This window comes from Candidatus Planktophila sp., assembly GCF_044232745.1.
In the GTDB taxonomy this organism is placed as follows: Bacteria; Actinomycetota; Actinomycetes; order Nanopelagicales; family Nanopelagicaceae; genus Planktophila.
Genome location: NZ_JBIILI010000002.1, coordinates 115,222 through 172,892 on the forward strand (window position 1 = coordinate 115,222; position 57,671 = coordinate 172,892).

The 57,671-nt window shown below is 46.3% G+C and carries 58 protein-coding genes (2 of these 58 only partly in view); 35 read left to right on the plus strand and 23 right to left on the minus strand.

Translation table 11 applies throughout. The annotated features are described in order from the left end of the window. The 4 genes in view from abc-f to AC9UGD_RS02230 are tightly spaced (at most 25 nt apart) and all read right to left on the minus strand, a layout consistent with a single transcriptional unit that may run on beyond the window. Window positions 1-258, minus strand: the beginning of a protein-coding gene (gene abc-f / locus AC9UGD_RS02215; RefSeq protein ID WP_509568910.1) for a ribosomal protection-like ABC-F family protein. It extends 1,341 nt beyond the left edge of the window; only the first 258 of its 1,599 coding nucleotides appear in the window; its start codon is at window positions 256-258; the stop codon falls past the left edge of the window. Between the two features lie 21 nt (window positions 259-279). Then, window positions 280-1,812, minus strand: a complete 1,533-nt coding sequence (locus tag AC9UGD_RS02220) for a DNA gyrase/topoisomerase IV subunit A (protein ID WP_509568913.1) — start codon at window positions 1,810-1,812, stop codon at window positions 280-282. 25 nt (window positions 1,813-1,837) lie between these two features. Next, window positions 1,838-2,719, minus strand: coding sequence for a carbohydrate kinase family protein (locus AC9UGD_RS02225; RefSeq protein WP_509568915.1), 882 nt, complete (start codon window positions 2,717-2,719; stop codon window positions 1,838-1,840). Continuing rightward, a complete protein-coding gene (locus tag AC9UGD_RS02230; protein ID WP_509568918.1) occupies window positions 2,716-3,618 on the minus strand; it encodes a pseudouridine-5'-phosphate glycosidase in 903 nt (300 codons plus the stop codon). Before AC9UGD_RS02230 ends, AC9UGD_RS02225 begins: the two co-directional genes overlap by 4 nt. A gap of 38 nt (window positions 3,619-3,656) precedes the next feature. On the opposite strand from AC9UGD_RS02230, the gene AC9UGD_RS02235 reads away from it, so the two are divergent. Next, entirely contained in the window at window positions 3,657-4,757 is a 1,101-nt protein-coding gene (locus AC9UGD_RS02235; RefSeq protein ID WP_509568920.1) for an alkaline phosphatase family protein, read from the plus strand. A gap of 17 nt (window positions 4,758-4,774) precedes the next feature. Here the strand turns inward: AC9UGD_RS02235 and sepH are convergent, their stop codons facing one another. Both sepH and AC9UGD_RS02245 read right to left on the minus strand, forming a co-directional pair. Continuing rightward, window positions 4,775-5,617, minus strand: a complete 843-nt coding sequence (gene sepH, locus AC9UGD_RS02240) for a septation protein SepH (RefSeq protein ID WP_509568923.1) — start codon at window positions 5,615-5,617, stop codon at window positions 4,775-4,777. Further along, window positions 5,610-6,809 carry an MFS transporter gene (locus AC9UGD_RS02245; protein WP_509568926.1) on the minus strand — a complete coding sequence of 400 codons (1,200 nt, stop codon included), beginning with the start codon at window positions 6,807-6,809 and terminating at the stop codon, window positions 5,610-5,612. Before AC9UGD_RS02245 ends, sepH begins: the two co-directional genes overlap by 8 nt. 76 nt (window positions 6,810-6,885) lie before the next feature. Between AC9UGD_RS02245 and AC9UGD_RS02250 the strand changes: the two genes are divergently transcribed. From AC9UGD_RS02250 to era, 8 genes are all read left to right on the plus strand, one after another. Next, entirely contained in the window at window positions 6,886-7,650 is a 765-nt protein-coding gene (locus AC9UGD_RS02250) for an inositol monophosphatase family protein (RefSeq protein WP_509568928.1), read from the plus strand. A 96-nt stretch (window positions 7,651-7,746) separates the two neighbouring features. Then, complete coding sequence (gene rplS / locus AC9UGD_RS02255; protein WP_509568931.1) at window positions 7,747-8,328, plus strand: 50S ribosomal protein L19; 582 nt, start codon at window positions 7,747-7,749, stop codon at window positions 8,326-8,328. Between the two features lie 8 nt (window positions 8,329-8,336). Beyond that, window positions 8,337-8,993: a signal peptidase I gene (gene lepB, locus AC9UGD_RS02260; protein ID WP_509568934.1), complete on the plus strand. Its 657-nt coding sequence runs from the start codon at window positions 8,337-8,339 to the stop codon at window positions 8,991-8,993. Window positions 8,994-8,997: 4 nt separating this feature from the next. Then, entirely contained in the window at window positions 8,998-9,606 is a 609-nt protein-coding gene (gene rnhB, locus AC9UGD_RS02265) for a ribonuclease HII (protein ID WP_509568937.1), read from the plus strand. 48 nt (window positions 9,607-9,654) lie between these two features. Beyond that, window positions 9,655-10,020: a YraN family protein gene (locus tag AC9UGD_RS02270; RefSeq protein WP_509568940.1), complete on the plus strand. Its 366-nt coding sequence runs from the start codon at window positions 9,655-9,657 to the stop codon at window positions 10,018-10,020. Further along, window positions 10,017-11,537, plus strand: coding sequence for a YifB family Mg chelatase-like AAA ATPase (locus AC9UGD_RS02275; RefSeq protein WP_509568943.1), 1,521 nt, complete (start codon window positions 10,017-10,019; stop codon window positions 11,535-11,537). The genes AC9UGD_RS02270 and AC9UGD_RS02275 overlap by 4 nt, the downstream gene beginning before the upstream one ends. Further along, the gene (dprA, locus tag AC9UGD_RS02280; protein ID WP_509568946.1) at window positions 11,534-12,394 is read left to right on the plus strand and encodes a DNA-processing protein DprA; all 861 of its coding nucleotides are present in this window, start codon (window positions 11,534-11,536) and stop codon (window positions 12,392-12,394) included. The genes AC9UGD_RS02275 and dprA overlap by 4 nt, the downstream gene beginning before the upstream one ends. Window positions 12,395-12,406: 12 nt before the next feature. After that, on the plus strand, window positions 12,407-13,327 hold the full coding sequence (era, locus tag AC9UGD_RS02285) for a GTPase Era (RefSeq protein ID WP_509568949.1): 921 nt from the start codon (window positions 12,407-12,409) through the stop codon (window positions 13,325-13,327). Here the strand turns inward: era and AC9UGD_RS02290 are convergent. Then, window positions 13,324-14,181: a DMT family transporter gene (locus tag AC9UGD_RS02290; protein ID WP_509568952.1), complete on the minus strand. Its 858-nt coding sequence runs from the start codon at window positions 14,179-14,181 to the stop codon at window positions 13,324-13,326. The genes era and AC9UGD_RS02290 overlap by 4 nt on opposite strands. Further along, a complete protein-coding gene (gene glgA / locus AC9UGD_RS02295) occupies window positions 14,182-15,342 on the minus strand; it encodes a glycogen synthase (protein ID WP_509568955.1) in 1,161 nt (386 codons plus the stop codon). 50 nt (window positions 15,343-15,392) lie between these two features. Here glgA and glgC point away from each other — a divergent pair, with 50 nt between their 5' ends. The 4 genes from glgC (at window position 15,393) to AC9UGD_RS02315 (ending at window position 19,669) form a co-directional block, all read left to right on the plus strand. Continuing rightward, complete coding sequence (gene glgC / locus AC9UGD_RS02300; RefSeq protein ID WP_509568958.1) at window positions 15,393-16,616, plus strand: glucose-1-phosphate adenylyltransferase; 1,224 nt, start codon at window positions 15,393-15,395, stop codon at window positions 16,614-16,616. A 156-nt stretch (window positions 16,617-16,772) separates the two neighbouring features. Next, window positions 16,773-17,798, plus strand: a complete 1,026-nt coding sequence (locus tag AC9UGD_RS02305; RefSeq protein WP_509568961.1) for a 6-phosphofructokinase — start codon at window positions 16,773-16,775, stop codon at window positions 17,796-17,798. Window positions 17,799-17,839: 41 nt separating this feature from the next. Beyond that, window positions 17,840-19,186, plus strand: a complete 1,347-nt coding sequence (locus tag AC9UGD_RS02310) for a class II 3-deoxy-7-phosphoheptulonate synthase (RefSeq protein ID WP_509568964.1) — start codon at window positions 17,840-17,842, stop codon at window positions 19,184-19,186. A 9-nt stretch (window positions 19,187-19,195) separates the two neighbouring features. Continuing rightward, complete coding sequence (locus AC9UGD_RS02315) at window positions 19,196-19,669, plus strand: methylated-DNA--[protein]-cysteine S-methyltransferase (protein WP_509568967.1); 474 nt, start codon at window positions 19,196-19,198, stop codon at window positions 19,667-19,669. Here the strand turns inward: AC9UGD_RS02315 and AC9UGD_RS02320 are convergent. From AC9UGD_RS02320 to AC9UGD_RS02360, 9 genes are all read right to left on the minus strand, one after another. Next, window positions 19,646-20,680, minus strand: coding sequence for a threonine aldolase family protein (locus tag AC9UGD_RS02320; protein ID WP_509568970.1), 1,035 nt, complete (start codon window positions 20,678-20,680; stop codon window positions 19,646-19,648). The genes AC9UGD_RS02315 and AC9UGD_RS02320 overlap by 24 nt on opposite strands. A gap of 9 nt (window positions 20,681-20,689) precedes the next feature. Further along, window positions 20,690-21,553 carry a DMT family transporter gene (locus tag AC9UGD_RS02325; protein WP_509568973.1) on the minus strand — a complete coding sequence of 288 codons (864 nt, stop codon included), beginning with the start codon at window positions 21,551-21,553 and terminating at the stop codon, window positions 20,690-20,692. Further along, the gene (locus tag AC9UGD_RS02330) at window positions 21,553-22,416 is read right to left on the minus strand and encodes a deoxyribonuclease IV (RefSeq protein WP_509568976.1); all 864 of its coding nucleotides are present in this window, start codon (window positions 22,414-22,416) and stop codon (window positions 21,553-21,555) included. Before AC9UGD_RS02330 ends, AC9UGD_RS02325 begins: the two co-directional genes overlap by 1 nt. 4 nt (window positions 22,417-22,420) lie before the next feature. Then, entirely contained in the window at window positions 22,421-24,319 is a 1,899-nt protein-coding gene (pknB, locus tag AC9UGD_RS02335; RefSeq protein ID WP_509568979.1) for a Stk1 family PASTA domain-containing Ser/Thr kinase, read from the minus strand. Window positions 24,320-24,374: 55 nt separating this feature from the next. Further along, window positions 24,375-24,866: a nucleoside/nucleotide kinase family protein gene (locus AC9UGD_RS02340; protein WP_509568981.1), complete on the minus strand. Its 492-nt coding sequence runs from the start codon at window positions 24,864-24,866 to the stop codon at window positions 24,375-24,377. Then, window positions 24,847-25,422 (minus strand): nicotinamide riboside transporter PnuC, encoded by a 576-nt coding sequence (gene pnuC, locus AC9UGD_RS02345; RefSeq protein ID WP_509568984.1) that lies wholly within the window; start codon window positions 25,420-25,422, stop codon window positions 24,847-24,849. The genes AC9UGD_RS02340 and pnuC overlap by 20 nt, the downstream gene beginning before the upstream one ends. Window positions 25,423-25,516: 94 nt before the next feature. Continuing rightward, window positions 25,517-26,419 carry a phytoene/squalene synthase family protein gene (locus AC9UGD_RS02350; RefSeq protein ID WP_509568986.1) on the minus strand — a complete coding sequence of 301 codons (903 nt, stop codon included), beginning with the start codon at window positions 26,417-26,419 and terminating at the stop codon, window positions 25,517-25,519. After that, complete coding sequence (crtI, locus tag AC9UGD_RS02355) at window positions 26,420-27,904, minus strand: phytoene desaturase family protein (protein ID WP_509568988.1); 1,485 nt, start codon at window positions 27,902-27,904, stop codon at window positions 26,420-26,422. Next, the gene (locus AC9UGD_RS02360) at window positions 27,904-28,980 is read right to left on the minus strand and encodes a polyprenyl synthetase family protein (RefSeq protein ID WP_509568991.1); all 1,077 of its coding nucleotides are present in this window, start codon (window positions 28,978-28,980) and stop codon (window positions 27,904-27,906) included. The genes crtI and AC9UGD_RS02360 overlap by 1 nt, the downstream gene beginning before the upstream one ends. Window positions 28,981-29,002: 22 nt before the next feature. Between AC9UGD_RS02360 and metF the strand changes: the two genes are divergently transcribed. Together metF and AC9UGD_RS02370 are read left to right on the plus strand one after the other, a co-directional pair. Further along, entirely contained in the window at window positions 29,003-29,851 is an 849-nt protein-coding gene (metF, locus tag AC9UGD_RS02365; RefSeq protein ID WP_509568994.1) for a methylenetetrahydrofolate reductase [NAD(P)H], read from the plus strand. Continuing rightward, the gene (locus AC9UGD_RS02370) at window positions 29,844-30,467 is read left to right on the plus strand and encodes a CDP-alcohol phosphatidyltransferase family protein (RefSeq protein WP_509568997.1); all 624 of its coding nucleotides are present in this window, start codon (window positions 29,844-29,846) and stop codon (window positions 30,465-30,467) included. Before metF ends, AC9UGD_RS02370 begins: the two co-directional genes overlap by 8 nt. Here AC9UGD_RS02370 and AC9UGD_RS02375 read toward each other — a convergent pair. The 5 genes from AC9UGD_RS02375 to AC9UGD_RS02395 are packed head-to-tail and all read right to left on the minus strand — an operon-like array spanning window position 30,427 to window position 34,974. Beyond that, window positions 30,427-31,923 carry a phytoene desaturase family protein gene (locus tag AC9UGD_RS02375; RefSeq protein ID WP_509569000.1) on the minus strand — a complete coding sequence of 499 codons (1,497 nt, stop codon included), beginning with the start codon at window positions 31,921-31,923 and terminating at the stop codon, window positions 30,427-30,429. The two genes, AC9UGD_RS02370 and AC9UGD_RS02375, sit on opposite strands and share 41 nt — an antisense overlap. After that, window positions 31,920-32,984, minus strand: a complete 1,065-nt coding sequence (locus AC9UGD_RS02380) for a glycosyltransferase family 2 protein (RefSeq protein WP_509569003.1) — start codon at window positions 32,982-32,984, stop codon at window positions 31,920-31,922. The genes AC9UGD_RS02375 and AC9UGD_RS02380 overlap by 4 nt, the downstream gene beginning before the upstream one ends. A 7-nt stretch (window positions 32,985-32,991) precedes the next feature. Beyond that, window positions 32,992-33,795: a carotenoid biosynthesis protein gene (locus tag AC9UGD_RS02385; RefSeq protein ID WP_509569005.1), complete on the minus strand. Its 804-nt coding sequence runs from the start codon at window positions 33,793-33,795 to the stop codon at window positions 32,992-32,994. Window positions 33,796-33,832: 37 nt separating this feature from the next. After that, window positions 33,833-34,486, minus strand: coding sequence for a spheroidene monooxygenase (locus AC9UGD_RS02390; protein ID WP_509569008.1), 654 nt, complete (start codon window positions 34,484-34,486; stop codon window positions 33,833-33,835). After that, window positions 34,486-34,974: a YbaK/EbsC family protein gene (locus AC9UGD_RS02395; protein ID WP_509569011.1), complete on the minus strand. Its 489-nt coding sequence runs from the start codon at window positions 34,972-34,974 to the stop codon at window positions 34,486-34,488. The genes AC9UGD_RS02390 and AC9UGD_RS02395 overlap by 1 nt, the downstream gene beginning before the upstream one ends. A gap of 41 nt (window positions 34,975-35,015) precedes the next feature. Between AC9UGD_RS02395 and AC9UGD_RS02400 the strand changes: the two genes are divergently transcribed. Continuing rightward, window positions 35,016-36,230 carry an MFS transporter gene (locus tag AC9UGD_RS02400; RefSeq protein ID WP_509569014.1) on the plus strand — a complete coding sequence of 405 codons (1,215 nt, stop codon included), beginning with the start codon at window positions 35,016-35,018 and terminating at the stop codon, window positions 36,228-36,230. Here AC9UGD_RS02400 and AC9UGD_RS02405 read toward each other — a convergent pair. Continuing rightward, window positions 36,220-36,966, minus strand: coding sequence for a sulfite exporter TauE/SafE family protein (locus AC9UGD_RS02405; RefSeq protein ID WP_509569017.1), 747 nt, complete (start codon window positions 36,964-36,966; stop codon window positions 36,220-36,222). The two genes, AC9UGD_RS02400 and AC9UGD_RS02405, sit on opposite strands and share 11 nt — an antisense overlap. 147 nt (window positions 36,967-37,113) lie before the next feature. Here AC9UGD_RS02405 and AC9UGD_RS02410 point away from each other — a divergent pair, with 147 nt between their 5' ends. From AC9UGD_RS02410 to AC9UGD_RS02500, 19 genes are all read left to right on the plus strand, one after another. Further along, a complete protein-coding gene (locus AC9UGD_RS02410) occupies window positions 37,114-37,395 on the plus strand; it encodes a DUF6504 family protein (RefSeq protein WP_509569020.1) in 282 nt (93 codons plus the stop codon). After that, the gene (locus tag AC9UGD_RS02415; protein WP_509569023.1) at window positions 37,392-40,619 is read left to right on the plus strand and encodes a DNA polymerase III subunit alpha; all 3,228 of its coding nucleotides are present in this window, start codon (window positions 37,392-37,394) and stop codon (window positions 40,617-40,619) included. The genes AC9UGD_RS02410 and AC9UGD_RS02415 overlap by 4 nt, the downstream gene beginning before the upstream one ends. After that, window positions 40,616-41,809, plus strand: a complete 1,194-nt coding sequence (dinB, locus tag AC9UGD_RS02420; RefSeq protein ID WP_509569025.1) for a DNA polymerase IV — start codon at window positions 40,616-40,618, stop codon at window positions 41,807-41,809. The genes AC9UGD_RS02415 and dinB overlap by 4 nt, the downstream gene beginning before the upstream one ends. 32 nt (window positions 41,810-41,841) lie before the next feature. Continuing rightward, window positions 41,842-42,195 carry a DUF3040 domain-containing protein gene (locus AC9UGD_RS02425; RefSeq protein ID WP_509569028.1) on the plus strand — a complete coding sequence of 118 codons (354 nt, stop codon included), beginning with the start codon at window positions 41,842-41,844 and terminating at the stop codon, window positions 42,193-42,195. A 190-nt stretch (window positions 42,196-42,385) separates the two neighbouring features. Further along, window positions 42,386-42,817: a division/cell wall cluster transcriptional repressor MraZ gene (mraZ, locus tag AC9UGD_RS02430; RefSeq protein ID WP_509569031.1), complete on the plus strand. Its 432-nt coding sequence runs from the start codon at window positions 42,386-42,388 to the stop codon at window positions 42,815-42,817. Between the two features lie 143 nt (window positions 42,818-42,960). Continuing rightward, on the plus strand, window positions 42,961-43,914 hold the full coding sequence (rsmH, locus tag AC9UGD_RS02435) for a 16S rRNA (cytosine(1402)-N(4))-methyltransferase RsmH (RefSeq protein ID WP_509569034.1): 954 nt from the start codon (window positions 42,961-42,963) through the stop codon (window positions 43,912-43,914). Next, entirely contained in the window at window positions 43,914-44,318 is a 405-nt protein-coding gene (gene ftsL / locus AC9UGD_RS02440) for a cell division protein FtsL (RefSeq protein WP_509569037.1), read from the plus strand. Before rsmH ends, ftsL begins: the two co-directional genes overlap by 1 nt. Continuing rightward, window positions 44,311-46,110 (plus strand): peptidoglycan D,D-transpeptidase FtsI family protein, encoded by a 1,800-nt coding sequence (locus tag AC9UGD_RS02445; protein WP_509569040.1) that lies wholly within the window; start codon window positions 44,311-44,313, stop codon window positions 46,108-46,110. Before ftsL ends, AC9UGD_RS02445 begins: the two co-directional genes overlap by 8 nt. Further along, window positions 46,094-47,578, plus strand: coding sequence for a UDP-N-acetylmuramoyl-L-alanyl-D-glutamate--2,6-diaminopimelate ligase (locus tag AC9UGD_RS02450; protein ID WP_509569043.1), 1,485 nt, complete (start codon window positions 46,094-46,096; stop codon window positions 47,576-47,578). Before AC9UGD_RS02445 ends, AC9UGD_RS02450 begins: the two co-directional genes overlap by 17 nt. Further along, window positions 47,575-48,945 (plus strand): UDP-N-acetylmuramoyl-tripeptide--D-alanyl-D-alanine ligase, encoded by a 1,371-nt coding sequence (locus AC9UGD_RS02455; protein ID WP_509569045.1) that lies wholly within the window; start codon window positions 47,575-47,577, stop codon window positions 48,943-48,945. The genes AC9UGD_RS02450 and AC9UGD_RS02455 overlap by 4 nt, the downstream gene beginning before the upstream one ends. Next, entirely contained in the window at window positions 48,942-50,000 is a 1,059-nt protein-coding gene (gene mraY, locus AC9UGD_RS02460; protein ID WP_509569048.1) for a phospho-N-acetylmuramoyl-pentapeptide-transferase, read from the plus strand. Before AC9UGD_RS02455 ends, mraY begins: the two co-directional genes overlap by 4 nt. A 3-nt stretch (window positions 50,001-50,003) precedes the next feature. Then, a complete protein-coding gene (gene murD, locus AC9UGD_RS02465) occupies window positions 50,004-51,380 on the plus strand; it encodes a UDP-N-acetylmuramoyl-L-alanine--D-glutamate ligase (RefSeq protein WP_509569050.1) in 1,377 nt (458 codons plus the stop codon). After that, window positions 51,373-52,539, plus strand: a complete 1,167-nt coding sequence (gene ftsW / locus AC9UGD_RS02470) for a putative lipid II flippase FtsW (RefSeq protein WP_509569053.1) — start codon at window positions 51,373-51,375, stop codon at window positions 52,537-52,539. The genes murD and ftsW overlap by 8 nt, the downstream gene beginning before the upstream one ends. Further along, a complete protein-coding gene (locus tag AC9UGD_RS02475) occupies window positions 52,527-53,603 on the plus strand; it encodes a UDP-N-acetylglucosamine--N-acetylmuramyl-(pentapeptide) pyrophosphoryl-undecaprenol N-acetylglucosamine transferase (protein ID WP_509569056.1) in 1,077 nt (358 codons plus the stop codon). Before ftsW ends, AC9UGD_RS02475 begins: the two co-directional genes overlap by 13 nt. Then, the gene (gene murC / locus AC9UGD_RS02480; protein ID WP_509569058.1) at window positions 53,600-54,985 is read left to right on the plus strand and encodes a UDP-N-acetylmuramate--L-alanine ligase; all 1,386 of its coding nucleotides are present in this window, start codon (window positions 53,600-53,602) and stop codon (window positions 54,983-54,985) included. The genes AC9UGD_RS02475 and murC overlap by 4 nt, the downstream gene beginning before the upstream one ends. 2 nt (window positions 54,986-54,987) lie before the next feature. Continuing rightward, window positions 54,988-55,626, plus strand: a complete 639-nt coding sequence (locus AC9UGD_RS02485; protein WP_509569061.1) for a cell division protein FtsQ/DivIB — start codon at window positions 54,988-54,990, stop codon at window positions 55,624-55,626. 137 nt (window positions 55,627-55,763) lie between these two features. Then, complete coding sequence (gene ftsZ, locus AC9UGD_RS02490) at window positions 55,764-56,894, plus strand: cell division protein FtsZ (protein ID WP_509569063.1); 1,131 nt, start codon at window positions 55,764-55,766, stop codon at window positions 56,892-56,894. Between the two features lie 4 nt (window positions 56,895-56,898). Beyond that, window positions 56,899-57,549: a purine nucleoside phosphorylase YfiH/LACC1 family protein gene (locus tag AC9UGD_RS02495; RefSeq protein WP_509569066.1), complete on the plus strand. Its 651-nt coding sequence runs from the start codon at window positions 56,899-56,901 to the stop codon at window positions 57,547-57,549. Next, window positions 57,546-57,671, plus strand: partial view of a YggS family pyridoxal phosphate-dependent enzyme gene (locus AC9UGD_RS02500; protein ID WP_509569069.1) — the 5' portion only. 531 nt of this gene lie beyond the right edge of the window; the window shows 126 of its 657 coding nt (coding positions 1-126); it begins with the start codon at window positions 57,546-57,548; its stop codon lies off the right edge, out of view. Before AC9UGD_RS02495 ends, AC9UGD_RS02500 begins: the two co-directional genes overlap by 4 nt.

The following is a 57,671-nucleotide window of genomic DNA, read 5'->3' on the forward strand; positions in this document are numbered from 1 at the left end:
AGAAAGAATGCGATCGATTACTGTGCCAGGTTCATCACCGGTACGTGGATCTTGAGGCAGATAACCAATTTTTCCTGTGCGATTTACTGCACCCCCTGCTGGCATGTTTTCACCAGCTAAAACTTTGGCAAGAGTTGATTTACCAGCACCGTTTCGACCCACAAAGCCAATGCGGTCGCCGCTGTTAATACGAACAGTTACGCCTTTAACTAAAAGGCGCGCTCCTGCACGTAATTCGAGGGCTTGGGTTGAAATCACACCCGAGTCTATCGGCTGGGTTTAAGCAGCACCAATTCGAGTGCGTCGGGCTATAGCAAATGACTTACCAACAGCAGTTAATTCGTCAGAAACCTGCGCTTTGATTGCATCTTCACTCTTTAGCAACTTTGTCAGCTCTGCAATTACTGTCTTTAACTCCTTTTGTTCAGTCTCAAGTTCAATCTTGCTCATCTTTGTTAAGCGACGAAGCGGCATATCCAAGATGTATGTTGCTTGCTCATCATTTAATTTGAAGTCTTTAATCAACTTCTCTTTTGCTTGGGCAGCATCATCGCTACCGCGAATGATCTTGATGACCTTATCGATATCGATAATTGCCTTAAGCAATCCATCGACCAAACCAAGTCTGCCTTCTGCCTTTGCCTTGCGGAACTCGGAGCGGCGACGAACAACTTCGATGCGGTGATCGATAAAGACACGCAGAAGTTCTTTAAGACCTAGAGTTTGTGGCTTGCCCTTTACAAGCGCAACTGCGTTGATAGCAAATGCATCTTCCATGGGGGTTAGGGCATACAACTTCTCTAGTACTTCTTCAGGTTCGAAACCATTTTTGATCTCAATAACAACGTTGGTGCCTGTTTGACCATCAGATAGATCAATAATGTCGCTGATTCCCTGAATCTTTTTAGCTTTAACAAGGGCAGCAATACGTTCTACAACCTTTTCAGGCCCGATTGTGTATGGCAATTCCTTGATGACAATACCCATCTTGCGAGATGTCACCTTTTCAATTTCAACAGATGCGCGAACCTTGAAAGATCCTTTACCTGTTGCATATGCCTCGCGGACACCATCTAGGCCAACGATTTCGCCACCTGTTGGAAAATCTGGACCAGGAATAAACTTCATCAACTGCTTAACGGTTGCGGTTGGGTTTTCAATCAAAAACTTAGTTGCAGCAATAACTTCGCCCAAGTTGTGCGGAGCCATATTTGTTGCCATACCAACGGCAATACCTGAACCACCATTGACTAGCAGGTTTGGATATGCAGCGGGCAAAACAATGGGCTCAGAAAGCTGACCGTCATAGTTAGGACCAAAATCAACCGTGTCTTCATCTGCTTCGGCAACCATTGACATTGCAGCAGGAGCCAGACGAGCTTCGGTGTAGCGCATCGCAGCCGGACCAGCATCTAGCGAGCCAAAGTTTCCGTGCCCATCAATTAATGGCAATCCCATTGAAAAACTCTGCGCCATACGAACAAGTGCGTCATAAATTGCACCATCACCATGTGGGTGCAACTTACCCATTACTTCACCAACAACACGTGCACTCTTTACATGTCCACGCTCTGGGCGAAGACCCATATCTGCCATCTGATGCAAGATGCGACGATGAACTGGTTTCAAACCATCGCGTGCATCAGGTAGTGCGCGTGAATAAATTACAGAGTATGCATATTCAAGAAAGGAATCAGAAACTTCCTTGGAAACATCGATATCAACGATCTTTCCTGGATATTCACCGGGCTTTGGTCCAGCGGGTTTCTTACCTTTAGCCGCAGATTTCGCGGGAGTCTTCGCAGTTGCCATTGGGGCATTCTGCCAAGAGTCAGGCTTAATTTAGGGGAGGGCGCGCCCCAACTGATGAAACACACTTTGCAGCAAGGGCAGCACCTGCCGTTAGGGCTTGAGTTAAATCACTTGTTTCAAGCCACTTTGGAATAAAGCCAGCAGCAAATGAATCTCCGGCACCAGTTGTATCGACAACATTGGTTGTTACAGCAGGAACCTTGGCAGAATCATTTCCATTGACCGCCATCGCACCCTTTGAACCTAGTTTGATAACTACAAGTGGTGTGTACTTTTGAAGATTTCTTTCTGCTTCAACCAAATCTTTTGAGTTACCAAGATAAAGAGCCTCTTCACTATTGAGCAGAATTCCATCCATCATTGCAACCCAGGAGAGTGCTTCTTCTAGTGAAACAATTTTCATTGCACCTGTTGTCGTTGGATCAAAGAAGATTGGCTTTCCGGCAGCTTTGATAATTTTAATCATTGCTAAAACAGCTTCGCGGCTACGAAAATCTAAGAGCGCATAACCAGATAAGTAGACCCCATCTATGTCATCAAGTGCGGGCAAATCACTTACTTCGAGGTCAGCATTAGCGCCGTTGTCTGGAAACATCGTGCGCTCACCATTGGCATCAACCAAGATAACAACCACACCAGTTGGGCGTCCGCTATGCATCAAACTGAGGTGTTCCACCCCATATTTATCCAGATCTGAAATAAGTGCAAAACCAACAGGATCATTGCCTGTTCTGGCAACTAAATGAGAACGTGAATTTGTGCGGGTAATCCAGGTTGCAACATTTGCTGCTTGTCCGCCCGGGTGGCTGGAAATCTTGCTGGCGGTGTCATTGCCATAATTAATGGGCTCTTTTAACTGTGAAATAACATCTAGCGCCAAATCTCCGATACACAGAATCTTTTTCATCCCAGCGCCACCGCAATCTGGGCAGCCAATAAGCAATTAGATTTAATGATTTCAGTATTAATTGCAAGTGATTCACCCTGTGATGCGGTGTGGAAATGTTCGAGCAAGAAAGGTGTGACTAACTTTCCATCGATACCTTCGCTCTTTGCGCGCGCTAATCCACTTGCCAAGATTTCATCATGGCGGGCCTTAGGCATTTCCTTAACAACAGGATTTGCAACGACTAGCGCCTTGAAATGTGTTGAAACCGCGGCGCGGGCACGGATGATGGCTGCAATTTCATCCGCAGAATCAACGCGGTGCTCTAGGGTGTAACCAGAATCTGTCAGGTAGAAACCAGGAAATGAGTTGGTCTTATATCCAACGACGCCGATTGCAAGTGTTTCGAGGCGCTCTAATGTCGCGTGAACATCCAAAATTGATTTAACTCCGGCACAGACAATCGTCATATCAAGCTGTGACAGCGCCGTTAGGTCTGCAGATTCATCAAAAGACTCGTTGGCTCCACGATGTACTCCGCCAAGACCACCTGTAGCAAAAATGTTAATGCCCGAAATTGCGGCAATATGAGCAGTTGCTGCGACAGTTGTAGCAGCAGACTTTCCTTGAGCAACAATGATTGCTAGATCGCGAATAGATGCCTTTGAAATATCGTCACGGTTTGCAATCGCTTCTAGCTCTGGACGCTCTAGCCCAACCAAAATCTTTCCATCAAGTAAAGCAATGGTTGCCGGTACAGCGCCTGCTTCTCGAACAATTCGTTCGCACTCAAGGGCTACTTCAAGATTGGAAGGGCGTGGCAATCCATGGCTGATAATTGTTGATTCCAGTGCAACAACTGGTTTTCCCGCCTTAATTGCGGCCGCAACTTCAGCTGAGAACTTAATCGCCTTTTCCATAGCCAAACTGTAGTGCACAGTCGTGGGAAGATATCCCCGTGCATTTGTCCCAGGTAACGCCATCGATCTTTTCTTCCCTTGGCCTTGAAAGTGCAGTTGATCACTTAGCTGTTGGACAATCACCAATGGGCCGCGAACTTCTTTTTTTAATTGATGGTTTTGGCTTTGACACCCTTGCGACGTACGCAGATGCGATGCCAACAATGTCGCGTATGTTCAAACATGGACGCATCCAAACGGCATTTCCTTCAACAACTGCAACATCACTTGCAACATTAACAACTGGGGTAATGCCAGGTGCTCATGGAATGTTGGGATACACAGTTCAGGTTCCTCGAAGTGGTGGACGATTACTTAATGCACTTAAATGGGATGAGCGTGTTGATCCTGAAAATTGGCAACCAGTAGAGACATTATTTCAGCGAGCAACTGCTGCTGGAATTATTGTGACACATGTTGCTGCAAAGCGTTATGAGAATTCAGGATTTACTCGCGCAGTTTTTCGTGGAGCCAATTACAAAGGTGCAAATGTTGTTACAGATTTAGTTACTGAAACAAAAGCAGCGCTTCAAGCAACACCATCATTTGTATATTTGTATGTTAATGATTTAGACACGGCAGGACATTCTGATGGCGTTGGTAGCGATAAATGGCTTGCTGCGCTAACCATGATTGATCAAATGGTTTCTCAGTTAATGAAAGAGGTTCCGAAAGGAACTCGTATCTGGGTCACATCAGATCACGGAATGATCAATGTGGAAGAAAAAATTGTTATTGGGCAAGACAATCCATTGCTGCAAGGGGTTAGCGTTGTTGCTGGCGAACCTCGTGCCCGTCATCTGTATTTGCTATCAGATTCACCTATTGCTCGCGCAGAGACCGCCTCCTTGTGGCAAGAATATTTGCAGGACAAAGCAATGGTGCTAACCCGCGAACAAGCTATTTCTAATCACTTATTTGGCACAGATGTCAGCCCAGATGCTTTTGATCGTATGGGAGAAGTAATTGCAATTGCTCGTGGAGGTGTTGTTTTACTTGATGCCGAACGGGCCGACAAAGAAGGCGCAATGGTTGGACATCACGGAGCAGATAGCGATATTGAATCTCAGGTTGGACTTCTTACATCAACGCTGAGTTAAACAGGTTGAATTAAAAGTTACTTATCCTCAGGCTTAATGCCGAACATAATTTCATCCCAGCTCGGAACCTTTGCGCGAGCGGTAATTCCATCACGTGAGGCTTCATCATCTGGCTCTTCGCGAATAACTGCCAAGCGCGGAACTTCGCGGATTTCTTGCACGATATCTTCTAATTCTTCTTCTGTTGCTTCTGTAGTTTCCTTGCGGAACTCGCTGTACACATCAATCACGCGGCGCTCGGAGGGGTGAGATGTCTCTGTTGGAACTAACCCTGCTGTTGGAAGCAGACGCGGAGCAGGTTCATCACCCATCATCCAGCGTGCATTTTCATCCAAAGATGAAACAGTACGAAGCGTTGCATCAAAGTTCCACTGCGCAATACCAATACCTGTGTTGTTTGGATAATGAAGTTCGATCGTCCAGGTGCCATCTTCTAAGCGCCAGGTATCCCAAGAAAGTACGGATGAATCAATATTGCGTGGTGCAAGACGAGAAATAACTACACCCAAAAGCGACACGGCGTCACGACCGCCTTCTTTACGAATTGCAATCTGCTGGGCCTGATCAATGATGTAGATGCGTTCTGAAAGAATTGGTCCAGCAAAGCGTTCAACTTTTTCAACGGTGGTGTTGTTATCTCGTGCGATTTGTTCGGCAGTTTGACCTGCGCGCAGCAATCGCTGAATCTCTTTTATGGAAACAGTTGGTTCGTTATTTGTCGGAACCGCCATTAGTCGTTGCTGATTAACTGTTGCACGCAAAGTGTCGCTAACTCGGACAGTGAATTCATTTCCGTCATTGTCGTGCAATGAAAGGTGCAGACCGTCTTCGGTCTTTCCCTGTAGTCGTAGCTCAGTCACGAGCACGAGGGTAGCCGATTAGGGCCTTATAAGTGTTGAAGTAAGGCAGCGTGGCTACACATGCCGCGATCATGAATCCCAGTGGTACCCAAAATGCAATGTCGGCACCGAAGCGATCGATGATTACTCCAGATAGCGCACTCGAAATAGCGCCGCCCAAAGGCATTCCGGCAACTACCCAGGTCAAGGTTTCTGTAATTTGATCGGCAGGAACCGCGCCTTCGGCAACACCGTATGCGTTAATAACTAAAGGAGCGATTGCAAAACCGTTAAAGAACAATGCAACAGCCAGCCACCCTAATGAATGTGTAAACAACATAGGCACCGATAGCAGAGTCAAGGCAAACAAAAAGATTAAGAATCGCGAGGCGCTCGACAACTTCCATTTGATTGCGCCGTTGATTATTGCTGCGATACCGCTGCCAAAGGCCCAGACTGCCAAGAGCAGTCCTGCTTTACTTTCCTGGCCCCTTTGTTCGGAAAAAGCTACGGTCACTATTGCAATCGAACCAAAGAATCCACCCAGCAAGGTTGTAGCAAGAACAACTGCCTGCACTCGCTTGTTACGAATTACTGCAGGATGTGGATCAACAATGCGCTTAGGTGCAGCTGGTGGTTCAGTGGATTTTTGCATTACAAACAGCGGAACTCCGATTAGCACAAAGATGATTCCCGAGATAATGCCCGCAGCGGGTGCAATTGTTGTTGCGCACGCGGTGACAATGATTGGCCCAAGTATAAAAACAATCTCATCCATGATCGCTTCAAAAGAGTACGCAGTATTTACTAGGTGACGGTCTTGTTCATCCTCGGCCGTGCTGGTTTTATCTGGACTAAGGATGTGTAACCAACGACGGCGAACTAAACCACCAGTATTTACAGACATTGATTCAGCCAGAATGATTGTCACAAACCAGCTCCAGATTGGAGCTTCATTTAAAACTAAAACAGTAAAAAGCGATAATCCCAATACCTTTATCGGAATAACGCGGACCAGCATTGCGCTTTGGCCAATGCGGTCGGCTACTCGCGACCAGTGAGGTGTTGCAAAAGACATAACTACTGAAGCAGTTGCACTTAGTGCTCCTGCTAACGCATATGAATCACTAACTGCAACAACAATGAAAATAAGCGCAAGTGAATCCATCGAAATTGGCATACGCGCGATTAAGCCAGGTATCGAAAATTTCATGGCCCCAGGTGTACTAATTAAGGTTTTATAGCCCGAGAACATAGGCATGAGTCTATCTCGCAGTTAGACTGCGACTATGACTGATACGCAGCAACTGCTTGAACTTGCCCTAAAGATTGCACGACAGGCGGGTGAGTTATTGGTTGATCGACCTGCATCATGGGACTTAACTGTTAAGTCAACAGCAATTGATATTGCAACGCAGATGGATACCGCATCTGAAAAGTTGATTGTCGAAAGCATTTTGGCAGCTCGTCCTGATGATGGAATCATCGGCGAAGAAGGTTCATCGCGTGCCAGTAAAAGCGGAGTCACGTGGGTCATCGATCCGGTAGATGGCACGGTAAATTATTTTTATGGCTTACCTGGTTGGGCCGTCAGCATCGCGGCAAAGGATGAAAGCGGTACGTTGGTTGGTGTTGTGCATTCACCAACAGTTAATGCGACGTGGCATGCATCAAGGGGCGGGGGAGCATTCCTCAATGATGTGACAATTGCATGCAATGATCCAATCGAACTTAATCGTGCACTGCTTTCCACGGGATTTGCATACGATGTTAAAGATCGTTTTGAACAACTAAAGATTGTTAATGCTTTATTGCCACAGATTCGAGATCTTCGACGCATTGGATCTGCCGCCGCCGACATCTGCCATGTGGCAACCGGAATGGTCGATGGATACTTTGAAACGGGGCTGCATGAATGGGATCTTGCCGCCGCAGAGCTGATTGCCCGCGAAGCCGGGGCGACTGTGACCACCCGCCCATGGCATGGCCTAAACCTGACCGTGGCAGCTGGACCCCACCTTTTTGCTGCGCTCAACGCTCACATCCCGGACTGATTTAGCCGATTTACGCTCGGGGCATCCTCTGTGGCACAATACGCAGTCTGCACCGCCAAAGCGTGTGCTTAATAGAAATGACAAAAGGATCCGAATATGAACATTCTTGACGCCGTAGATGCAGTGTCCCTGCGCAAAGACATCCCACAGTTCCGCGCTGGTGATGAGCTCAAGGTCCATGTTCGTGTTATCGAAGGTAGCAAGAGCCGCCTTCAGGTTTTCCAAGGAATTGTTATCCGTCGTCAAGGCGATGGCGTTCGTGAAACTTTCACAATCCGTAAGGTTTCTTACGGCGTTGGTGTTGAGCGCACATTCCCAGTACACACTCCAGTTATTGAAAAGATCGAGTTAGTAAAGAAGGGCGAAGTACGTCGCGCCAAGCTGTACTACCTACGTGACCTACGCGGTAAGGCTGCAAAGATTCGCGAAAAGCGCGATGGCGTTGAAGGTTACGGCGATGGAATTCTTTCTACACCGGAACCAGTTGTTATCCCAGAGCCAATTGCGGCCGTTGAAGTTGTCGAAGCACCAGCAATAGTCGAGGCTGTTGTGGAAGCACCTGCAGCAGAAGCTGTTGTGTCCGCGCCAGAGACTATTGAAGCTGTGGCAGAGGTTCCAGTTGAAGTTACAACTACAGAAGTTGTGTCTGAAACTGAAGAAGCTCCAAAAGCTGAATAATTTCTTCAATGCGCAATAAGGGATCGCTCCTTAAGGAGCTCCCAGTCTTAGTAGTCGTTGCACTTGTTGTTTCGCTATTAATCAAAACTTTTCTAGTGCAGTTTTTCTATATCCCTTCAGGGTCGATGGAAAACACTTTGCAGGTTAAGGATCGGGTTGCAGTTAACAAGCTTCCATTTCTTTCCAAAGACATAAATCGCGGAGATGTTGTTGTATTCCGAGATCCTGATAATTGGTTACCGCAAATCACCGATTATGGAACAAACAAATATGTAGCAAAGGCTAAGGGAGCACTAGTTGCTGTCGGAGTCCTGCCAAACCCTGCAAAGCAGTACTTAGTTAAGCGCGTAGTTGGTGTCGCAGGGGATCACATTGTGTGTTGCACAAAAAGTGGCAACTTAACAATTAACGATGTCGAAGTTACCGAACCCTATATTTTCGATGGCAATAAGCCATCTGAAATGACATTTGATGTGACTGTGCCTAAGGGCAAGTTGTGGGTAATGGGAGACCACCGCAGCGCAAGCGCGGATTCACGCTATCACCAAGAAGATATCAACAAAGGTTTTGTACCATTATCGCGGGTGACAGGTCGAGTTGTTGCGATTATTTGGCCCTTTGAAAACATTACATATGTGCCAAAAGTGGATGTATTAAAAAAGTAACCTAATGAAGGTTATCGAGCAGTTATTGACTAGCGCTGGAATTTCACCGATTGCAGGTGTCGATGAAGCTGGTCGCGGAGCATGTGCTGGTCCCTTAGTGATTGCATCAGTTGTATTACATGATCCCTTTGCGCCTGAATTAGCGGTGGTGCGAGATTCAAAAGAGATTCCAGAAAGCAAACGAGATGCCGTCTTTGAGTTAATTCAAAGTGTTGCTGCATCTGTCAGTGTTGTAATTGTTCCGGCCGCAGAAGTTGATGCACGCGGTGTGCATGCGGCAAACCTTGATGGCATGCGTCGTGCAGTGCAAGGATTAAATGTTGTTCCAGCATATGTTTTAACTGATGGGTATGCGATCGAAGGTCTGGGTGTTCCTAATCTTGCAGTCTGGAAGGGCGATCAAGTTGTAGTTTCGATAAGTGCCGCATCTGTCATTGCAAAAGTAACGCGAGACCGCATCATGCGCGAACTGGATCTTGATTTTCCTCAGTATGGATTTGCCGGTCACAAGGGATATATCACCGCTGCCCACACGAAAGCTCTGAATGAACATGGGCCATGTGCCCAACACCGAACCTCTTTTGCCAATGTGGCAGCGCTCATCCACAAGTAAAGCAGCCATGTTCTAAAGCATCGGTGGGGGTATTTATCGTGCCTAACCATGCAGACAAAAAATAAACAGCAAATCGGCGCTTTTGGCGAGCAAGCAGTTACCAACTTTCTAATTCAGCGGAATATCGAAGTCATCGAACGCAATTGGCGAATCCGCGAAGGCGAAATAGACATCGTTGCTCTCAATGCTTCAGGTGTCTTTTCATTCATCGAAGTTAAAACCCGCAGCTCTGTGGCCTTTGGCCATCCCTTTGAGGCAATCAACCGGGACAAAGCACATCGAATGCAACGTTTAGCGTTGGCTTGGCTTGCAACTCATGGTTGTTTGGGATGCGATTATCAAATAGATGTAGCGGCGGTATTAATTGCAATCGATGGAACACCTTCCATTGAATATCGAACTAAATTGTTATGAGCCTGGCCCAAACGCAATCGGTGGCATTGCTGGGTTTAGATGGCCATGTTGTTGGAGTCGAAGTAGATATTGCTGATGGGTTGCCTGGATATTCATTGTTGGGATTGCCCGATGCGGCGTTATCTGAATCCCGAGATCGGGTGCGCAGCGCAATAGTTAATTGTGGCGAGGTATGGCCTAATCGCAAAGTCACAGTTTCTTTATCACCAGCATGGCTGCCAAAAAGTGGATCTAGTTTTGATTTAGCAATTTGTATTTCTTTGCTGTCGGCACATGAAACGGTACCTGCAGAAAAGATTGCTGACATTGTTTTTCTTGGCGAACTTTCCTTAGATGGTCGAATTCGATCAGTACGTGGAGTTTTGCCGGCGTTGATCGCAGCATTTAAGGCTGGTGTAACAACTGCCGTTGTACCAGCTGAAAATCTCAAAGAAGCGCAGTTGATGCAAGGCATGGACATTGTTCCGATGCATCATTTAAAGCAAGTGTTGCGTTGGCTACGCACGGGTGAGCGTCAGCAAGAACAAGAGTTTGATTTGCAATGGGAGCACAGTGATAGCCGTTTAGATTTTGCAGATGTTGCAGGACAACCCGCTGCGCGCTTAGCTGCAGAAATTGCAGCGGTAGGTGGCCATCACATCATGTTGATTGGACCGCCAGGTGCCGGCAAAACCATGATTGCCGAAAGAATTCCAACGATTATGCCGGCACTCTCGATAGCCCAAGCGCTCGAAGTAACGGCGGTGCATTCGATTGCCGGAACACTTATGCAGCGATCTCCACTGTCATTGCTTGCACCAATTGTTTCGCCGCATCACACGACTACTCGTGTTGCAATGGTTGGCGGGGGATCGCATGCAATAAAACCGGGTGCATGTTCGCTGGCACATTACGGTGTGCTGTTCATTGATGAAGCACCCGAATGTGGGCCAGGAGTTTTAGATTCATTGCGTCAACCTTTGGAGTCAGGAACAATCACAATTGCGCGCAGTATTGGCAATGTAACTTTTCCGGCACAGTTTTTATTGGTTTTGGCGGCAAACCCTTGTCCATGTGGAAAGTTCACCGGCCGAGGACGTAACTGCACATGTACATCACAACAGGTGCGCAGATACCTTGGAAAACTTTCTGGTCCCTTGATGGATCGAATTGATTTGCTGGTACAGGTAGAACCTGTTGGTCGAGTGGATATGGCAAAGACTCAGTTAGGAGAAAGTAGCGCGGTAATTCGCGATCGTGTGATCGCCGCGCGCGCGGTAGCGGCACATCGCTTTGCGGGGATGGGATGGTCACTAAATTCGCACATTCCTGCCCGCGCATTGCGCACTGAATTTCAACCAGAACGTGCTGCCATGAATTTTCTTCATGATGAACTCGATCGCGAACACATTACCGCGCGTGGGCTTCATAAGATTATTCGGACCGCCTGGAGCTTTGCCGACTTACATGGCAATGCATCGCCAACTATGGATGATGTCATGGCTGCTCATACCTTGCGCGGAAAAATCGAAGCATGAACGAGCAGATCGCACGGGCTGCATTGTTTAGCGCAATTGAAGGTGGGCACACATTCTGGTCCCGCGAGATTTATAGCAACAGCGCTATCTATGTTTATGAAAAGCTACTTAATAGTGGCTATGACAGCATTAAGTATGAAAAGTTGATTGCCGAGCTAAAGCTGCACAGTGGGGAACAAGTTTTAGAAAGAATTGCTCAGCACCAGGTTCGATTGATAACACCTTTCGATGATGATTGGCCTGTTCAAGTAAATGATTTGATTGCTCCACCTATCGCTTTAATCATTAAGGGAAACATTGGCGCACTCCGCATTCCTTCTCTTGCAATCGTGGGCACCAGAAACCCAACTAGCTATGGCGCACGTATAGCGGGGGATTTTGCGGCAGGTTTTGTTGATCGCGAATGGGCAATCATTAGCGGTGGTGCCTACGGAATTGATTCTTATGCTCACAAAGGCGCATTGATTGCCGAAGGCGTGACAGTTGCGGTGATTGCTTCCGGTATTGATGTTAATTACCCAGCCGGAAACGCAAGGCTGTTTTCAGAGATTTGCGAATCAGGTGCCATGGTTACCGAATTCATGCCCGGAAATAAAGCATTGCCCAGCAGATTTCTAACCCGTAATCGTTTGATCGCTGCGATATCTAAAGCAACTTTGGTGGTTGAAGCTGCTTTTCGCAGTGGGTCACTTAGAACAGCACGTGATGCCGCCGAATTATTTCGCCCAGTTATGGCGATACCTGGTCCTATTAATTCGCCAACCAGCGAAGGCTGTCATCGATTAATAGGCGAACGCGCAGCAGAAATCGTGACATCGGTGGCAGATGCAGTGGAGTTTGTCGGAGTTAATCAATGAGAGAATAAGCCCATGAGTGATTTCCGTTCGGGCTTTGTAGCCATTGTTGGCCGCCCAAACGTAGGTAAATCAACCCTGATTAATGCATTAGTAGGTAGCAAGATTGCAATTACTTCACACCATCCAAACACAACACGTACTGCAATTCGTGGAATTGTTCATGGCGACAACTTTCAAGCGGTTCTTGTTGATACCCCTGGTGTTCATAAGCCAAAGACATTGCTGGGCCAGCGCCTAAACCAAGTGGTAGATCAAAGCATGGACTCAGTCGACATCGTCATCATGTGTATTCCTGCCGATGAGACATCTGGTGCGGGAGACACATTCATCGCCCAAGAAATTGCAAAGCATCCAGGTGCTAAAAAGTTTGCTGTAATCACCAAAACAGATTTAATCGCCAAAGAAAAACTTGCCATTCGCTTGCTTGGCATTATGAAGATTGCCGAAGGTTTTGTCTGGGATGAAATCATCCCGGTTTCTGCTGCGATCCATGATCAAGTTGATCTGCTCAATGAATTAATTGGGAAGAATCTTCCGGCCGGACCACAGTATTACCCAGAAGGAACCACAAGTGATCAAGCAATCGATCAAATCATCTGCGAATATATCCGCGAAGCAGCGCTGCAAGATGTTCGAGAAGAGTTGCCACACAGTATCGTGGTAACGATCGATGAATTTGGTGAGCGCGAAGAAAAAGGATCACGTCCCTTTTACGATGTTCATGCAACTATCCACGTTGAACGTGACACACAGCGCGCAATTTTGTTGGGCCACCAAGGTGTTCGACTGAAGGACATTGGCATTCGTGCACGCGCAGATATCGAGCGCGTCTTGGGTGCAAAGATTTTTCTTGGTCTACATATCAAGGTTTCAAAAGAGTGGCAGAAAGATCCTAAATTGCTTGCAAAGTTAGGCTTTGGCGAAAAATCTTAAGCAGTTTTGCGGCTAGCTAGGTAGGAACCAACTAGGACTAATGGCAATCCCACAATAATTCCAATAGTTAATGGTTCACGCAAAATAATTACGCCTAATACGACTGCAATCGCCGTATTCGTATATGTAACTAGCGAGCTACGTGCTGGTCCAAGTTCAGCAATCAGCTTGAAGAACAGAATAAAGGCGAAGGCAGTACTAAATACTCCAAGTGCGATCAACGACAATGCTGCGTTCATGGAAATATCTGATGGCCATTGGGCGATGGCAACAGGGGTCCAAAAAACACTTGTAATAGCCATGGCTAATCCATTGATTGCGATTCCATCAACAAGCGGCAAATTGGTGGTCACCATGATTATGGCGTAGGCATAGCCCATTGATGCCACGATCACCATGAAAATTGATAGCGGATCGCTGTTACCTGACAGGCTTTCAATACCAACGACCAGAATCAAACCAAAGAATCCAACAACGATTCCAATAATGCGTTTGAACTGCCACACTGAGTGATCTCCGCGCAGCGAAGAAACAATTGTTGAAAATATCGGGACTGTTGAAACAAGCAATCCTGCTAATCCTGAATTAATCTTTTGTTCAGCGGTAGTAATAAGAATCCAAGGACCGATCATCTCCATTAATGCGTAAAAGGCAACATACTTAAATCCCAAAACTGCGCCACCAAACTTCTTGCGGTAGATCGCGATAGGTATCAAAATTAAAGCACCGATTAAGGTGCGGCCTGCGACTACGGCAGCAGGTGGGAAATCTTCCACTGCAACCTTCATCAATAGATATGGGATTCCCCAGAGCAGGCTAACTAAAGCAAAGTGGAACAAGGATTTACGGGTCATTTATGCAATCACGCGTCGATATAGATCTACAGTTAATGCAGCTACGGCATCCCATCCAAATAGTTTTTGTGCACGCACGCGGCCTGCTGCGCCGTACTTCTTTAATACATCTGGTTGTGCCATTAAACGAGTAATGGATTCAGTCAAAGCTTTCTCAAATGGTGCAGCCTCACCGTTGTAATCAACTAGTTCGCCTGTTTCTTTATCTGCCACAACCTCGGGGATACCGCCTACGCGAGAACCCAACACAGCTGTTTCACAACCCATTGCTTCTAAATTAACAATTCCAAGAGGCTCATAAACTGAAGGACAAATAAATAGATCAGCGGCAGTCAACATCGCGGTTAATTGATCATGAGGCAGCATCTCTTTGATCCACCAAACATTGCTGCGCGTGCGCTGCAAATCTGCAATTAAGGCCGCTACTTCGTTGCCGATGCCTTCTTCATCTGGACTGCCTGCAGCAAGAACTAATCCGTATTCGGCAGGGACTTCCTTCCATGCACGCAATAAATGGGCCAATCCTTTTTGTCGAGTAATGCGGCCAACGAAGATTGCGTACGGTCCGCTGATTCCAAAACTTTCCACAACGGCTGCATCATGGTTAGGAGCAAATTTTTGGGTATCCACACCATTTCGAATTGTTACAACTTTTGCAGGATTTACAGCCGGGTATGCTGCTAAGACATCGGCGCGCATTCCATCACTGACTGCGATGATTGCAGCTGCTGATTCAAAGGCTGTTTTTTCTGCCCATGATGAAATCTTGTATCCGCCGCCTAATTGATCAGCTTTCCAGGGGCGCAATGGTTCTAATGAATGCGCACTAACAATGTGGGGGATGCCGTGTTGTAGCGATGCGATGTGACCAGCCATGTTTGCATACCAAGTGTGCGAGTGAACAACATCAACATGTCCTAAGTGCGTAGCCATTTCAAGATCGATTGCTAGTGCTTGTACAGCGGGATTGGCATCGGCAAAACCTGCTGGCAATGAATACCCAAAAGCATCATCTCGTTTTCCACCAAAGCAATGGACATCGACATGAACATTGTTGATTGTGCGAAGGGCTTGCGTTAACTGAAGAACATGAACCCCGGCACCACCATAAATAGCTGGTGGCCATTCCTTGGTAACAATGCCTACATTTAACGCGGTCATATTCTGCTATTCCTCTTCCTTCGACAAGGGTGAAAGGCTATCGTTAAGCCATGGCTAAACTGCAACTTCCACTCAGCATCGTTCTTGCTGGTGGCGAGGGTAAGCGGCTTATGCCGCTTACAGCAGATCGAGCAAAACCAGCGGTCCCATTTGGTGGTTCATATCGTTTAGTGGACTTTGTTTTGTCCAATCTTGCTAATGCAAATATGTTAAAGATTGCAGTGCTAACTCAGTACAAATCTCACTCCCTTGACCGCCACATTACGACCACGTGGCGCATGTCCTCACTTCTTGGAAATTACATCACTCCAGTTCCGGCCCAACAGCGCTTAGGACCTCGTTGGTATACGGGCAGTGCCGATGCAATTTTGCAGAACTTCAATTTGATTCACGATGAAGATCCGAAGCATGTTTTAGTCTTTGGTGCAGATCACGTGTATCGCATGGATCCAATGCAGATGTTTCAACAACATGTCGATTCTGGAGCCGGCGTAACAGTTGCAGCGATTCGGATGCCGCGTTCTGAAGCCCATGATTTTGGTGTGATCGAACTTGCTGATGATGGAATTACAATAAAAGCTTTTCATGAAAAGCCTGCTAATCCACCCGCAATGCCAGGCCACCCAGATTTGTGTTTGGTTTCAATGGGTAATTATATTTTCAAGCGCGATGTAATGGAAGAAGCTCTTATTATTGATGCTGAAGATCTGGAATCGCGCCATGACTTAGGTGGAAACATAATTCCTTATCTAACAAACATGGGCGTTGCGATGGTGTACGACTTTGCACACAACGTTGTTCCGGGTGAAACAGAACGCGATAAGGGATATTGGCGAGACGTGGGTTCAATTGATGCTTATTACGATGCGCATATGGATTTAGTGTCTGTTCATCCAATCTTTAATTTGTATAACCGTGATTGGCCATTGCTTACGAATCCACCTTCATTGCCGCCTGCCAAATTTAGTGAAGGTGGATCAGCTCACGATTCAATTGTTGGTGCCGGATCAATTGTTGCGGGTGGAATTTTGCATGGTTCGGTTGTTTCATACGATGTGTCAGTCGGTCGGGCAGCAATCGTCGAAGGATCTGTTCTAATGCCATCAGTAAAGATTGGAGATCGCGCAATTATTCGCAAAGCCATCTTGGATAAGAACGTCGTTGTAGAGCCTGGGGCGCAGATCGGCGTGGACTTAGAGCGAGATCGTCAACGCTTCACAGTTAGCGATGCGGGGATAGTAATCGTCGGCAAAGGTGTCCGAGTTACCCCTTAAATACAAGTGGGCGGCAGTTCCGACGCTCGTAGCAATACTGGTTTTGAGTTGTCGATTGGCTGTGGGTCAAGGCTAGACTGTGCCAGTCAGCGTTGACCATTGGTGGGCGGAAAATTTGAGCCACTAAATCAAACAATAAAATTGTTGGAGTTAATCATGCGTATTGGTGTCCTTACTGGCGGCGGAGACTGCCCTGGTCTTAATGCAGTTATTCGTGCAGTAGTTCGCAAAGGTGTTAAAGAGTACGGTCACGAGTTTGTTGGATTCCGTGATGGCTGGAAGGGACCGCTAGAGGGTCTAACCATGCCTTTAAATATTGAAACAACTCGCGGCATCTTGCCTCGCGGCGGAACGATTCTTGGTTCATCACGTACTAACCCATTTAAAATTGAGGGTGGCGTAGAAAAGATTAAGGAAAATCTTGAAAAGGCTGGAATCGATGCACTGATCGCCATCGGCGGCGAAGATACTTTGGGTGTTGCGACAAAGCTTGATGCACTCGGTGTAAAGGTGATTGGCGTTCCAAAGACTATCGATAACGATCTAAACAACACTGATTACACATTTGGTTTTGATACCTCAGTAAACATTGCAGTTGAGGCGATCGATCGCCTACATACAACCGCTGAATCCCATCACCGCGCATTAATCGTTGAAGTTATGGGTCGTCACGCAGGTTGGATCGCATTGCATTCAGGTCTTGCAGGCGGCGCCACATGTATTTTGATTCCAGAGCAGAAGTTCTCTGTAGAAAAAGTCTGCGAATGGGTTGAATCACGATTCAAGTCTCATTACGCACCAATTATCGTTATTGCAGAAGGCGCAATTCCTCAAGATGGCGACATGATTGTTAAGGATCAGACACTTGATTCATTCGGCCATGTAAAGCTGTCGGGTATTGGTGACTGGCTTGCGGGTCAGATCGAAGAGCGCACAGGCAAGGAAGCACGCACATCTGTATTGGGACACATCCAGCGTGGTGGTACTCCAACAGCATTTGACCGTGTGCTTGCTACGCGCTTCGGATTACATGCAATCACCGCTGCTCACGAAGGTGACTGGGGCAAGATGGTTGCACTTCACGGAACGAATATCGCTCGCGTGCCATTGGCATCAGCAACCGAGAAGCTAAAGACCGTTCCACTAGAACTCTACAAGGAGTCAGAGATCTTCTTCGGATAATTGCCTCGCGCGATTACTTTCGAACTCTCTACACTTCTCCAATGAGCACAAACTTAGACTCGCTGTTTACACCTGGCCTCGTTGCTGCCCAGCAACCAACCTGGCCAGGTGGACCAGAGGGCGAACCCGTCAAAGCAGCGGTTGCGCAACTAAAAGCGTTACCACCGCTTGTCTTTGCTGGAGAATGTGATGATTTAAAGGCTCGCATCGCACTTGCCGCTGAAGGAAAAGCATTTTGGTTACAAGGCGGAGATTGTGCAGAAACATTTGCAGCAGCAACAGCTGATTCCATTCGCAACCGCATCAAAACAATTTTGCAGATGGCAGCTGTTTTGCAGTATTACTCAAGCTTGCCAGTTATCAAGGTTGGTCGGATGGCTGGCCAGTTTGCAAAGCCGCGTTCCAATGATTTCGAAACTCGTGGCGATATAACACTTCCTGCTTATCGTGGAGATGCCGTAAACGATATTGAATTTACTGAAAGCTCTCGAAATCCAGACCCACAACGTTTGGTCCGCGTCTACAACACATCTGCAGCAACTCTTAACTTAGTGCGTGCTTTTACTCAAGGTGGTTTTGCAGATCTACGCCAGGTCCACGAATGGAATAAAGGTTTTATTCGTGATTCCAAAGTTGGTGAACGCTACGAACAAATGGCTAATGAAATCGGTCGCGCTCTAGCATTCATGAAATCTGCAGGCGTTGATCCTGGAAGCTTTAAATCAGTAGATTTCTTTGCAAGCCACGAAGCGCTAATCATGGAGTATGAAAAGGCGTTAACTCGAATCGATTCACGCACAGGCGATGCCTACGATGTTTCAGGCCATTTCCTCTGGATTGGTGAACGCACCCGTCAGCTAGATGGCGCACATGTTGATTTTGCTTCAAAGGTTCGCAACCCAATCGGAATCAAACTCGGACCAAAGTCCACGGTCGAGGATGCTCTTGCGCTAATCGACAAGTTAGATCCAAATCGCGAACCAGGTCGCATTACTTTCATTACACGAATGGGTGCAAAGAATATTCGCCAGCTCTTGCCTGCTCTTGTCGATGGTGTGACAAAGTCCGGTGCAAAAGTTTTGTGGGTCTGCGATCCAATGCATGGAAACACATATGAAGCGCCAAGTGGATATAAGACCCGCAGCTTCGATGATGTTATGGACGAAGTAAAGGGATTCTTCGAAGTTCATAAGGCGCTTGGGACTCATCCAGGTGGAATCCACATTGAACTTACCGGTGATGATGTCACTGAGTGCGTAGGCGGCGGCGAAGAGATCTCACATGAAGATTTGGCATCACGGTATGAAACAGCGTGCGATCCACGACTTAACCACGCGCAGTCCCTAGAGCTTGCCTTTTTAGTTGCCGAAATGTTGCGCGATCGCTAATCTTGGACAGTGCCGCTTTTAATTACTTCTCACAAAACTCCTGTCGGCACCCTAAATTTATTGGTTGACGATCAAATTCTAATCGGGGCGAACCTTTCAACGGTTGCAGCATTTAAAGCAGGCCGCGATGTGAAAGTTGTTAAATCAATACCTGTGATTTCAGATTTGATTAGCGATTACTTTGACGGTGACTTAACGGCGCTCAACGGAATTCAAGTTAGACAACCTGGTGCCGCGTTTTCACAGGCTGCTTGGAAAACAATGCGAAAGATTGCACCTGGTAAGACCTGGTCATATTCGGATCTAGCAGCAAAAGCTGGTTCACCTGCTGCAGTTCGCGCAGCCGGCAGCGCATGTGCCAATAATGCAATCATGCTTGTTGTTCCTTGCCACCGCGTTGTAAAAACCGGGGGAGCGTTAGGAAATTATGCCTATGGTGTTGAAAAGAAGCAGTGGCTACTAACCCACGAGGGCTTTCTTTAAAATTTCAATTGCTTGCGCGCACTGATCATCATCGAAATCTAAGTGAGTTACTAGTCGCGCATACTTAGGCCCAAGCGCGCTAATCCATAAACCTGCATCACGGCAACGCTGAGCAAGTTCTGCTGCAGTGATAGGTAATGCGGCCAAATCTAATCCAACAATATTGGTTTCAACAGTCGATGGATCAATCAATGATGCATCAACTGATGCAATCGCTACTGCGATCTCTCGTGCGCGGCGATGATCTTCGGCCAAACGATCGATATTGTTATCGAGCGCGTAATGTCCACCGGCGGCCAGCAAACCAATTTGACGCATTCCTGCGCCATAACGTTTGCGCCACACACGGGCTTTTGCAACACGATCCTTTGTAGAAAGCATCACTGATCCAACCGGTGCGCCTAATCCTTTTGATAAACAAACACTTATGGTGTCAAAATACTTTCCGTAATCAGTAAATGAAACACCGGATGCAACATGCGCGTTCCAGATGCGGGCACCGTCTAAATGAAGTGCCAAGCCAAGTTCATCAGCGCCTTTGCGAAGGGCAGCAATCTCGCTAATTGGTTGAACTGTTCCGCCACCAAAGTTATGCGTATTTTCTACTGCAATTGCAGTTGTTGAAACCAAGTAAGGACCGCTATTTGGTCGAGCAATTTCCAACGCGTCAGCTGCCTTCAAAAGGCCATTCTTTGCCGGAAATGTACGTGTTGTGATTCCACTAAACACAGCGGCTGCACCTAGTTCGGCACGCACAATGTGGCTATTTGTTTCGGCAATCAACTCTTCGCCGGGTGCAACCAACATACGGATAGCTAATTGGTTTGCTAGGGATCCTGTTGGAGTAAAAACGCCAGCCTCTTTGCCAAAAAGTGCGGCAACTCGTTCTTCTAGTGAATTAACGGTTGGATCATCGCTATACACATCGTCACCAACGGGAGCCTGCGCAATTGCTTCTCGCATTGCTACAGATGGGCGAGTAACTGTGTCACTTCGAAGATCAATTGCCATGACTTAACCTTACTTCTGTTCTTTCAAAACTATTAAATACATGGCCACAACGACCAATACGCCACCGATAGCTGTTTGAATAGTTAAGCGCTCTCCGCCTAAGACGATTGCAAAAACAGCGGCAAAGACAACTTCCATAGTTAATATGACCGCTACTTTGGTTGCGCTCATATGTGCCTGTGACCAGGTCTGGACGATAAATGCAATTGCGGTAGCAAAGACTGCTGTGAAAATTACAACGCCCCAGACTCCTGTATCGGGAGGAAGTGAGTAGCCCTCGATTGCAGAGGCGAACCCAGCCAGAATTGCACACATCGATAGCTGAATAACGGTCATTGCATAAACATCGCGGCCGGATGACCATTTGCTCAAGGCAATAATGTGAGCGGCAAACAGGAATGCACTTGCTAAGACAAACATTTCACCGATACCAACAGAGAAGCCACGAATCGAAAGGAGTCCTAAGCCAAGCGTTGCTACTGCAATGCAGTACCACGTGAACTTTGTAATCTTTTCTTTTAAGACAACTGAAGCAATTACTGGTGTTAAAACTACATATAAGCCGGTAACAAAGCCGGTGATTGCTGCTCCGGTTCGTTCTAGGCCAAGGGTCTGCGCTATATAACCAAGGCCTAGGAATATTCCTGCTAAACCACCTCTTTGCAGTAGATCCTTATTGAATAGTTTTATAACTTTAGGACGAATCAAAATCATCACAATGACAGCCAGTGTGAATCGTGTGAAGAGGAAGTTATTGACACTTTGGCGCTGGATTGCATCCTTCATTACAATAAATGAGAATCCCCAAGCAGCTGAAACAGTTAACAACGCCCACGGCGCAAGTTTTAACTGAAGGTTATGACGTGCAGACATTAGCCGCGCAATTTCTTGAGCAAGGCAACTTCCTTGCCGTGTTCTTCTTCCATTCCTGGTGTTTCCAGGATTAAAGGAGCATTTGCAACTGCAGGGTGAGAAAGAAGTTCCTTAAATGGGTCAACACCGATATGCCCGTCACCGATGTTTTGGTGGCGATCTTTAAGTGCGCCGCACACATCCATCGAGTCATTGGCATGGACTAACTGGAATCGCTCGATGCCAGCAATTTCGACCAGTAAATCAATAGTTGCTGTCATCCCACCTTTTACTGAAATGTCGTGACCGGCAGCAAATACATGGCAGGTATCTAAACAGATTGCGACTTTTGGATGATATTCCAGTGCCTTTAAATACATTGCTAGATCATCTAATTTCTTTACTAGTGATTGCCCTTGACCAGCTGTTGGTTCAAGCAGAAGGTATGGAGCATCATCATCTAGCGCGTTAAGAATTGGCATCATGCCTTCATGAATCTGCTTCCATGCTTTCTCGACATGGTTTACATCAACTGCAGAACCCGTGTGGATTACAACGCCAAGTGCGCCGATCTCAGCACCTCGCTGCAGTGAGTATCTAGTTGAGGCAAGAGAATTTAAGTAAGTTGCCTCAGTTGGTGAACCTAAGTTAATCAAGAAAGGAGCGTGAACATAAGTTTCGATATCTAATTCGGCTGCCTTGATCTTGAATGCTTCATCAAGTTCGGGTTTTGCCTCTGGCATCGCCCATGTTCGTGGACTTGATGCAAATACTTGAATTGCTTCTGCGCCAATTGTTTCGGCGTATGCGATTGATCGCTTAGCCATTCCGCCAGTAGTAGGGGTGTGGGCACCGATGCGGGGCTTCTTAATTGGCGTAGGCATTGGGTCACCCTACGGTAATCGTCACCAAACTTCCACGTAAAACCTTGGTGTTAACCGCTGGAGAAACTTTTTTAACAACCTTCTTCTTTGCATTTCCGATCGTTACAACCTTCACCTTTAAACCGAGGGATTCAAGCATTGCTTTACCTGCGGCTGCTTCCATGGTGATGACTGTTTTTGGAATAAATGTATAACGAGGACCTTTAGAAATGAGAATAGAAACCTTGGCACCCTTATTTGCAGTTGTTCCACCTGCTGGATTTTGGGAAACAACAGCAAGCTCTGGAGTTGTTTCACTGAATACATATCCAGGTTCTACATCGAATCCAGCTTCCGTTAACTCATTTAACGCTTGTTCTCCACTCTTGCCAATGTACGAAGCAAGTGCTACTTGTTCAATTCCCTTTGAAACAATCAAGTTGACCTTTGAATTTCGCTTTACTGAGGAACCAGACTGTGGCGTTGATGAGATCACAAATCCCTTTGGAATATCGGAGTTGAAAACTTCACTTACTGTTCCAACTATCAGGGTGTATTTGCTGATTGCAACTTGTGCAGCCTCTGGTGTCAATCCTGCTATTAATGGGATTGTGTAACGCTCCGGACCCTTAGAAATAATCAATTTGACGCTGCCGCCAGCATCTACTTTTCCACCACCTGGTGGCACCGACTCAATAATTTTGCCCTTTTCAATTTCTTCATCAAATCTATTTTCTAGAATCACCGCGGTTAACCCCAGTGGAGTGAAGGATGCAACCGCTTCGTTGTAGCTGCCGCCAACAGTTGATGGAACTACTACTCGTGAACCTGGTCCAACTAAGGTCCACCAACCACCAACACCTACTGCAATTGCCAGAATCAAAGCAACTTTACGGTTTCTGCGTACTCGCTTGCTTGCGCGTTTCTTTTTTTCTTCTTGCTTTCTAATTTCGCGCGTGTTTTCTTTAACCTCAACTGTTGCTTCCTTAATCGGCTCTTCCTTTACCTTCTTGCGAGTTTTTTCTCGAATAGGTTCAACCGGAAGATCTAAACCTAGGTCCAATTGATTTTTCTTGGGATCAAGTTCAATTTGAATCTGCTGCAAGCGTTCCAGAAATTCACCTGCCGTCCGAGGACGATCATCGGGATTCTTGGCGGTTGCACTTGCTATCAGATCATCTAATCCCTGAGGGATTTCTTTGCGCTTGTTGCGAAGGTGCGGGATCTCTTCATTGACGTGCATGTAAGCGATTTGGATCGGTGAATCACCACTAAATGGTTTTTCACCGGTAAACATTTCATAGGCAACGATTCCTGCGGCATAAACATCACTGCGCGAATCTGCAATACCCCGTTGAACTTGTTCGGGGGATAGGTAAGAAACACTCCCTAAAATCACACTGGATTCGGCGGTCATGGTGGTACCGATTATTTCGCCACGAGCTAAGCCAAAATCTGCAATCTTGATTCGCCCATCTTTAGAGATCAAGATATTTTCAGGCTTTATATCTCTGTGTACGATGCCAATGTCATGTGCGGCGGCTAGTGCTGACAAGATGGGCGTTAAATAGTTGATCGCATCTTTAACTTCAAAGCGACCACGTTCATTTAAATACTCACGAAGAGTGTGGCCTTCAATAAACTCCATGACTAAGAACACCGCAGGAATACCGCTTTGATTCCAACCTTGATCTTGCACAGCAACAATATTTGGGTGGGTAAGGGCCGCAGCAGCTTTGGCTTCACGAATGAAGCGCGAGACAAATGCCTCATCTTGAGCCAAGTGCGCGTGCATTATCTTTACAGCAACTTTGCGATCAAGCCGGGTATCTAGTGCTTCGTAAATCGTTGCCATTCCGCCATTCGCAACCTGACGCAGCAGTTGGTAGCGCCCATCAATGAGCTCACCGGTCAGATCGGACATGTGCAGATTTTATTGAGTGCACCAGTTGCAGGTGCCGAGGGCGCGCCCAAAATAGTTATGAAGTGAGTTTAAACTCGCAATTTTCACGAGTTTCATCCCTAGTAAAGTGTTTTTCTTGATCAACTTGCCATTGACGCATTTGATGCTCGATATGGGCACCATCGCGATCTAACACACGCTGTAAGCCGATTTCAGGTTCGATATCTAGCCAATAGGTTGTCGCTCCAGTTTCGCGCACTATTTGTTGTGCCGCTCCAACTCCTTCGATGATCAGATGTTCGGTGGGGGTAACTTTTTCTTCGCGATCAAATTGCATGGTGTGCCAATTAAAAATCTTAATTGCAAACTCTCTACCGGCAAGATGGGCTGTAGAGATACGATCCAATATTTCTGACAGTGGGTTGCTTAGAGCGTTTTCCCAGCCGTTATACAAATCATCCATATGAATGACTTTTACTGTGCCTTTGACGGATAAATCCGCTTCTAGCTTTGCTGCAAAAGTAGTTTTACCAGCACCTGCAGGGCCATCAATTGCGTAGAGAGCCATGCCAACGCTTCAATCCGATTAACGCAACAACGGTAAACATTGCGTACAAGACAGCTGTAAACCAGTAACCAAGCATCGCGTACTGAACTGTTCCAGCTAGATCAACGATGAGCCACACAACCCATGCTTCCCACTTTTGGTAGACCATCAAGATTTGTGCAACAAGACTGCCAATCAATAAAAATGCATCTGACCAAGTAGCCGCAGCCCCAATGCTCGATAAAAGTGGTGATAGCGCTGCAACACTGATGACTGTTCCGATTGCAATGTAGCGACGATTGCGCGCTGTAATTGATCCGGGAAGCGCGCCTGTTGGTGCCCAGTCTTTCCAACCGTAAACTGCGGCTGCGATAAAAACCAACTGCAATGCCGCGCTTGCAAAGAGATCTACTTGATAAAAGAAAACTCCATAAAGCGCGCTACTAAGAGCCCACCAAGGCCAGGTAATTCTTTTACCTGTTGTACCGAGCCATACTCCAACAAAGGATGTAATGGCAGCGATGAATTCAAGAATTGAGACTTCGTAGCCCCAGGCGGTAAATAAAGTGGATGACATGATTTTCCTTTCCGCATCCGCATTACCGGATGGGTCAATCGGTCGGTCTGAATTTCAGACCCTCTCAGCCTTTACGGCTCCCGTGGTTAATACTCTAGCGTGAAATCAACTGGCGCTTGATGAATGCAGCACCTGCAACACGAATACGTCGTGCCGTAGATGTCTTTGCTCGTTGATTAAAAATGTCATAACCAATCTTTTCTACTTCATCGACAATGCCGCAATACAAAGTGCTAGCAGCTTCTATGCACGGACGACTTGTTGCTTCTAGCATTGCAATACCTGGAGCTGCTTCTGCTTGTAATTGCCGAACCCGTGCGATTTGAAACTTGAGTGCTTCAGTGATCTCACGAGTTAAAACACGTTCTTCTAGCATTTCACGGCTAACACCAAACTGGGCCAGCTCTTTTATTGGTAGGTACACACGACCACGATCTAAATCTTCATCAACATCTCGGATGAAGTTAGCTAATTGAAAAGCGATTCCTAACTTCTTTGCCGCATCAAAGGCATCGGCATGCAAGGGCCCAAGAATTGGGACCATTTCCAGACCAATAACGGCTGCCGATCCGTAGACATATTCCAACAGATCCTCGTAGGTTTCATATTCCTGAACAGTCAAATCCATAGTCATGGAATGCAGAAAAGCCTCAAAATGTTCATGTGGGATATCAAAGCGTTTAACAGTGTCTATCAGTGCACGACCCACATGATCTTCGCTGCTACCTTTTTTAAGGTCCGCTAAAACACCATTACCCCAATTGCTTAAGGCTTCCGACTTTTCTTCAATACTTAATTCAGAAGCCAAATCATCAACGATCTCATCTGCATAACGGGCAAAACCGTATAAAGCATGCACAAAGGGGCGCTTAGCTTTTGGCAGTAACAATGTTGCCAAGTAGTAGGTCTTTCCGTGTAATGCATTTAACCGCTTGCACTCTTCGTAGGATGCGCGAAGATCGGCATCTGTTATTCCTGCAGCAGTTAACTCATCCACTTATTTAACCGGACCCACGATGCGCTCTGCAGCAAGGCGACCTGAAATCAAAACCATCGGAACTCCAACACCTGGCTGTGTTCCAGATCCAGCGAAAACTACATTTTCAATTCCTGCTGCCATATTGCGTGGCCTAAAGGGACCGGTTTGGAAGAAGGTATGTGCACTAGCAAAAGGTGCACCCTCCTCCATTCCTTGATTTTTCCAATCAAGTGGAGTTGTTATAACTTCAGTTTCAATTGCATCACCAAAGCCGGTGTAACCACGCTGTTCAAGGGTTTCAACCATGTGATCACGATATGGCATCACTTGCTTGGTCCAGTCAATATCTGCAGTTAGGTTCGGGGTGGGAAATAGAACGTAGTAAGAAGTCTTTCCTGCTGGAGCCAACGATGGATCATCAAGAGAAGGAATTGTTACGAGCACACTTGGATCACTCATCAACTGCTTCTTCTTAATAAGTTCATCAAAAACACCATCCCATGATTCACCAAAGTGAATGTTGTGATGAGCCGCAAAGTCATATTTCTTCGAAGATCCCACCAACATCGTGACGCAAGAAGGGGAGTAGTTGAGGCGTTTTACTGACAATGGGGTTTTGCCCAGCAGATCACGCCAAGCAACAGGCAAATCAGGGTTCAAAATCACTGCATCACATTCAATGCGCTGGCCATCTTCTGTAATTACAGCTTTTGCTCGACCATTTTGTACATCAATTTTTGAAACTGTTGTGCTGTACTTGAATTCAACACCGTGCTTTTGTGCAGCAGCTGCCATTGCACGCGGTACCGCATGCATTCCACCCTTAGGAAAAAACACACCGTTAACAGAGTCCATGTATGCGATAACTGCATAAATTGCAAGCGCTTGTTGTGGGCTAACGCCTGCATACATAGCCTGGAATGAGTACACCTTTTGTAAACGTGGATCCTTCATAAACTGGTTTACTTTTGGAGAAAGTCTGCGGAATCCACCAAGTGCGATCAAGCGCGCAAGATTTGGTGTTAAAAGATTAAAGGGCGAATCAATATTGCGATCAATAAAGTCGTTCATTTCATACTTATACAATTTCGTCACAAACTCTACATATCGCGCATAACCAGCAGCTTCTTCTGGGCTGATCTTGTCTGCAATTTCTGCTTCCATCTGTGCAGTGTTTGCATGCACATCTAGTTGTGTTCCATCTGCATAAAAGGCTCGGTACAAAGGAGAAACGGGCATGAGCTCAACCCAATCCTTCATTTCTTCGCCCACGCAGCTAAAGGCATCCTGAATCAAAGATGGCATTGTTAAAACAGAGGGACCTGTATCAAAAGAGTATCCATCTTTTTGCAACAACCCACTTCGACCACCTGGCACTGATTCTCGTTCGATGACCGTTACTTTGCGACCGGCACCTGCTAATCGGAGCGCCGCACTGAGACCCGCATATCCTGCGCCAACAATGACAACATGATCGGTTGGACCTTTAACACGTGCGGGCATTATGAACTCCTCTTAGTTGCAATATTTGCAAGCTCAACGAGCATTGCATTTCCATCCTCTGTAAAGACAGCAGATTGCGCTGCTGTTAATGCTTGATCCGTTAAGCGTTCAATTGTTGCTTCAAGCTCTGCTCGAGCACCGGTGGATTCGATGATCTCTCTTAATACTGCGACACCATGTGCATCTAAATCAGGCTTTCCAAAGTGCTTGCGAGCAAGCTCTCGCTGCGCCTCTGATTGGCGATCATTGGTCATGGCGATTAAAACAGTTCGTTTACCTTCACGCAGATCATCACCGGCAGGTTTTCCTGTAACTGATGGATCACCAAAGACTCCGAGCAGATCATCACGTAACTGAAAAGCCTCACCTAAAGGAAGTCCATAAGCAGAAAGTGCAGCAAAAATCTCAGGAGAAGCCGCTGTTGTCATCGCTGCACCTAAATGCAATGGGCGTTCAATTGTGTACTTGCCTGATTTGTACCGAGCAATCTTCATAGACCGATCAACACTTGTTGTTTTTTGAGTTTGCTCATGAATATCTAAAAACTGTCCGGCCATTAATTCAACACGCATCTCGTTGTAAAATGGTGCTACACGTGAAAATTGTTCATTTGTTAACCCTGCACTGTTCAACATCTGATCTGACCAAACAAGAGCTAAGTCACCCAGCAACACCGCCGCAGACAATCCATAGTGCGGTGCAAAGCCATCAAGTTCTTCTTGTACATGTATAGATTCAAAGTGTCGATGAATCGAAGGCTTTCCGCGACGAGTGTCTGAACCATCCATCAAGTCATCATGAATCAGAGCACACGCTTGTAAAAGTTCTAACGCTGCCATTGCACGGACAACTGGTTTTTCCAGAGATCCACCAGCTGCTGCAAAGCCGGCATATGCAAAAAGAGGGCGAAGGCGTTTTCCGCTGTCTAACAAGAATGATGTCAATACATCGGATACAGGGGATAGCTCTGTAGAAATGGAATTCAGATATGCCGCTTCTCGATTGAGGAAGATGCCTAGCTCTTCTTGAACGGCGCTACGAACACTCGTTAACGCTGCTTTTGGCTCTGAACTCACTCGGTAACGGTACCCTCACCCAGTGGTAGTTCGCACTTCGTATTCATTCGAGTTCTTCCCTCCAAAGGATGTTGAGGGCGAAGAACGGTTGTGGGCTGCCATCGATGGCCTTAAATCCATAACCCCTGACTTCGTTTCAGTGACTTATGGCGCTGGTGGATCTACGCGTAATCGTTCCATTCGGATTGCTCAAGAAATTACACAGCGCACGGGGATTTCAACGGTTGCTCACTTAACCTGTGTTGGCTCCACACGTGATGAATTGATAGCAATTTTGCACAGCTATAAAGAAGCAGGCATCACCAGTATTTTGGCACTTCGCGGAGATCCAACTGGAGGACCAAGTGCACCTTGGACACCTACACCTGGTGGTCTCAATCATGCAGATGAGCTAGTTCAATTAGCCAATGAGTTTGGCGGATTCACAATTGGTGTTGCGGCTTTTCCAGACGGACATCCAGCATCTAACGGAGATTTTGATAAGGATGTCGATGTCCTAATTCGTAAGGAGCAATTAGGTGCCACATTTGCAACCACACAATTTTTCTTTGAAGCAGATCGATATATCCAGCTAGTCGAAAAGTTGAATGTACGCGGTTCAAAGTTGGCAATTATTCCAGGAATATTGCCTGTGACGAACGTAAAATTGTTGCATCGAATGGCAGAACTAGGTGGGACTCCTATACCAACATATATCGCAGAAGCATTTGCGAAAGTTGAAAATGATCCTGCTGCCGTGCGTGCGCTAGGTGTCGAGATAGCAACATCACTATGCCAACAGCTATTGGTAGCAGGGGCACCAGGATTACACTTTTACACGATGAATAGTTCAACTGCTACTCAAGAAATTTATGGAAACCTAAATGCTTAGTAAAGATGAATTTAAGGCGAAGTGGAGTTCTCTGCATAGCGATGCCGAAACAAAAGGGATTGTTGGTGCTTGGTTACACATCTCTTACCGATTTGGCTTGATTTGCACCTTGCTACGGATTTCCCCTAATGCACTTACCCTGTTTGGATTACTAGGTGCAGTGGCAACTGCGTTAACTGCCCAAACCCCTTGGGCAATTTTCTTTTTAGTCTTTTCTTTGTTTTGCGATGGCATTGATGGCAGTGTTGCTATTTTCCAGCACCGCGAAAGCCAGTTCGGAGCAACCCTTGATTCAGTGGTGGATCGCATCAGCGAAGCGTTGTGGTTCTATGCGCTGTATGCAATAGGCGTGCCAGCGTGGATCCCAATTACCCTGTGGTGCGTTGCAGCATTTCAGGAGTATGCGCGAGCAAAGCTATTTTCTCTTGGTGTTAGCGATATCGGTGTTGTTACACCGGCCGAACGTCCAGTGCGGGCAAGTTTCTTATTTGTTGTTTTAATTATTAATCAATTGTCATTGCCGGGTGCAACACAGCTTTCGATCGCATTCTTACTATTGCAAATTTATAGCTTTGTCAGTGTCGTGCGTTTTTCTCGTAGCCAATTGCTTCCGTAACTAAATCACCACTAATACCAACAAGAGGTAGTCCACCACCTGGATGTGCCGATCCGCCAACTAAGTACAAACCTTTAATTGGTGAACGATTTTTAGCTCTCATAAATGCAGCGCGCGCTCCGTTGCTGGATGTCCCATAAATCGCCCCACCCGGTGCGCTAACGGCTGCTTCTAAATCCGCTGGAGTTCTAATTGTTAGAGACTCCAAACGATCACGCACCGAAATTCCTCGCGCTTCTATTTGATCGATAATACTGTTGGCGTACTTGCTAGCAAACTCTGCATTACTCCAATCAAACGAACCATGAGTTGGCGCGTTAACAAGTACAAACCAACCCTCAAGGTTTTCATCTTTACTCATCAATTCATCCTGTGGAGCACAAATATAGATCGTTGGTTTTTCTACAGGTATTCCATCTTTAAAGATTGCATCAAATTCGGCGTCATAGTTCTCAGGAAACAGAATTGTGTGGTGGTTAAGAACATGTGCTGGGTCTTTGCGCATTCCTAGTAGTAGCGAGAAGCCAGCAACTGATACGTCAGCATCAGCAATATTCTTTCGCGCCTTCTTCAACGTTCGCTTATGCCCAGTAATTAGTTTGTTATAAACAAGGGAGGCATCAGCATTTGCAATAACTGCATTTGCTGCAACGATCGTTCCATCAGCTAAAACAACTCCCGTGGCTTTATTGCCAACTGTTTGAATGCTGGCGACGGGGGAGTTCAGGTGAAAAGTGACACCAACATCTACTGCTCGCTGGTGCACCGTGGTTGTTAGCTGTCCAAGACCACCCTTTACATGCCAAGCACCGAAGCTCTCTTCCACAAATGCAATTGTCGAAAGAACTGCAGGGGCTTTGCGAGGATCTGATCCGCTATATGTGGCGTATCGATCCATGATGAAACGAAGTCGCTGGTCTTTCAGGATTTCATCTGCGTGCTGACGCAAGGTTTTCCACGGTGCAATGACCTTCATGTCACGTATAAAGCTGATTCGCTTTACTAATGAGAATGGAGATTTCAGTTCGGATTCGACAAAGGGCACCCGGCTTACATCCCACATACGTTCGGCTCGCTTCATAATGCGATCCCACTGAGAAGCACTGTCTGCTCCAAAACTTGCTGTAATCGCATCCAAGGTTTCTTTGCGCGAAAGATTAGAAAATTTCACATTGCTGCCATCTGCAAAACGATAATCAAAAGATGGGTTAACAGATTCAATGGGACAGACAAGCCCCATAGGTTTTCCAGTGCGTTGGAAGAAGTCTCTGTAGACAGCAGGCAGCGTCAGCAGGGATGGCCCAGTATCAAATGCAACTTTGCCAATCCATTCGGTGCGACACTTTCCACCGACTTGATCTGACGCTTCATAGACAACTACTTCATGTCCACCGCGTGATAACCGTGCAGCAGCGGTCATGCCGCCCATCCCCGCACCTATCACAACGATTTTCATACTGCGCGACCCTTCCATTGAACTGTTCCGCGCATTAAGTATGAATAAACAATGAGGTAAATCAGTGCAGCGATAGATATTGGATGCAACACACTATCCAGTACGCGACCTTGACTCTTTATCGCACTCAGCACGCGAGTTCCAACAATCGCTGCAAAACCGAGCCAACCATAAGGATTTCCTAGCAGGCCAAGAATCAATGGTGCGATGCTAGTTACAAATAGAAAGGCAATGACAAATACAGTGCCAACAATGGAACCAAAGGCTTTGTTCAAAGATTTTCCATATCCGGCTTCGATCTCGCTCCAGGATGCATACATACGAGTTTCGGCAATGTCAGAGCCATTAAGAACTGTTCCTGATGATCCATTCTGCATCAGCGCACGCGCTAGGAAAACATCATCAATGACGGAATGCTTCACAGCTACATAGCCACCAATGGATTTCAACGCAGAACGGCGAACCACAAAAAATTGTCCATTGGCAACAGCCATAGATTTTTGGCGAGAATTTTCGGCATAGCGAAGAGGAACAGTTGTTAGCCACGACCATTGCAGCAATGGCTGAATTAACCGTTCACCAATACTCACGGCAATCTGTCGTGGATATGGTGAAACAAAATCTAGGCGAGCACCACGCATAGTGGATACAGCTTTGCTAATTGCATCGTTGCTTAAGCGCACATCGGCATCAATGGATACGAGTACTTCTTCCCTCGATGCCTCAAATAGTTGCTGCAACGCCCATGTTTTGCCGATCCATCCATCAGCCAGGGGAGCGCCCTTGATTACAGTGAAACGTGAATCCTCGACTGTGAACTTCTGCAGTAACTCGTACGTTGCATCCTCTGAATTGTCATCGAGCAAGTAGAAATGCATATTCCCATTTTGTGCTGCAAGTGTGGCAACGACGCCTTCTACATTTTCTGCTTCATTACGCATAGGAACCACCACACCAATTGATTCTTGAAACTCTGAGGCGTGTTTAGGTGTGCGTATTTGAAAGAAGTTAACCGCGGCAATGGTCAGCAGAATTAGTGGCAGCAGGAAGTAGAGAATCATGAAAGAGTTACGGTCTTCCGACCCAACGGTTAAAGAAGTATGGAACCAGTAAGGCTCCCAATAATAACCCTGAAAAAACTGCAATGCCTGGACGGCTAAAGAAGAATAGATTTCCTACAACACCTGAAAACCATGTCCAGAACAACAAAAGATCCGCAGTGATTAACGATCCGCCATTCTTACGTCGATCACGAGGGGTTAAAAAGTGCAGAAGAGTCATCAAGAGCATTCCAGATAGCAACCAACCGAATGCATTAGACAACGGAATTTCAGGTTGAAATGGAATGTGTGAACCTGTAACTACCCAGGTCCAGCGACCGGCAGAAACCATTAGTGGATCTAAGAACAAATCCCAGGCCATCATTAATAGTGCGCCATATAAAAAGACCCATGACTTACCAATGCGACGAGCCGCAACTAAACACGGATGAGCAATCATTACCCAAGCAAAGGGGACAACTAGTGGAACAGAAAAAATCTTTGGACCCAAGGTATCCGAGTAGGTGTATTCACCAAATGGCCAACTTGTTGAAACGCCAAGTTGTTCGATCAAGTAACCAAAGATCAGAGTGATACCCAACATGCTCCAGCCGTAACGCGCGCCATATGCAGCGATTCCATGTAAAAACATCGCTAATGCAGCGGTGTAAACAGAGGCAATAGTTATAACGCCAAGTAATCCACCATCAACTAATGGATAAAGGATCTGCATAAAAACTGTCGCGCCAAGAGCAATACCCATGACCTTAATCAGCAGGGGAGATGCACCACCGCGTGCTCTGCGTCGTGGGGTGTAATGGCGGATAGACATAGGTGCAAGTCTGCCCTATTTGGTTTATAAGCAGTAGTTAGGCAATTGTGCCGCGCATATCCTTGACGGCAAAGCGCGCAAATAGCTCTTCTGAGTACCAGTTATAGGTTGCAGTATCAGCAATCGCCTTTTGATGAGCAGCACCTTTATATGCAAAGTTCTTAATTGCAGCAGATGATTCCCACAGTGAAAAAGTGCCCTGTAATCCAATAGGTGCTTCACCAATACCGATAGCAGCAAGTAATCCTGGTGCTGACTTAAGCGAAATTGTTACCGGAGGAACCGAACTCCAGAATCTAAAGTTTTGATGCCACTTAATACGGGCTCGGGTAATGGCTACAACTGGTCCATCCCATTCTTTAACTGTTGGTTCAAATGGCTCATACCCAGCCCATTTGCCATGAGATGAAATTGGTTCAAGCACAGCACGGAATTCATCGACACAATTCTTGCGCCACTGTTTAATCACAAAAGATTGGTCGAAAGCATCTATGTCATGGACTTGTGCGACCAACCCCCAGCGGAATGCATTGGCATCTGCAGGAGTGAAAGTTTCTCCTTTGCCAGTACCCAATGATTTGAAGAATCCAACATTTGCAGAACGTCTTAATGCAAAACGATCAAGAGCCATTGCAAGAATTGCGAAAGGAACAGCGGCAGGTTTGATCCGCCAAAAATAAGCAACAATCACTAGTCGCCAACAATCATTGGTTGCGCACCAGTGCATTGAATCAATTCGACATAGGTTGTTGGATACACCGCATGAGGATGTCCAGCAGCAGCCCAAACAACCTCGTAATCGTTGAGCGCTTGATCAATAAGGATGATTTCTGGCTTTGAAATCCACCCCAATGGGCTCACGCCACCAATAGAAAATCCAGATTTCTCTTTTACAAAATCAGCATCAACCCGACCGAGTTTTTCAACACCTAGGTTCTTGGCAACTAAATCGATATCTACTCGGTGACGTCCGCTTGTAATAATTAAAAGCGGTGAATCATCTGGAAGTTTAAAAATTAGAGATGATGCAATCTGTCCGACTTCAATACCAAGGCCAGTTGCTGCCTCTTGTGCGGTGCGCGCACTGTCTGACAGAACATGGACTTCACCTTCAAGGCCGTATTCGTGCAGGGCAGCAAGCACCCGCTTAACAGCTGCTTTTTCTTTTACGCCTTCCATGCACCTAGATTATCGAGTAATTGAAGTACCCTCATCTCTATATGACAACCGATTTGTATGCGCTGGGAATAAGAGCTCGCAATGCCGTGCGGGGGTGTTTTTTCTTTTTGGGTTTCTTGGGTCTTGCTTGGATCCCACGAATTCCTGAGATTAAGGATTCGCTGGGACTAAGTGATGGTCAGTTCGGTCTTGTCTTGCTTGCGAGCACTGTTGGTGCCATCCCAGGAGCTCAGATTGCAGGACGGGTCGTGCACACATACTCATCAAAATTGGTTGTTCAAATTTCAGGAGTCTTCTTACCAGTAGGTGTTTTTGTAGTTGGTCTTGCAAACAATGTTGAAACTCTTGTACTTGGTTTATTCATCACCGGTTTTAATGTCGCCTTTATGGACATTGCGATTAATGGCCAAGCAGTTGAAATTGAAAAACTTACAAAAGGGCGCTGGATGTCTAGCTTTCATGGATTGTGGAGTATCGGTGCATTTGCAGCGACCTTGTTAGGTGGCCTTGTAGCCAACTTTGTAACTCCGCGAGAAAACTTGATTGCTATTGCAATCTTTGGCTTGCTCGTCTATCAATTTATTGCTCATTATTTATTACCCGCAGAACATGATGGACATTTGGGTGAACCCGGCGAAGGTGATGCAGGCAAAGTAGCTTTGTTTGGGAAAGAGTCATTGGTTCTGTGGGCACTTGGTATCGGATTGATGTGTTCGTTGATTCCAGAAGGCGGTGCCTACGAATGGAGTGGAATCCTTTTGCAGGACCACATGGGAATCGGCAAAGGCTTGAACGCAGCAGCAGCAACTACATTTTCCTTAGCCATGATTGTAAGTCGCTTGTTGGGCGATCGTGCCTTTGAAAAGTGGGGCCACGTGAACACCGTTAAGTACGGCGGATATTTTGGTGGCGGGTTGTGGGGAGTTGGCATGCTTATTGGCATTCCATTATCCGAATCTCACCAGACATTAGGTTTGATAGTTGTTTGTGCTGGTTTTGCAGCAGCCGGTCTTGGAATGGGGCCATTTTTTCCAGCCTTTAATTTAGCGGCAGCATCTATTCCAGGAATTGCACCATCAGTTGGTTTGGCTCGCATTGGATTAATTGCAATTGCTGCCTACTTTGGTGGACCAACACTGATTGGGTTGATTGCCGAAGTCACTTCGCTACCGGTTGCATTTGCCTTTCCGGTTCTGTTGTATCTAGTTGTTGGACTTCAATCAAAGTACATCAAGGTGCGAGCGCTTAAGCAATAACCCAAGTCTGCAGCAATGTAAAGATTGCAATCGCGTAAAGAAGAATTGCAAAACCCTTTTTCAGCCAAGCAGGATCTACTTGCCCACTTTTAATTGAAGCCAGTCGAGCAACGGTTACAGCTGCGACAGCCATAACTAGCGGAACCTTCCAATTAACATCATCCCAGCTTTGATAGTGCCCAAAGAAAGCGGTAATCGAGTTAATTGCGATAATAGCAAGTGAGGTTCCTGCAGCTTTTCCTTGCGGAACTTTAAAGAACAAGACCAAGATTGGGATTGCAAGAAATCCTCCGCCGATACCAAACAATCCTGTGATCATTCCAATTACTAAAGAGATCAAAACTAGCCATAAGAGCGGAACTCTCTTTTCTGTTCCGGCAATTGGTTTAATAAGCATGGAAGTTCCGGCAATAACTAACACAAGAGCTAAACCTGTTGTAAGAACTGAATTACTTAAGTGGTAGGCCAGGATTGAAAAAGCAATATTTGTGGTTAAGCCAAGCCCCCAAATTATTGAGGCTTCTCTGAATAGAACCTCTTTACTTTTTATCTTTGGTAAAAGCCCTGAGATTGCAGCGGTTAAGACCACTGCCAAGGCCGCGGTAGTTGCAGTCTGTGGTGTGAAATCAAAGAGGTACAAAAGAATGGGAACTGTGAGCATCGCCCCGCCCGCCCCGATGAAGCCAAGAACTGCCCCGATGAAACCACCTGCAATTAATCCACCGATGATCTCCATGGGGTAATTGTGGGGCACGCAGGCTCCTTGGGTCCCTAGGCTCAACACGCGCTCATCACGGTTCTGGGGCTTGCTATTTGTCGGTGGCAAGGGCTATTTTTCGAACATCTGTTCGAATATCCACAGCCTTGAAAGGTAGCCTCACAAATGTCAGCCAGCCAGGTTAACTCCGCCCTTGATGTCACTATCGATGGGGCAACAACGCCTGTTGAGTTCACCTATAAAGGAAAACGTTTTCGCATTCATGCGGTCTTATCTAGATGGTGTGAAGCAGGTGGCTGGTGGAATCGCATTAGCGATGGCAAGTATCGCCCCGATGATCAGGCACGTGCTGTGTGGCGGGTAGAGGCGGCACCCATTGGGGCGCTAACAACCTTCGAACTAGAACGTGATGAAGTAACAGGTCAGTGGATTATTCGTAACGTATGAGTTTTATCCACCTCAATGTTGCCAGTGGCTATTCATTGAAATACGGAACAACCCAACCCAGCGATTTAGTACAACGTGCTGCGCAGTTTGAAATGCCAGCGCTAGCGCTAACAGATCGTGATGGGTTAGCTGGTGCTATCCGTTTTACGCAAAGCTGTGTTGATTACGGGATCGCACCGATCATCGGAGTCAACTGTGCCATTGACCTGGGTAATGCAAAAGGTCGCATCACATTGTTGGCACATAGCGATGGGGGATGGCGCTCGCTCTGCAGATTAATGACATCGCTGACAATGACAAGTGATACCCGCGTTCCGGTTTTAAGCTTAGATTTTTTGCAACAGTTCAGTCAATACAGCACCAATGTCTATGCGATGCACGGCCCTGAATCACCCATTAGTAGCGCAATACAAAACCACCGCTTTGATCAAGCGTTAGCTATCTTTAATCAAACTCGGGACCTATTTGCTAACAATGCAATTGAATGTGTTTCACATTTGGTAGCAGGGGGTGGTCCGCGCTCTACCGAGCATGCAGCCCGTTCCTTAATCTTTGCGCGCGATAATGATTTAGATGCTGTAATCACCAACGCTGCGCGCATGAAGGATCGTACCGATGGCCCGGTGGCAGATGTCTTAGATTGTGTGCGCCAGTTAGTTCCGTTGCATGATCGTCATATCGAACGTAGCAACGCCGAAGGCTTTTTAAAATCTAGCGATGAAATGATTTCATTAGCAGCCGAAATCGCACGAGCTGCAGGAGAGCGAACACCACGTGCGTTATTAAAGACAACTCGCGAATGGGCAGAGCGCTCTTTGTTATCGCCCCAGCGAGATATCGGATTAGGTGCAGCCCACCTGCCAGAACCCCATGTAGTAGGCGTCAATACCGCTCAAGAAATGCGCACATTGCTACGTGCCAGAAGCGAGGCTGGCATTAACTGGCGATACACCAGCAGCGATCAAATCAGCAAAGCTCGCGCACGTTTAGATGACGAATTAGCAACCGTTGCAACACTTGGATTTGAATCATATTTTTTAACTGTTGCAGATATTGCAGATATGGCCCGCAATGCTGGTATTCGAGTTGCAGCACGTGGCAGCGGTGCAGGCTCCCTTATTTGTCATCTGCTTGGTATTTCAGGTGTTGAGCCCATGCAACATGGTTTGTTAATGGAACGCTTTTGTTCACCGCTGCGCCGGGCCCTACCTGATATTGATATCGATGTTGAATCTGCGCGCAGATTAGAAATCTATGACATGGTCTTTAAACGATATGGCGATAGCAATTGGGCTTCACCTACTAATCAATCACGATGCGCAGTTGTTTCTATGGTCGATACATACCGTGGGCGCCATGCAATCAGAGATGCCGGTGCAGCACTTGGTCTGCCAGGCATGGAGATAGATATGTTGGCAAAATCAATGCCACATGTGCGTGCTCGCAATATTGCAAAGACTCTTGAATCACTCCCCGAACTTCGTCGTCTCAATACATCTGCCCCATTAATGGCTGCAACAATTGAAATGGCACAACGCCTAGATGGTTTGCCGCGGCACCTTGCAATGCATCCTTGTGCAATTGTTTTGTCAGATGGTGGCTTTTTAGATCGCGCGCCGTTGATGGCAAGTGCCGGGGGATATCCCATGGTGGCCTTTGATAAAGATGATGTAGAAGCAGTTGGATTGTTAAAGCTAGATGTGCTGGGTGTTCGTATGCAATCAACCATTGCCTATTCAGTGCGAGAAATTGAACGGGTCCATGAAGAGAAAATCGATATCGATACGGTGCCACTAGATGACGCCGCGACATACGAATTAATTCAATCCACCAAGACGCTTGGAATCTTTCAGATTGAAAGCCCTGGACAGCGCGAACTAGTAGGAAAGCTTGCTCCTAAAAACTTCACCGATTTAATTATTGATATTTCCTTGTTTAGGCCGGGGCCAGTTAAAAGCGACATGATCACGCCATTTTTAAAGGCACGTCATGGGTGGAGCACGGCACAGATAATTCACCCTGATTTGTACGAGATTTTGGCCCATACCGAAGGCGTTGTTGTCTTCCACGAACAAGTTATTCAGATCATTGCAACGATGACCGGGGTTTCTTTGGCAACAGCTGATGAAAAACGCAGATCGTTGGGGGACAGGGTTGGTCAACAAGAAGTCTGCGATTGGTTCTTTCCTGCTGCAATCGCCAAGGGCTATGAACTACCAATCATCAACGAAATCTGGGATGTGCTGCGCGCCTTTGCATCCTTTGGTTTTTGCAAAGCACACGCTGCAGCTTTTGCCTTACCTACATATCAATCCGCTTGGCTTAAAACACATTACCCGGCAGCATTTTTTGCTGGGGTATTAACCCATGACCCTGGCATGTACCCCAAACGATTAATTGTCGATGAGGTCAGACAAATGGGAATCACTATTGCGCCCCTTGATATCAACGCATCTGATTCCGTGTACAGGGTCGAAGATCACGGTAATGCAATTCGAATCGCACTAACAACTATTAGTGGCATTAGCGAGGCCGAAGTGCAATCAATTATCGCTGGCCGTCCCTACATTGACTTAAATGATTTTGTTCGCAGATCAGGGTCCAGCACACCAATTATCGAAAGCATGATTCTTACAGGTGCATTTGATGTACTGCACACAGGTGTCAATCGCAGGGATCTATTGCTGCATTTTTCAGATCTACAAAAATCTCCAGGTATGGCCGTATCTGGTGCGCAGCTGAACCTAGGCTTCGAACCACCTGCACTAATTAGCAGTGGTCTGCCGGCAATGAGTGCAGCTGAAAGTGTGAAGTACGAAGTCGATCGACTGGGTATCGATATGTCTCGTCACATGATTGAATTTTACGGAGAGTTCCTTAATGCAATCGGTGCCGTGCGATCTAGTGATTTGTTAAAGCAACGATCACAGTCATCAGTGCTTGTTGCAGGTATCAAGGTTGCGATGCAGACACCGCCGGTGCGATCGGGCAAACGTGTCATCTTCTTAACGCTAGATGATGGATATGGGCTCAGTGATTCCACATTTTTTACTGATGTTCAGAGCGAATACGCCAATGTTTTGTATTCCACATCCCTGTTACTTGTTCGGGGTGTAACCCGCAGAACTGGGGCCAGGGGAATATCGATAAGAGCCACCGGGGCGTGGGATTTACGTGCTGCTTACGAAAGTTGGAGCACCAAACAAAGTACGCTCGCAATATGACGACAGATGACAAGCCAACCCAGGCAACGATTCTTCATGTCGATATGGATGCATTTTTCGCATCGGTGGCCGAAAAAGATAACCCTGCGCTAAAAGGTAAGGCTGTTGTTATCGGAATGGGTACACGTGGAGTTGTCTCTGCTGCCAATTATGAAGCGCGCAAGTTCGGAATCCACTCTGCCATGCCTGTAGGGCAAGCTAGACGGTTAGCACCACATGCAATCTTTTTACCGGTTGATATGGCTCGCTACCAAGAGGTCTCTGGTCACATCATGGAAATCTTTGAGAGCTTTACACCCAATGTCGAACCTGTATCAGTTGATGAAGCATTTCTAGATGTGACAGGTGCTAAGAAGTTATTAGGTACGGGACGCGAGATAGCAACAGCAATTCGGGCAAAGGTTGAAGCACAAGAGGGCATTACATGTTCTGTTGGAATCGCACCATCTAAGTTCATTGCAAAGTTAGCATCGACCCATTGCAAACCAAATGGAATGCTAGAAATTACTAGTGATCGAATTTTGGAATTCCTGCACCCCTTGCCAATTTCTGCGATGTGGGGAGTAGGCCCAAAGACAGCCGAAGTTCTAGAACGATTAGGGCTTCGCATAATTGAAGACATTGCGCACTTGCCACGCACAACTTTAATTCGTGCAGTTGGTGAAGCAGCAGGTGCAACACTGCATGAACTTGCGTGGGGCCGGGATTATCGAGATGTTGCACCACAAGATGCGGAAAAAAGTATTAGCGCTGCAGAAACCTTTCCGACTGATTTAGATAACCCTGAAGAAATTCTGCGTGAATATTTGCGGTTGTGTGAGCGCGCAACATCGCGTTTGCGAGACAAAGGATTGTTTGCCAAAACAATAAGTATCAAGGTTAGGTTTGGCGATTTCTCAACGATTAATCGGTCAAAGACATTGCCATTGCCAATTGATAGCACCCACGATGTGTATGAAGTTGTTAAGGGTTTATATGAAGCATTGCGTATCGATAGAGCTCGCCTGCGGTTAGTCGGAGTTTCCCTGGAGAATTTAAGCGAGGGAGCACCTGTACAAATGATCCTGGGCGAGCGTGAAAAGGGCTGGCGGGAGGCAGAAGGGGCTATAGATAAAGCCCGTGAGCGTTTTGGAGATGGATCTGTGAGACCTGCCCGATTGATCAAGCCCGGCGATGCCGAAAGTGAGTAGCGGGCTTAGACAATCTGTTCTATTGTGAGCCTGTGGAACTTTCAGATCGCGAAAAGCGCTTGCTCGATGAGATGGAGGCTGCCCTCTTAACGGAGGATCCACGCCTAGTTTCAGCTCTTTCTGCAAACGCAGTAGCCCCGTCACGCAATCGCATCATGATCGGTGCAGGCCTTGTTGTATTGGGCCTAGTCACATTATTCGGGGGCCTTGTCTCAAAGGTAACTCCCATCGGAATCCTTGGATTCCTGATTGCTCTCAGCGGAGTTATCAGCGCCATCTCAAGCTTTAGCCCACGCTCATCGATCAAGGCTGCAAAGAAGCCTCGCTCACGCTCATCCTTAAGTGATCGCATGGAAAAGCGATGGGACAGCAGAGGACAGGAATAGCCACGAGTATTAATTCCTCGCACAGCGAGTACCTAAGCCCCTCTTCCTGAGGGGCTTTTTTCATGCCTCCGCACTGGGGGGGGCGAGTGGGGCCAAAGGGGCAGAAAGTGGGAAAAGGTGGTTGAAAAAGGAGAAAAGTGGAGTAAAGTGGGGAATTAAGCAGGCAAACCTGGGGAAGGGGGCGCTGAAAATGTTTCTAGGCACCCACGAGCCACGTCTTGATGACAAAGGTCGCCTCATACTTCCCGCGAAATTCCGCGACGAACTAGCTGCAGGTTTAGTAATCACAAAAGGACAAGAACGTTGTCTTTATGTTTTTCCATCGAATGAATTTTCAGTAATAACAGAGACACTTAAGCAAGCGCCAGTCACTGCAAAATCCGCACGTGATTACAGCCGTGTGATGTTTGCTGGCGCACACGATGAAATTCCTGATCGTCAAGGTCGCGTAACAATTCCACAATCACTTCGCACGTATGCAGGTTTAGAAAAAGAGTGCGTTGTTATTGGTGCGAATACTCGCGTTGAAATTTGGGACGCAACTGCATGGAATGAATATTTAACAGATCGTGAAAAGAGCTTTGCGGATGTTTCCGAGGAGGTCTTTCCAGGTTTGTTCTAACTCTCATTTGTGGCCACTGCCGACCCTTCGAACGTAACGGCGCCCCTTCCCCGGCGCCGTTACAACACAAAGATCCGTCGGCCGGCAGTGACCAGAGATGAGAGCTAGTAGTTAGTTCTATCAATATATGAGAGGGGGAAGAGATGACCAGCACGACAGAACATGTGTCCGTAATGCGCGATCGTTGCGTCGATCTTTTATCCCCTGCGATTACGGCTTCTGCTCATCCAGTTGTTGTAGATGCAACATTAGGTCTTGGCGGTCACACAGAAGCTTTACTACAAAAGTTTCCACATCTAACTGTTATTGGTATTGATCGCGATTTTGATGCAATTGCCAAAGCCACTGCGCGCCTTGCACCATTTGGCGATCGACTAAAGACCGCACATTCAACCTTTGATGGCATTGCAGATGTAGTTGCAAACTTTGGATATAAGCACATTGATGGAGCTTTGTTTGATCTTGGCGTTTCTTCAATGCAACTAGATCAGCCAGAACGAGGTTTTTCTTATTCACAGGATGCACCACTTGATATGCGCATGGATCGCTCACAATCACTGACAGCGGGGGAGATAATCAATACTTACGAACCAGGTCATTTGGTTCGCATCCTTCGCACATATGGTGAAGAAAAGTTCGCGACAAGAATTGTCGAATCAATTGTTAAGCAGCGCGCAATTTCCCCAATGAACTCAACGACACAGCTTGCCGCATTGGTTAAAGAGGCTATCCCGGCTGCAACTCGTCGCACCGGTGGCAATCCAGCAAAGCGAACATTCCAGGCGCTGCGTATTGAAACAAATGATGAACTAGGAACAATCACGCGCGCACTACCCGCGACTCTCGAGCTCCTCAATGTGGGCGCTCGACTAGTTGTTATGTCATTTCAGTCCCTTGAAGATCGAATTGTTAAGCAGTTATTTGTGGCATCAACTACATCTGGAACTCCACGCAATCTTCCTTTTGAACTTCCAGAATTTGCCGCCAAGTTTTCAATGATTACACGCGGAAGCGAAACCCCAACAGATGCTGAACTTGAAGAGAATTCACGTTCTCAATCTGTACGCCTTCGCGCAATTGAAAGAGTGGCCGCGTAATGGCAATGACAGCATTTGCGCCTGCAATTACCCGCTCAAAAGAGATTTTCGCCCAAAAGTCAGCACAAGCTGTCCTTAGGCTTGTGCCAGATGTATCAAGCGGAAAGCAAGCAAATCGAAAGTTCTTTGCAAAATTTGTCACTGTCGTTGGCACTCTTGGTCTGATGTTCCTTCTGCTGATCAATACATTGCTGGCACAAGACGCATTTGAAATTACTAGCTTAAAACTTGAAGCCAAACTAATAAGTGATGAGCGTGAGGCAATTGCTCGCGAGATAGATAAAATCTCTTCGCCTGATGCACTCGCAAAAGCTGCAGCGGAATTAGGAATGAGACCTTCAGAAAATCCGACCTTCCTATCTTTAGATAAGCCAATCACTGAAGTACCGGTAAAAAATGGGTAACTTCTCATTAACTCATAATCGAATCAGAGCGCTCATTGTTATGACCGCTGTGATTATGTTTTTGTTTGGGCTTCGACTTGTACAGGTCCAGGCGCTACAGGCAAGTGATTATCGTGCACGCGCGGTAAATGAAATGGAAAAAGTAAAGACTCTTCAAGCACCACGCGGTGACATCACCGATATTCATGGAGTGCCTTTTGCTCGAAGCGTTTCAGCAACTAGCATCGTGGTAGATCAAACTCAGATTTTGGATCCAGCCAAAGTTGCAGCTTTTGTCGCTCCAATACTCAATATGAGCGTCACTGATGTGCAAACAGCACTGACCGGCAAGCGCAAGTGGAGCATGGTTGCTGAAAATGCTAAGCCTGCAACATGGCTGAAACTGACAAAGGCAATCGAGCAGTACAACTCAAAATTTCCTGGAATGAGTCCGGATCGGATCATCGGCTTCTTTCCAGAGCGTAGTTATGTTCGTGAGTATCCCTCTGGTTCTTTGATTGCATCCTTAATTGGTTTTGTTAATCATGAAGGAATCGGTGCAACAGGTCTTGAATCCAGCATGAATTCAACTATCTCTGGCACGCAAGGTAAATATTCGTATGCCAATGGTTATAAAGCTGAGATCCCTGGTTCACAGTCAGAAATCATTCCAGCACAAACTGGATCATCGATTCGACTAACCGTAGATCGCGACATTCAATGGGTTGCAGCAAAAGCTATCGCAGAAGCAGTTAAATCCTCTAATGCACTTAGCGGAACAGTAATTGTGATGGATCCAAAGACAGGGCAGATTTTGGCGCATGCAACTGCTCCAACTTTTAATCCAAATAACACATCAAAAGTTTCATTGGTAGCTATGCGAAATCCCTCTGTTCAAGATGTCTACGAACCAGGCTCGACTGGCAAGGTTATGACACTTGCTGCAGCGCTAGAAGAAAAGAAAATTACCCCTGAAACAGTTTTAACAATTCCATACGCTTTAAAACGTTCCGATAAGACATTCCACGATCATGAACCACATCCAGATCAGCGCTTAACGACAGCAGGAGTTCTTGCAGTTTCAAGTAATACTGGTTCAATCAAAATTGGTGAAATGCTTTCGAATCAAACACTTTACGACTACTTAACAAAATTTGGAATCGGCTTAAAGACAGGGTCAGGATTACCGGGGGAATCTCGAGGAATTCTTAGAGAGGTTGCGGATTGGTCCGGAACAACCGCACCAACTGTGGCTTTTGGGCAGGGTTACTCTTTAACGGCGATGCAGGCAACAAGTGTTTTCGCGACAATCGCAAATAATGGAGTTCGAGTATCTCCAACGGTAATTGCTGGAACAAGTGATTCCAGTGGAAATTACACGCCATCGGCAACCCGCGAGAGCGTTCGAGTAATCAGTGCAGACACAGCAACAAAGATGCGTTTGATGATGGAGAGTGTGGTTTCGGAAAATGGAACAGCACCTTCTGCAGCGATTTCTGGATATCGAGTAGCTGGAAAAACTGGAACCGCGCAACGCATCGATGACACCTGCGGTTGCTACCGAGGTTACACCGCTTCATTTATTGGTTTTGCACCAGCAGACAATCCAGCGTACGTAATTTCAGTAACCATCCAGGATCCAAAGGGATTGCACTGGGGTGGCTACCTTGGTGGACCAGTGTTTAAAAAAGTCATGTCATTTGTACTTCAGTCAAAGGGAATCGCACCTACTGGTACAAAGATTATTCCGGTTGCATTGACCGAAAAGCAATTGATTGCTGCAAAGAAGGCCGCCCGTGTCAAGACCGATTGAGGAATTCAAAAGAACAGTTCAATCTGTCGCAGCGATTGCAAATGCAACTCTGACGGGTGATGCAGACGTAGTAATAACCGGAATATCGCTGTCCAGCAAAGATGTCCAAGAAGGCGATTTATTCATCGCCTTACCTGGAGAAAAAGTACATGGTGCAAACTTCGTGCAAGATGCTATTGCTCGTGGTGCGGTAGCGGTTCTGACTGATACTGCAGGAGCAATAAAGGTGTCGGGCGTTCCTGTAATTATTAGCGAACACCCACGACGAGCAGCTGGTGTGATCAGTGCTTGGTTCTACAGCGAGCCAATGAGGGATTTATATAGTGTCGGAGTAACTGGAACAAACGGAAAGACAACAGTTACAACTTTGTTGCATCAGATTATGTCGGCGGCAGGCCGCGACAGTGGATTAATTGGCACTGTGGAAACTCGAATTGGTAACGAAACCCTTGCAAGTAAGCGGACAACCCCCGAAAGCACTGATTTGCAGGCATTATCAGCGGTTATGCGTGAGCGCCATATGCGCAACCTTGTTATGGAAGTTTCGAGCCATGCAATTACCCTTGAACGAATTCGTGGCAGTCACTTTGCCGTAGTTGCTTTTACTAATCTCTCACAGGATCACTTAGATTTCCATAAAACTATGGAAGATTATTTTGCGGCTAAGGCAAAATTGTTTACCTATGAGTTTGCAGATTTAGCTGTAATCAATATTGATGATGCCCATGGAGTTCAGCTAGCTGCGAAAACTGAGCTTCCAGTAATGAGTGTTTCGCGCCTCAATCACGGTGCAACCTGGCACTACGTTTCAATTTCACCGGACTATGCGGGTGCTTATGTAGCAATACGAGGCAGCGGAGGAATTTTGATTGAAGGAAAAGTGCAATTACATGGCGGCTACAACTATGACAATCTTTTGATGGCTGTGGCTATCGCAAATGAAAGCGGAATAGATCCAATAGATATCGCTGCAATTTTGCCTCATCTAACAGGGGCAGCTGGACGACTCGAATCTGTGCGTCTTGGTCAAAACTTTACGGCACTTGTCGATTACGCACACTCACCAGATGCTGTCGCTCGAGTCTTAGAAACCGCCCAGGAAATTACAGATGGTCGCGTAATTGCTGTACTTGGTTGCGGCGGAGACCGTGATACATCGAAGCGTCCATTGATGGGAAAGGCGTTGCACGAAGGAGCAGATGTCGCAATTTTTACAAGCGATAACCCACGTTCAGAAAAGCCTGAAGAGATTTTAGTTCAAATGACATTGGGGCTAGATATTCACGAACCAAGTGCTGTGATTGTTGATCGATCCACTGCTATAAAAACCGCCGTCAATGAGGCTCAAGATGGTGACCTTGTATTGATCCTAGGAAAAGGCCATGAAAAAGGTCAGGAAATCGCTGGAATAAACCATCCCTTTGATGATCGTGTAGAACTTGCTCGAGCAATCGAGGACAAGAAGTGATTACTTTAACCGCAGCAGAGATCGCCTTATTAGTCGGCGGAGAACTTCATTGCGATAAAGATTTGTTGGTTTCTAAAGCACCTGTATTTGATTCGCGTTTGGCAACCCCGGGCTGCATCTTCTTAGCTCTTAAAGGTGACAACTTTGATGGACATGATTTTGTAGCTGATGCCTATCGTGCAGGTGCCGTGTTTTCTCTTACAACTCATCGAATTGATGGTCCCTGCATAGTTGTTGCTGATGTTTTGATCGCATTATCTGTGTTAGCTGCATTTGTTCGAAGGCGCTTAACTGGCTTAACAGTTGTAGGTATCACCGGGTCGCAGGGAAAGACGAGCACAAAAGATTTGCTCGCTCACATGCTCAGTGTTGCTGGACCAACTGTTGCGCCAAAGGGCTCATTCAATAATGACCTAGGTTTACCAATTACCTTATTGGAATGTGACGAGCGAACAAAATTTTGTATTCTTGAAATGGGTGCGCGTCATAAAGGAGATATCGCTCGACTATGTGAAATTGCACAACCAAATATTGCGGTTGTTCTAGTTGTTGGTACCGCCCACCTTGGCGAATTTGGTTCAGTTCAAGCAATCGCAGAAACTAAGTCAGAATTAGTTCAGTCATTAAATGCAGATGGCATCGCTATTCTTGGAAGCTATGATCAATACACTCCTGCAATGGCATCGCTTCATTCAGGTCGCACAATTCTTTTTGGTAATGGTCAAGAAGTTCGCGCAGCGGACATTGAAATTCGGGAAGGCTGCCCACACTTTGATCTTGTTACGCCAGCAGGGCGAGATGCCGTTGGCATGCGTTTAGTTGGGGAACACCAGATTTCAAATGCACTTGCTGTTGCAGCCGTCGGAACGGCATTAGAACTACCAATCGAATTAATTGCTAGCTCGCTATCGACAGCTGAAAACGCTAGTAAGTGGCGGATGGAGCTCCATGACGCCTTTGGACTATTGATAATCAATGATTCATACAACGCTAATCCAGATTCAATGGCTGCTGCAATGCGCTCATTGGTGCTTTTTGCACAAGAACGCGGTGGGGAATCATGGGCTTTTGTAGGAAAAATGCATGAACTCGGCGAGTCAAGTACTGCTCAGCATGAAGCAATTGGCACCCTAGCCCAAGAGATAGGTATCGATCACTTGGTCGCTATAGGTGCACCTGAATATGGCAATCCAATGGGCCAGATGCTTGTCCATCACTACGCAAGCATTGATGAATGTCTAGCTATGACAGATTATTTCTCTGCAGGTGATGTGGTTCTTGTAAAAGCATCACGTTCTGAGGGTTTTGAAGTACTCGCACAGAAGTTAGAGAGTTTGTGGCTAAACAAGAGCGGAGTTGAAAGTTGAGACAGATCCTGATTGCCGGTGCATTCGCTCTGGTCTTTGCACTATTTGGAACTCGCGTATTAATTCGCATTCTTGCAGCCAAGGGTTATGGGCAGATAATTCGCGATGATGGCCCAAGCAGTCATCACATCAAGCATGGCACCCCAACTATGGGTGGAATCATTTTTATTCTTGCTGCAGTCCTTGGTTACTTAACTGCTCACTTAGTGACAGGTAATCCACTAACAGTTTCTGCTGTGCTGGTTATTGGATTAGTTGTTTCTCTTGGTTTAATTGGTTTCTTAGATGACTGGCTTAAAGTCTCTCGACAGAATTCACGGGGGTTACCGGGTCGGTTCAAGTTAATTGGCCAAGCAATTTCTGCCGCCATTTTCGGTTATCTCGGGCTACAGTTTGTTGATTCTGATTCCTTAACTCCAATTTCTCAGTATTTGTCAGGCGTGCGCGAAACTTCAATTTACTTAGGCTCTGGCTTGGCAATCGTTTGGATTGTCATCATGGTGATGTCTGCAAGTAACGGCGTGAACTTATCCGACGGCCTTGATGGATTAGCCACTGGCGCATCAATTATGACTTTCTTGGCATTTGTGTTAATTGGCGTTTGGGAGTTTGGACAAAGCTGTGCACTCAATGCAGTTGCTGGCTGTTACGCGGTGCGCGATCCTCTGGATCTAGCGGTTCTTGCTGCGGCATTTGCCGGTGGTTGTACTGGATTCCTTTGGTGGAACACAGCACCAGCCAAAATATTTATGGGTGACACGGGCTCTTTGGCCTTAGGTGGAGCAATTGCTGGATTAGCAGCAACTTTACGGGTAGAACTACTACTAATTCCTTTAGGTGGGCTCTTTGTCATCATCACCATGTCGGTACTTATTCAAACTCTGTACTTCAAAATCACTGGCGGAAAACGTGTTTTCAAAATGGCACCTCTACATCATCACTTTGAATTAGTCGGTTGGGAACAAATAACTATTGTTATTCGCTTCTGGATTATCGCTGGCTTGTCGGTAGCCGCTGGTCTTGGTTTGTTTTATGCGCAATGGGTAGCCAAATAATAAATGTCTATTCATTTTGCTGACCAACGCTTCCTAATCTTAGGAGCAGGTGTGACGGGGTCAGCCGTTGCTACTTCATTGAAAAGCCGCGGTGGTTTGGTAACAATTACTGATGACAATTCTATCGATGCCGTAAAGCCAGAAAGTATTGATCTAGCTAATTTTGATGCTGTTGTCATTTCACCAGGTTGGCGTCAAGATCACCCATTAGTTGTTAAGGTGCAAAATAGTAAACTGCAGATACTTAATGAAATTGATCTTGCATGGCAGATTCGAAATGAAATTTCTCCAGGACAAAAATGGTTAGCCCTGACTGGCACTAATGGAAAGACTACAACTGTTGAAATGGTCGCAAAGATTCTGCAAACCGCTGGGTTAAAGGCAGTTGCTTGTGGCAATGTAGGTGACACCGTGATTGAGGCGGTTGATCGTAAAGATTCTTATGACTACCTGGTGCTAGAGCTTTCATCTTTCCATCTTCATTGGGCTAAGCAAGCACAATTCGTATCGGCTGCAATCCTAAACATTGCAGATGACCACCTAGATTGGCATGGCACCTTTGAAGCTTATGCTGATGCTAAATTTTCGATATTGGATAGAACTGAATTGGCTGTCTTAAATGCCGATGATCAAGAAGTCGTAGCACGAGCTAATCGATTTACGGGACGAAAAGTCTTTTTCTCACTCGAGACTCCAGGACCTGGTGAAGTAGGTGTTGTAGAAGAGTTACTGGTCGATCGAGCATTTGTGTCAGATCCTCAGGAAGCCGCGATGTTGTGCGAGCTTAAGGACATCACGCCGACTGTGCCCCACAATGTTTCTAATGCACTTGCTGCAGCAGCACTTGCTCGAACAGTGGGAGTTTCCCATGAGCACATCCAAAAGGCGTTGCAAGAGTTTAAACCTGGACGTCACCGTATAGAGACCGTATTTGAAAATGACGCAATTTCTTGGGTTGATGATTCAAAAGCCACTAATCCCCATGCTGCTGCAGCATCGTTGATGTCTCACCTCTCTGTTGTCTGGATTGCTGGCGGATTGGCAAAAGGCGCAGATATGAATTCGGTTATTCAACGTTGCAAAGCTCGAATTAAGTCAGTGATTCTTATCGGTACGGATCGTCAGTTAATCGCAGATGCTTTACACGAACACGCACCTGACGTACCAATTATTTTTGTTGACACCCCTGCTGATTACGTACGTGGCGGAGTTTCAAATTCTTTGATGGAGGCAGTGGTTGCACAAGCTGCCACATTGGTAGCGCCAGGAGATACCGTTTTGATGGCACCAGCATGTGCTTCGATGGATCAGTTTATCTCGTACGCAGATCGTGGAGATCGCTTCGCTGCCGCCGTCCGCAAGGTAGTTGCTCATGAGTAGTCAGCTGCGTGAAACTTTTTTCACAAAACCTGTAAATCTCTTCTATATGTTACTTGGCAGCACCTTGGGTTTAAGTCTTCTTGGCCTCGTTATGGTTTTTTCGGCATCATCGATTTATTCCCTTGATTCAAAAGGCTCTTCCTATGCAGTTGTATTACGACAGTTAATTTTCTTAGTTCTGTCGATACCAATGGCCTGGGTTTTCTCCCGTTTTTCTTTGACCCAATGGAAATTTTTTGCACGTTTTGGATTCATACTTTCAATAGGCCTTTTGCTTCTTGTTCAATTAATAGGCAGGAGCGTCAACGGTAACCACAACTGGATTAGCTTGGGATTTGTAGATGTTCAGCCAAGTGAAGTTGCAAAGTTTCTCATGATTTTGTGGGCAGGATTCATGCTTGCCAAACAAGAACGCTCTGGGGTTGCTCACACGGTAGTTCTTAAGCAAATCGCACCAGCGTTTGGCCTATGCATTCTTTTGGTGATGCTCGGAAGTGACCTTGGAACAGCCTCAATTTTCGCCTGTATTTTGGCTGGCTTGTTGTGGGTTTCAGGGTTGCGACTTGGAGTTTTTGGAATTGCCTTAAGTGTCGGACTAGTTGGCTTAACCGCTGCGATTTTGACTTCACCATATCGCGTACAACGATTTATGGTTTTCCTAAATCCTTTTGCCGAAGATCAATACAAGTTATATGGATGGCAGCCTGCCCATAGTTTGCTGGGCCTTGCTAGTGGTGGCTTTTTTGGCGTTGGACTTGGTGCAAGCCGACAAAAGTGGGGCAATCTTGCAGAAGCACACACCGACTTTATTTTTTCCGTTATTGGCGAGGAACTTGGTTTATTCGGAACAATCGCAACACTGTTATTGCTATGCACTTTGCTCTTTTCTATTTTCAAATTAGCCCTACGTGCAAATGATCCAATGGTTCGATATGTTGCATCTGGATTTGGTTGCTGGATTGCGATTCAAACAATTTTAAACATCGGTTCAGCTATAAGTGTTCTGCCAGTAGTTGGTGTGACTTTGCCCCTTGTCTCCTATGGTGGATCTGCCTTAATCGCCACGTACATGGGAATCGGCTTTATGTTGGGTGCTGCACGTAGAGACCCAGTAATCTATAAAGAGTTAAGGGAAACAGGTATTAAATGGCTACGGTAGTTCTAGCAGGTGGCGGCACGGCCGGCCATGTTGAACCTGCCTTGGCTGTGGCCCGTCAATGGAAAATTTCCCATCCACACGATCGACTAGTTTTTCTGGGAACATCTACTGGTCTTGAAAATACTTTGGTGCCGGCTGCAAACTTTGAATTACAACTAATCCCACGTGTTCGGATCTCACGTAAACCATCTGCTTCATGGCTGAACATCCCATTTGATTTAATCTCATCTATACATCAATCAAAAAAAGTAATTAAGAATGCTGATGTAGTGATTGGCTTTGGGGGATATGTAAGCGCACCAGCGTATATTGCAGCCAAGATTTCTGGAGTTCCCATTGTTATCCACGAAGCAAATGCAAAGCCAGGTTGGGCAAACCGCCTTGGGTCGGCACTTACAGAACACTTAGCAGTTGCTCACTCTGTCGAATCTGGAAAGTTTGAGAACGCGTTATTGGCTGGCCTGCCTTTGCGATCAGATGTAGCCAAAGCATTTAGTGATTCACAATCTGATTGGGCCGTGTCGCGTCGCACGGCAAAGGTGCGACTTGGTTTTGCAGCAGATACCCCTTTGATATTTGTAATGGGTGGATCCCAAGGCTCGGTAGCAATAAACAAGGTGATTGAATCTGCGATAGAGACATTCAACAAACTTGGGTTATCGGTTTTGCACTCAGTCGGAAAACTCAACGCCCTGCCTAAGACCACTGGTGGGTATAAGCCCGTTGCATATGTTGATGCGATGGCAGATGCATATTTGGCCGCAGATTTGATCATCGGGCGTAGCGGTGCTGTTACCTGCAGCGAATTTAGAGCACTTGGGCGTTACGCTCTTTTTGTGCCTCTACCAATTGGAAATGGCGAGCAGTTTGTTAACGCCGCATCCCTTGTTGCAGATAATCGCGCACAAATCATTACTCAAAAGGACTTCACAGCAGATTTCTTGAAGGATCAGATTACTAGTTTGCTTGCAAAGTCTGTGATTGCTCCAATTCAAGGCAATGGTGCCGATTTACATGCTGCTGAAAAAATTGTTGCACTTACAGAATTTGCGATGAAGCCATGAATCAATCTTTATCCTCACTAGTTGGTAAGCGCATTCACTTCATTGGCATCGGCGGTGCAGGAATGAGTGGATTAGCACGAATTGCTTTGTCACACGGCATCACAGTCAGCGGATCAGACGCAAAGGATTCATCGGTTGTAATTGCTTTATCTGCGCTAGGTGCCACTGTTGCAACTTCACATGATGCAACACATGTTGATGGCGCAGATTTGGTCGTTTATTCGAATGCAATTTCTGTCAACAATCCTGAACGAGCTAGGGCGGTAGAGCTAAAGATTCCTATTTTGACCCGTGCTGCAGCTCTTGCGGTCTTAATGTCAGAATCAAAAAGTATTGCAGTTGCAGGAACACATGGAAAGACGACCACATCATCAATGCTTGCAGTTGCTCTGCAGGCGTGTGCAGCCGATCCTTCCTTTGCCATCGGCGGAACAATCACCGCCTCTGGATCAAATGCGCATCGTGGTACAGGTGAAATCTTTGTGGCAGAGGCTGATGAGTCAGATGGATCTTTTATTGAATACCATCCTTTCGCTGCAATTGTGACAAATGTCGAACATGATCATGTGGATTTTTTTCCAACCGCAGAATCTGTTGCCCAAGCATTTAGAGATTTCGCGGGAACTATAAAACCTGAAGGTTTTCTTACTTATTGCGCCGATGACGCTGGTGCTGTTGCGTTAGCTGGCACTACAAAAAATGTGCAGTTAATTTCATACGGAGTTTCTGAAGGTGCCGATCTTCATATTGACCACATAGAACTAATGACCATGGGTTCGACTGCTCGTGCGGTATGGAATGGAAAATCAGTTGGCCATATCGAATTGCAAATTCCAGGTCATCACAATTTGCTAAATGCGGCAGGTGTATTGGCGACGGGCTTAAAACTTGGCTTTGGTGCCGCTGAATTACTTACTGGATTGGGCACATTCCGTGGAACTGGTCGACGCTTTGAACTGATTGGAACGGTTCACGGAGTTCGTGTCATAGATGATTACGGACATCACCCAACTGAAATTCAAGTAACTCTTGAGGCCGCTCGTCGATTTGCAGCAGATGGCCGCTTGATCGTAATTTTCCAACCACATCGATATTCCCGAACTCAAGCCTTTGCTTCTGCTTTTGCTTCGGTGCTTGATACCGCCGATCGCGCAATCGTTCTGGAAGTGTATGCAGCGAGCGAAAAACCAATTGATGGTGTTACCTCTAAATTGATTACACACCAAATGAAGAATGGTGAGTACATACCAAACTTTGTGGAAGTTACAGATTCAGTGATCGAAATGGCACAACCTGGCGATGTCATCATGACTTTAGGCGCCGGTGATGTGAGCTCCCTTGCCCCCATCATCGTGGATGGCCTGAATCGTCGTTTTGCATAATCATGAACCGTCGACTTTTGCTTTTGACCTCTGCCGTACTACTAGCTGGTGTCACATATGTTTTGGGTTGGTCATCACTTTTTACCGTCAGCTCCATTGAAATAGTCGGTGGAAATTCTCAGATAAACAGCGGGATTGTTGCGGGGCAAAAGCTGGCTCGAGTAGAACCTCGCGCAGTTGCTGCACGTTTTGAAAAACTTGATTGGGTTGCAAAGGCCAAAGTTTCGAGAAATTGGATCAACGGCAAGGTCTTGATTGAGTTAACTGAACGAACACCAGTTGCTATATACAACAACTTAGTTATTGATTCGACCGGAAAGAGCTTTGAGGTTCGTGAAGGGCAACCTACAAATTTGGTTAAAGTTCAAGCCGGAGATTTAGCAGCTGCAATCAGGGCGGTTACCTTTTTTACAACCCTTCCCTCGGATCTCAAGTCCACATTGATGGTTGTAAAGATTCGCAGCAGTGGAGCACTTGTCCTGGTAGCGAATAATGCGGGCAAGAATATTGAAATCCGTTGGGGAAGAGATACTGACAAAGAATTGAAAATAAAGGTTTATAAAGCACTTATTTCACTGCCAGAAAATGCAGCGATAAAGAGAGTTGATGTTTCTGCACCACATGCACCAATCGTTAAATAGAATTCAAATTTACGACACGGTAAACACTTCATGTCGGTGTTTGATAATCACCCGTATGCGCTTTAGGTTCGCCTTATCGAAAAGCATTGAATAGTAAGCCTCAAGTTGAGGTTTATGGTTCATAAGGAGGAAATATTGTGGCTTCACCACAAAATTATTTAGCGGTCATCAAAGTTGTAGGTATTGGTGGCGGTGGAGTTAACGCAATCAATCGAATGATTGACGTCGGATTAAAGGGCGTCGAGTTCATTGCGATTAATACAGATGCACAACATTTATTAATGAGTGATGCCGATGTAAAACTAGATATTGGTCGAAAGACAACGCGCGGACTTGGCGCAGGCATGGATCCAGATAAAGGACGTGAAGCTGCACTCGATCATGCAGACGACATTGAAGAAATTCTTCGTGGCGCAGACATGGTGTTTGTTACTGCCGGAGAAGGTGGCGGAACCGGAACGGGTGCTGCACCAATCGTTGCAAAGATTGCAAAAGAAATCGGTGCATTAACTATTGGTGTTGTCACACGTCCATTCTCATTTGAAGCTAAGTTGCGTTCGGCTCAAGCTGATGTTGGTATCGAAGCGCTTCGTGCCGAGGTAGATACACTGATCGTTATTCCTAATGATCGCTTGCTCGCAATTTCAGATCGCACAATTACATTAGCCGATGCTTTCAAAAGCGCTGATCAAGTTTTACTGTCAGGCGTTCAGGGAATTACAGAGATTATTACTCAACCTGGTTTAATAAATCTGGACTTTGCCGATGTTAAGGCTGTCATGTCTGGTGCTGGTTCTGCTTTAATGGGAATTGGTTCTGCACGTGGAGAAAATCGAGCGATTCGTGCAGCTGAGTTAGCTATTTCAAGTCCGCTCCTTGAAGCATCAATCGATGGAGCTATGGGTGTACTACTTTCTGTATCTGGCGGGTCAGATCTTGGTTTATTCGAAGTCAACGAAGCGTGCGAACTAGTTCAATCTGCTGTGCATCCAAACGCAAAGTTTATTTTCGGAACCACGATCGATGACGCTCTTGGTGATGAGGTGCGAATTACTGTTGTTGCTGCTGGTTTTGAAGGTGGTGAACCTAAGCGGGTTTCAGCTCCGACAATTAATGTAGCAACGCTAGGTGGCGTTGCAGATCCGATTCCAGCAAATGATCCAATCTCTGTTGCACTTGATCTTGGCAATGACACTCCCAAGCGTCGCGTGACCTTTGAAGAGCTTGTTGCAGAGGATGAAATCGACGTCCCTGACTTCATGAAGTAAGGCTTTGCCTCACTTATTTACCGATCGACGCAAAGGCTCAAGCCTTGGCGTGTATGAATCTTTGAACTTTGGTTTTCATGTCGGTGATGATCCTTCTGCAGTCGCTGCCAATCGTGCATTACTTGGGGACACGCAATTCATGAATCAACTGCATGGAAGTGATGTAGTTGTAATTGACCATGTGCTGGAGCAAGAGCCAACATGTGATGCTCTAGTTACGGCAACTAAGGGAATTTCTCTAGCGGTCATGGTTGCAGATTGCATTCCTTTGCTGCTTATTTCGCAAGAGGCGGTAGCCGCTGTGCATGTCGGACGAGCAGGTCTGGTTAATAGAGTTGCTATAAAAGCTTTGCATCAGATGCGCACCCTTGGAGCCATCGAGGTCCATGCAATTCTCGGCCCATCGATCTGTGGTAAATGTTACGAGGTGCCTTTTGATATGCAACAAGAAGTAATTGCGGATAATCCACGAGCTTTTTCAACCACACTTCATGGAACGCCGGCTCTAAATCTTTCAGCTGGTTTAATCGCAGATTTGCGCACCGAGGGCGTTTCCTACGAAGCTTCAATAATCTGCACTAAAGAAGATCCACTTTACTTTTCACACCGCAGGGATAATCCAACTGGACGTTTTGCTGGAGTAGTTAGCTTATGAACCGTGCTGAAGAACTGGCTCAGAACTTAGAGTTAGTACGCTCAAGGATTTCCGCGGTGGCCGACCATGAAGTAACCATCGTTGCCGTTACAAAGACCTTTCCTGTTAGTGATGCACAGATT

What these genes read in the sequence shown, in the direction of transcription:
- dprA (WP_509568946.1), top strand. Translation starts at nt 11,534, where the DNA reads ATGAACGAGCAGATCGCACGGGCTGCATTGTTTAGCGCAATTGAAGGT.
- crtI (WP_509568988.1), bottom strand. Translation starts at nt 27,904, where the DNA reads ATGCCCGCACGTGTTAAAGGTCCAACCGATCATGTTGTCATTGTTGGC.
- mraZ (WP_509569031.1), top strand. Translation starts at nt 42,386, where the DNA reads ATGTTTCTAGGCACCCACGAGCCACGTCTTGATGACAAAGGTCGCCTC.
- AC9UGD_RS02320 (WP_509568970.1), bottom strand. Translation starts at nt 20,680, where the DNA reads ATGGCAATTGATCTTCGAAGTGACACAGTTACTCGCCCATCTGTAGCA.
- pknB (WP_509568979.1), bottom strand. Translation starts at nt 24,319, where the DNA reads ATGTCCGATCTGACCGGTGAGCTCATTGATGGGCGCTACCAACTGCTG.
- glgC (WP_509568958.1), top strand. Translation starts at nt 15,393, where the DNA reads ATGGCTAAACTGCAACTTCCACTCAGCATCGTTCTTGCTGGTGGCGAG.
- rplS (WP_509568931.1), top strand. Translation starts at nt 7,747, where the DNA reads ATGAACATTCTTGACGCCGTAGATGCAGTGTCCCTGCGCAAAGACATC.
- AC9UGD_RS02370 (WP_509568997.1), top strand. Translation starts at nt 29,844, where the DNA reads ATGCTTAGTAAAGATGAATTTAAGGCGAAGTGGAGTTCTCTGCATAGC.
- ftsL (WP_509569037.1), top strand. Translation starts at nt 43,914, where the DNA reads ATGGCAATGACAGCATTTGCGCCTGCAATTACCCGCTCAAAAGAGATT.
- pnuC (WP_509568984.1), bottom strand. Translation starts at nt 25,422, where the DNA reads ATGTCATCCACTTTATTTACCGCCTGGGGCTACGAAGTCTCAATTCTT.
- AC9UGD_RS02395 (WP_509569011.1), bottom strand. Translation starts at nt 34,974, where the DNA reads ATGGAAGGCGTAAAAGAAAAAGCAGCTGTTAAGCGGGTGCTTGCTGCC.
- AC9UGD_RS02310 (WP_509568964.1), top strand. Translation starts at nt 17,840, where the DNA reads ATGAGCACAAACTTAGACTCGCTGTTTACACCTGGCCTCGTTGCTGCC.
- AC9UGD_RS02245 (WP_509568926.1), bottom strand. Translation starts at nt 6,809, where the DNA reads ATGAAATTTTCGATACCTGGCTTAATCGCGCGTATGCCAATTTCGATG.
- glgA (WP_509568955.1), bottom strand. Translation starts at nt 15,342, where the DNA reads ATGACCGCGTTAAATGTAGGCATTGTTACCAAGGAATGGCCACCAGCT.
- AC9UGD_RS02270 (WP_509568940.1), top strand. Translation starts at nt 9,655, where the DNA reads ATGCAGACAAAAAATAAACAGCAAATCGGCGCTTTTGGCGAGCAAGCA.
- AC9UGD_RS02485 (WP_509569061.1), top strand. Translation starts at nt 54,988, where the DNA reads ATGAACCGTCGACTTTTGCTTTTGACCTCTGCCGTACTACTAGCTGGT.
- murD (WP_509569050.1), top strand. Translation starts at nt 50,004, where the DNA reads ATGTCTATTCATTTTGCTGACCAACGCTTCCTAATCTTAGGAGCAGGT.
- AC9UGD_RS02475 (WP_509569056.1), top strand. Translation starts at nt 52,527, where the DNA reads ATGGCTACGGTAGTTCTAGCAGGTGGCGGCACGGCCGGCCATGTTGAA.
- AC9UGD_RS02410 (WP_509569020.1), top strand. Translation starts at nt 37,114, where the DNA reads ATGTCAGCCAGCCAGGTTAACTCCGCCCTTGATGTCACTATCGATGGG.
- ftsW (WP_509569053.1), top strand. Translation starts at nt 51,373, where the DNA reads ATGAGTAGTCAGCTGCGTGAAACTTTTTTCACAAAACCTGTAAATCTC.
- rsmH (WP_509569034.1), top strand. Translation starts at nt 42,961, where the DNA reads ATGACCAGCACGACAGAACATGTGTCCGTAATGCGCGATCGTTGCGTC.
- era (WP_509568949.1), top strand. Translation starts at nt 12,407, where the DNA reads ATGAGTGATTTCCGTTCGGGCTTTGTAGCCATTGTTGGCCGCCCAAAC.
- AC9UGD_RS02375 (WP_509569000.1), bottom strand. Translation starts at nt 31,923, where the DNA reads ATGAAAATCGTTGTGATAGGTGCGGGGATGGGCGGCATGACCGCTGCT.
- AC9UGD_RS02385 (WP_509569005.1), bottom strand. Translation starts at nt 33,795, where the DNA reads ATGTCTATCCGCCATTACACCCCACGACGCAGAGCACGCGGTGGTGCA.
- AC9UGD_RS02325 (WP_509568973.1), bottom strand. Translation starts at nt 21,553, where the DNA reads ATGTCTGCACGTCATAACCTTCAGTTAAAACTTGCGCCGTGGGCGTTG.
- dinB (WP_509569025.1), top strand. Translation starts at nt 40,616, where the DNA reads ATGACGACAGATGACAAGCCAACCCAGGCAACGATTCTTCATGTCGAT.
- rnhB (WP_509568937.1), top strand. Translation starts at nt 8,998, where the DNA reads ATGAAGGTTATCGAGCAGTTATTGACTAGCGCTGGAATTTCACCGATT.
- AC9UGD_RS02380 (WP_509569003.1), bottom strand. Translation starts at nt 32,984, where the DNA reads ATGATTCTCTACTTCCTGCTGCCACTAATTCTGCTGACCATTGCCGCG.
- AC9UGD_RS02290 (WP_509568952.1), bottom strand. Translation starts at nt 14,181, where the DNA reads ATGACCCGTAAATCCTTGTTCCACTTTGCTTTAGTTAGCCTGCTCTGG.
- murC (WP_509569058.1), top strand. Translation starts at nt 53,600, where the DNA reads ATGAATCAATCTTTATCCTCACTAGTTGGTAAGCGCATTCACTTCATT.
- AC9UGD_RS02305 (WP_509568961.1), top strand. Translation starts at nt 16,773, where the DNA reads ATGCGTATTGGTGTCCTTACTGGCGGCGGAGACTGCCCTGGTCTTAAT.
- lepB (WP_509568934.1), top strand. Translation starts at nt 8,337, where the DNA reads ATGCGCAATAAGGGATCGCTCCTTAAGGAGCTCCCAGTCTTAGTAGTC.
- AC9UGD_RS02220 (WP_509568913.1), bottom strand. Translation starts at nt 1,812, where the DNA reads ATGGCAACTGCGAAGACTCCCGCGAAATCTGCGGCTAAAGGTAAGAAA.
- AC9UGD_RS02340 (WP_509568981.1), bottom strand. Translation starts at nt 24,866, where the DNA reads ATGGCTCTCTACGCAATTGATGGCCCTGCAGGTGCTGGTAAAACTACT.
- AC9UGD_RS02230 (WP_509568918.1), bottom strand. Translation starts at nt 3,618, where the DNA reads ATGGAAAAGGCGATTAAGTTCTCAGCTGAAGTTGCGGCCGCAATTAAG.
- AC9UGD_RS02415 (WP_509569023.1), top strand. Translation starts at nt 37,392, where the DNA reads ATGAGTTTTATCCACCTCAATGTTGCCAGTGGCTATTCATTGAAATAC.
- AC9UGD_RS02445 (WP_509569040.1), top strand. Translation starts at nt 44,311, where the DNA reads ATGGGTAACTTCTCATTAACTCATAATCGAATCAGAGCGCTCATTGTT.
- AC9UGD_RS02330 (WP_509568976.1), bottom strand. Translation starts at nt 22,416, where the DNA reads ATGCCTACGCCAATTAAGAAGCCCCGCATCGGTGCCCACACCCCTACT.
- AC9UGD_RS02400 (WP_509569014.1), top strand. Translation starts at nt 35,016, where the DNA reads ATGACAACCGATTTGTATGCGCTGGGAATAAGAGCTCGCAATGCCGTG.
- AC9UGD_RS02225 (WP_509568915.1), bottom strand. Translation starts at nt 2,719, where the DNA reads ATGAAAAAGATTCTGTGTATCGGAGATTTGGCGCTAGATGTTATTTCA.
- AC9UGD_RS02250 (WP_509568928.1), top strand. Translation starts at nt 6,886, where the DNA reads ATGACTGATACGCAGCAACTGCTTGAACTTGCCCTAAAGATTGCACGA.
- AC9UGD_RS02405 (WP_509569017.1), bottom strand. Translation starts at nt 36,966, where the DNA reads ATGGAGATCATCGGTGGATTAATTGCAGGTGGTTTCATCGGGGCAGTT.
- AC9UGD_RS02275 (WP_509568943.1), top strand. Translation starts at nt 10,017, where the DNA reads ATGAGCCTGGCCCAAACGCAATCGGTGGCATTGCTGGGTTTAGATGGC.